48 protein-coding genes (1 of these 48 running past the window's edge) are annotated in these 56,990 nt (G+C 71.7%); 26 read left to right on the top strand and 22 right to left on the bottom strand.

All coding sequences use genetic code 11. From position 1 onward, the window contains the following. The first annotated feature begins 55 nt into the window (after positions 1-55). The 3 genes from POL25_RS14180 (at position 56) to POL25_RS14170 (ending at position 3,240) form a co-directional block, all read left to right on the top strand. The gene (locus POL25_RS14180) at positions 56-1,180 is read left to right on the top strand and encodes a tetratricopeptide repeat protein (RefSeq protein ID WP_272086530.1); all 1,125 of its coding nucleotides are present in this window, start codon (positions 56-58) and stop codon (positions 1,178-1,180) included. Between the two features lie 5 nt (positions 1,181-1,185). Further along, positions 1,186-1,647, top strand: a complete 462-nt coding sequence (locus POL25_RS14175; RefSeq protein WP_272086529.1) for a hypothetical protein — start codon at positions 1,186-1,188, stop codon at positions 1,645-1,647. A 312-nt stretch (positions 1,648-1,959) separates the two neighbouring features. Beyond that, a complete protein-coding gene (locus POL25_RS14170; protein ID WP_272086528.1) occupies positions 1,960-3,240 on the top strand; it encodes a vWA domain-containing protein in 1,281 nt (426 codons plus the stop codon). Between the two features lie 105 nt (positions 3,241-3,345). Here POL25_RS14170 and POL25_RS14165 read toward each other — a convergent pair whose 3' ends face one another. Continuing rightward, complete coding sequence (locus tag POL25_RS14165; RefSeq protein ID WP_272086527.1) at positions 3,346-5,004, bottom strand: hypothetical protein; 1,659 nt, start codon at positions 5,002-5,004, stop codon at positions 3,346-3,348. Between the two features lie 60 nt (positions 5,005-5,064). Here POL25_RS14165 and add point away from each other — a divergent pair, with 60 nt between their 5' ends. The 5 genes from add (at position 5,065) to POL25_RS14140 (ending at position 11,593) form a co-directional block, all read left to right on the top strand. After that, the gene (add, locus tag POL25_RS14160; RefSeq protein WP_272086526.1) at positions 5,065-6,135 is read left to right on the top strand and encodes an adenosine deaminase; all 1,071 of its coding nucleotides are present in this window, start codon (positions 5,065-5,067) and stop codon (positions 6,133-6,135) included. Positions 6,136-6,245: 110 nt separating this feature from the next. Continuing rightward, positions 6,246-6,944 carry an STAS domain-containing protein gene (locus POL25_RS14155; RefSeq protein WP_272086525.1) on the top strand — a complete coding sequence of 233 codons (699 nt, stop codon included), beginning with the start codon at positions 6,246-6,248 and terminating at the stop codon, positions 6,942-6,944. Then, positions 6,941-7,510, top strand: coding sequence for a hypothetical protein (locus tag POL25_RS14150; RefSeq protein WP_272086524.1), 570 nt, complete (start codon positions 6,941-6,943; stop codon positions 7,508-7,510). Before POL25_RS14155 ends, POL25_RS14150 begins: the two co-directional genes overlap by 4 nt. Positions 7,511-7,545: 35 nt before the next feature. Then, positions 7,546-10,590 carry a hypothetical protein gene (locus POL25_RS14145; protein ID WP_272086523.1) on the top strand — a complete coding sequence of 1,015 codons (3,045 nt, stop codon included), beginning with the start codon at positions 7,546-7,548 and terminating at the stop codon, positions 10,588-10,590. A 361-nt stretch (positions 10,591-10,951) separates the two neighbouring features. After that, complete coding sequence (locus POL25_RS14140; protein WP_272086522.1) at positions 10,952-11,593, top strand: lysoplasmalogenase; 642 nt, start codon at positions 10,952-10,954, stop codon at positions 11,591-11,593. A gap of 87 nt (positions 11,594-11,680) precedes the next feature. Here POL25_RS14140 and POL25_RS14135 read toward each other — a convergent pair whose 3' ends face one another. Then, a complete protein-coding gene (locus POL25_RS14135; protein ID WP_272086521.1) occupies positions 11,681-12,610 on the bottom strand; it encodes a helix-turn-helix domain-containing protein in 930 nt (309 codons plus the stop codon). A gap of 514 nt (positions 12,611-13,124) precedes the next feature. Here POL25_RS14135 and POL25_RS14130 point away from each other — a divergent pair. Continuing rightward, entirely contained in the window at positions 13,125-14,489 is a 1,365-nt protein-coding gene (locus tag POL25_RS14130) for a hypothetical protein (protein ID WP_272086520.1), read from the top strand. A 297-nt stretch (positions 14,490-14,786) separates the two neighbouring features. On the opposite strand, the gene POL25_RS14125 is transcribed toward POL25_RS14130, so the two are convergent. Both POL25_RS14125 and POL25_RS14120 read right to left on the bottom strand, forming a co-directional pair. Continuing rightward, complete coding sequence (locus POL25_RS14125) at positions 14,787-15,833, bottom strand: TIGR03032 family protein (protein WP_272086519.1); 1,047 nt, start codon at positions 15,831-15,833, stop codon at positions 14,787-14,789. Positions 15,834-16,243: 410 nt separating this feature from the next. Then, positions 16,244-18,793 (bottom strand): cadherin-like domain-containing protein, encoded by a 2,550-nt coding sequence (locus tag POL25_RS14120; protein WP_272086518.1) that lies wholly within the window; start codon positions 18,791-18,793, stop codon positions 16,244-16,246. A gap of 139 nt (positions 18,794-18,932) precedes the next feature. Here POL25_RS14120 and POL25_RS14115 point away from each other — a divergent pair, with 139 nt between their 5' ends. From POL25_RS14115 to POL25_RS14100, 4 genes are all read left to right on the top strand, one after another. Next, positions 18,933-20,198: a vWA domain-containing protein gene (locus POL25_RS14115; RefSeq protein WP_272086517.1), complete on the top strand. Its 1,266-nt coding sequence runs from the start codon at positions 18,933-18,935 to the stop codon at positions 20,196-20,198. A 95-nt stretch (positions 20,199-20,293) separates the two neighbouring features. After that, complete coding sequence (hutU, locus tag POL25_RS14110; protein ID WP_272086516.1) at positions 20,294-21,964, top strand: urocanate hydratase; 1,671 nt, start codon at positions 20,294-20,296, stop codon at positions 21,962-21,964. Then, on the top strand, positions 21,961-23,226 hold the full coding sequence (hutI, locus tag POL25_RS14105; protein WP_272086515.1) for an imidazolonepropionase: 1,266 nt from the start codon (positions 21,961-21,963) through the stop codon (positions 23,224-23,226). The genes hutU and hutI overlap by 4 nt, the downstream gene beginning before the upstream one ends. Positions 23,227-23,313: 87 nt before the next feature. Further along, on the top strand, positions 23,314-23,793 hold the full coding sequence (locus tag POL25_RS14100) for an Hsp20/alpha crystallin family protein (RefSeq protein WP_272086514.1): 480 nt from the start codon (positions 23,314-23,316) through the stop codon (positions 23,791-23,793). A gap of 69 nt (positions 23,794-23,862) precedes the next feature. Here the strand turns inward: POL25_RS14100 and POL25_RS14095 are convergent, their stop codons facing one another. The 5 genes from POL25_RS14095 to POL25_RS14075 are packed head-to-tail and all read right to left on the bottom strand — an operon-like array spanning position 23,863 to position 27,889. Next, positions 23,863-24,570 carry a hypothetical protein gene (locus POL25_RS14095; protein WP_272086513.1) on the bottom strand — a complete coding sequence of 236 codons (708 nt, stop codon included), beginning with the start codon at positions 24,568-24,570 and terminating at the stop codon, positions 23,863-23,865. Further along, positions 24,567-25,301, bottom strand: a complete 735-nt coding sequence (gene hisG / locus POL25_RS14090; protein ID WP_272086512.1) for an ATP phosphoribosyltransferase — start codon at positions 25,299-25,301, stop codon at positions 24,567-24,569. The genes POL25_RS14095 and hisG overlap by 4 nt, the downstream gene beginning before the upstream one ends. Continuing rightward, complete coding sequence (gene murA, locus POL25_RS14085) at positions 25,285-26,550, bottom strand: UDP-N-acetylglucosamine 1-carboxyvinyltransferase (RefSeq protein WP_272086511.1); 1,266 nt, start codon at positions 26,548-26,550, stop codon at positions 25,285-25,287. Before murA ends, hisG begins: the two co-directional genes overlap by 17 nt. Positions 26,551-26,556: 6 nt before the next feature. Further along, positions 26,557-27,573 carry a hypothetical protein gene (locus POL25_RS14080; protein WP_272086510.1) on the bottom strand — a complete coding sequence of 339 codons (1,017 nt, stop codon included), beginning with the start codon at positions 27,571-27,573 and terminating at the stop codon, positions 26,557-26,559. A 4-nt stretch (positions 27,574-27,577) separates the two neighbouring features. Further along, positions 27,578-27,889, bottom strand: coding sequence for a hypothetical protein (locus tag POL25_RS14075; protein ID WP_272086509.1), 312 nt, complete (start codon positions 27,887-27,889; stop codon positions 27,578-27,580). 475 nt (positions 27,890-28,364) lie between these two features. Between POL25_RS14075 and POL25_RS14070 the strand changes: the two genes are divergently transcribed. From POL25_RS14070 to POL25_RS14060, 3 genes are read left to right on the top strand one after another with little or no spacing between them, the layout of a single operon-like run. Continuing rightward, complete coding sequence (locus POL25_RS14070; protein WP_272086508.1) at positions 28,365-29,207, top strand: OmpA family protein; 843 nt, start codon at positions 28,365-28,367, stop codon at positions 29,205-29,207. 34 nt (positions 29,208-29,241) lie between these two features. Then, positions 29,242-30,201, top strand: a complete 960-nt coding sequence (locus POL25_RS14065; RefSeq protein ID WP_272086507.1) for a tetratricopeptide repeat protein — start codon at positions 29,242-29,244, stop codon at positions 30,199-30,201. Then, the gene (locus POL25_RS14060; RefSeq protein WP_272086506.1) at positions 30,198-31,247 is read left to right on the top strand and encodes a DNA adenine methylase; all 1,050 of its coding nucleotides are present in this window, start codon (positions 30,198-30,200) and stop codon (positions 31,245-31,247) included. The genes POL25_RS14065 and POL25_RS14060 overlap by 4 nt, the downstream gene beginning before the upstream one ends. A 140-nt stretch (positions 31,248-31,387) precedes the next feature. Here POL25_RS14060 and POL25_RS14055 read toward each other — a convergent pair whose 3' ends face one another. Then, positions 31,388-32,518, bottom strand: coding sequence for a hypothetical protein (locus POL25_RS14055; RefSeq protein ID WP_272086505.1), 1,131 nt, complete (start codon positions 32,516-32,518; stop codon positions 31,388-31,390). A 226-nt stretch (positions 32,519-32,744) separates the two neighbouring features. On the opposite strand from POL25_RS14055, the gene ileS reads away from it, so the two are divergent. Then, positions 32,745-36,017 carry an isoleucine--tRNA ligase gene (ileS, locus tag POL25_RS14050; RefSeq protein WP_272086504.1) on the top strand — a complete coding sequence of 1,091 codons (3,273 nt, stop codon included), beginning with the start codon at positions 32,745-32,747 and terminating at the stop codon, positions 36,015-36,017. Between the two features lie 165 nt (positions 36,018-36,182). On the opposite strand, the gene POL25_RS14045 is transcribed toward ileS, so the two are convergent. After that, positions 36,183-36,413 (bottom strand): hypothetical protein, encoded by a 231-nt coding sequence (locus tag POL25_RS14045; protein WP_272086503.1) that lies wholly within the window; start codon positions 36,411-36,413, stop codon positions 36,183-36,185. A gap of 109 nt (positions 36,414-36,522) precedes the next feature. Between POL25_RS14045 and hisS the strand changes: the two genes are divergently transcribed. The 3 genes from hisS (at position 36,523) to POL25_RS14030 (ending at position 40,956) form a co-directional block, all read left to right on the top strand. Further along, complete coding sequence (gene hisS, locus POL25_RS14040; RefSeq protein WP_272086502.1) at positions 36,523-38,010, top strand: histidine--tRNA ligase; 1,488 nt, start codon at positions 36,523-36,525, stop codon at positions 38,008-38,010. Between the two features lie 357 nt (positions 38,011-38,367). Continuing rightward, positions 38,368-39,813: a sigma-54-dependent transcriptional regulator gene (locus POL25_RS14035; protein WP_272086501.1), complete on the top strand. Its 1,446-nt coding sequence runs from the start codon at positions 38,368-38,370 to the stop codon at positions 39,811-39,813. A 39-nt stretch (positions 39,814-39,852) separates the two neighbouring features. Beyond that, complete coding sequence (locus POL25_RS14030) at positions 39,853-40,956, top strand: hypothetical protein (RefSeq protein WP_272086500.1); 1,104 nt, start codon at positions 39,853-39,855, stop codon at positions 40,954-40,956. Positions 40,957-41,084: 128 nt separating this feature from the next. Here the strand turns inward: POL25_RS14030 and POL25_RS14025 are convergent, their stop codons facing one another. The 6 genes from POL25_RS14025 to hisH all read right to left on the bottom strand — a co-directional run bounded on the left by POL25_RS14025 (position 41,085) and on the right by hisH (position 45,301). Next, positions 41,085-41,327 carry an RNA recognition motif domain-containing protein gene (locus POL25_RS14025; RefSeq protein WP_272086499.1) on the bottom strand — a complete coding sequence of 81 codons (243 nt, stop codon included), beginning with the start codon at positions 41,325-41,327 and terminating at the stop codon, positions 41,085-41,087. Positions 41,328-41,330: 3 nt separating this feature from the next. Then, positions 41,331-41,927: a glycerol-3-phosphate acyltransferase gene (locus POL25_RS14020; RefSeq protein WP_272086498.1), complete on the bottom strand. Its 597-nt coding sequence runs from the start codon at positions 41,925-41,927 to the stop codon at positions 41,331-41,333. 439 nt (positions 41,928-42,366) lie between these two features. Further along, on the bottom strand, positions 42,367-43,083 hold the full coding sequence (gene hisIE / locus POL25_RS14015) for a bifunctional phosphoribosyl-AMP cyclohydrolase/phosphoribosyl-ATP diphosphatase HisIE (protein WP_272086497.1): 717 nt from the start codon (positions 43,081-43,083) through the stop codon (positions 42,367-42,369). A 66-nt stretch (positions 43,084-43,149) separates the two neighbouring features. Then, complete coding sequence (hisF, locus tag POL25_RS14010; RefSeq protein ID WP_272086496.1) at positions 43,150-43,965, bottom strand: imidazole glycerol phosphate synthase subunit HisF; 816 nt, start codon at positions 43,963-43,965, stop codon at positions 43,150-43,152. Beyond that, a complete protein-coding gene (locus POL25_RS14005) occupies positions 43,959-44,681 on the bottom strand; it encodes a 1-(5-phosphoribosyl)-5-[(5-phosphoribosylamino)methylideneamino]imidazole-4-carboxamide isomerase (protein WP_272086495.1) in 723 nt (240 codons plus the stop codon). The genes hisF and POL25_RS14005 overlap by 7 nt, the downstream gene beginning before the upstream one ends. After that, the gene (gene hisH, locus POL25_RS14000; protein ID WP_272086494.1) at positions 44,681-45,301 is read right to left on the bottom strand and encodes an imidazole glycerol phosphate synthase subunit HisH; all 621 of its coding nucleotides are present in this window, start codon (positions 45,299-45,301) and stop codon (positions 44,681-44,683) included. Before hisH ends, POL25_RS14005 begins: the two co-directional genes overlap by 1 nt. Positions 45,302-45,593: 292 nt before the next feature. On the opposite strand from hisH, the gene POL25_RS13995 reads away from it, so the two are divergent. Both POL25_RS13995 and POL25_RS13990 read left to right on the top strand, forming a co-directional pair. After that, complete coding sequence (locus tag POL25_RS13995; RefSeq protein ID WP_272086493.1) at positions 45,594-46,715, top strand: FecR family protein; 1,122 nt, start codon at positions 45,594-45,596, stop codon at positions 46,713-46,715. Beyond that, positions 46,715-48,979, top strand: coding sequence for an adenylate/guanylate cyclase domain-containing protein (locus tag POL25_RS13990; RefSeq protein WP_272086492.1), 2,265 nt, complete (start codon positions 46,715-46,717; stop codon positions 48,977-48,979). The genes POL25_RS13995 and POL25_RS13990 overlap by 1 nt, the downstream gene beginning before the upstream one ends. Before the next feature lie 73 nt (positions 48,980-49,052). Here the strand turns inward: POL25_RS13990 and POL25_RS13985 are convergent, their stop codons facing one another. The 4 genes from POL25_RS13985 to POL25_RS13970 form a co-directional block, all read right to left on the bottom strand. After that, the gene (locus POL25_RS13985; RefSeq protein ID WP_272086491.1) at positions 49,053-49,466 is read right to left on the bottom strand and encodes an anti-sigma factor family protein; all 414 of its coding nucleotides are present in this window, start codon (positions 49,464-49,466) and stop codon (positions 49,053-49,055) included. A gap of 18 nt (positions 49,467-49,484) precedes the next feature. Next, positions 49,485-50,213 carry a sigma-70 family RNA polymerase sigma factor gene (locus POL25_RS13980; protein ID WP_272086490.1) on the bottom strand — a complete coding sequence of 243 codons (729 nt, stop codon included), beginning with the start codon at positions 50,211-50,213 and terminating at the stop codon, positions 49,485-49,487. Between the two features lie 133 nt (positions 50,214-50,346). Continuing rightward, the gene (locus POL25_RS13975; protein WP_272086489.1) at positions 50,347-51,384 is read right to left on the bottom strand and encodes a hypothetical protein; all 1,038 of its coding nucleotides are present in this window, start codon (positions 51,382-51,384) and stop codon (positions 50,347-50,349) included. 119 nt (positions 51,385-51,503) lie between these two features. Further along, positions 51,504-51,953, bottom strand: coding sequence for a DUF4149 domain-containing protein (locus POL25_RS13970; RefSeq protein ID WP_272086488.1), 450 nt, complete (start codon positions 51,951-51,953; stop codon positions 51,504-51,506). A gap of 79 nt (positions 51,954-52,032) precedes the next feature. Here POL25_RS13970 and POL25_RS13965 point away from each other — a divergent pair, with 79 nt between their 5' ends. From POL25_RS13965 to POL25_RS13950, 4 genes are read left to right on the top strand one after another with little or no spacing between them, the layout of a single operon-like run. Beyond that, a complete protein-coding gene (locus tag POL25_RS13965) occupies positions 52,033-53,028 on the top strand; it encodes a spermidine synthase (protein WP_272086487.1) in 996 nt (331 codons plus the stop codon). 43 nt (positions 53,029-53,071) lie between these two features. After that, positions 53,072-54,046 carry a spermidine synthase gene (locus POL25_RS13960; RefSeq protein WP_272086486.1) on the top strand — a complete coding sequence of 325 codons (975 nt, stop codon included), beginning with the start codon at positions 53,072-53,074 and terminating at the stop codon, positions 54,044-54,046. 10 nt (positions 54,047-54,056) lie between these two features. Then, positions 54,057-55,349 carry an AAA family ATPase gene (locus POL25_RS13955; RefSeq protein WP_272086485.1) on the top strand — a complete coding sequence of 431 codons (1,293 nt, stop codon included), beginning with the start codon at positions 54,057-54,059 and terminating at the stop codon, positions 55,347-55,349. Beyond that, the gene (locus POL25_RS13950; protein ID WP_272086484.1) at positions 55,346-56,089 is read left to right on the top strand and encodes a hypothetical protein; all 744 of its coding nucleotides are present in this window, start codon (positions 55,346-55,348) and stop codon (positions 56,087-56,089) included. The genes POL25_RS13955 and POL25_RS13950 overlap by 4 nt, the downstream gene beginning before the upstream one ends. Positions 56,090-56,094: 5 nt before the next feature. Here the strand turns inward: POL25_RS13950 and POL25_RS13945 are convergent, their stop codons facing one another. Then, positions 56,095-56,990: the 3' portion of a DUF4388 domain-containing protein gene (locus POL25_RS13945; protein WP_272086483.1), read on the bottom strand. 748 nt of this gene lie beyond the right edge of the window; only the last 896 of its 1,644 coding nucleotides appear in the window; its start codon lies beyond the right edge, outside the window; its stop codon occupies positions 56,095-56,097.

Raw genomic sequence — 56,990 nt, 5'->3', positions numbered from 1 at the left:
CGTCGTCCGCCCGTTCCTCGCCGCGCTGTCGGCTCCGTTGGTGGGCGCGATGCTCATGAGCTCCTGCACCGCGCCGGGGCCGAAGGCCGATGCGCCCGAGGTCGCGCCGAAGGCCGCGCCGGCGCCCGAAGCGGTGAACCCGCCAGCGGGCGCGGGGCCGGGGGTGCAGAGCGACGGTGAGATCGTGTCGGCGGTGAAGTGGATCGAGGGCGATCTCGAGGCGGCGCTCGCCGCGGCGAAGGCGGCGGGCAAGCTGGTGTTCGTCGACGTCGGCGCGTACTGGTGCCCGCCCTGCCGCGAGCTCGACGAGAAGGTGTTCACGCGGCCCGACGTCGGCGCGGCGCTGGCCGACTACGTCGCGCTGCACGTCGACGCCGAGAAGGGCGAGGGGCCCGAGCTGGTGGCGCGCTACAAGGTGCAGGCCTACCCGACGCTGCTGGTGCTCGACGCCGACGGGGTCGAGAAGGGCCGCCTGGTCGACGCGATGGAGCCGCCGGCGCTGCTCGCCGCGCTCACCAAGATCGCCGCAGGCGGCAACGTGCTCGCCGAGCTCGAGCAAAAGGTCGCGGCCGCGCCGGACGACCTGCAGGCGCGCTACGAGCTCGGGGTCGCGTACGCGCTGGCGGCCCGCCGCGCCGAGGCCGAGGCGGCGTTCGAGCGCGTGATCGCGGGCGACCCCGACAACGCCAAGGGCCTCGCGGCCAAGGCGATGCGCGACCGCGCGGCCTTTTTGGTGGCGAAGCTCGACCGCGACTCCGAGCGGGCGATCGCGCTCTACAAGGAGCTGCAGCAGAAGTTCCCCGCGGCCAAGGAGACCATCCCGGCCTTCCGCGCGATCGGCCGCGAGCTGCACAAGCTCGGGCGCGACGACGAGGCGATCGCCAGCCTGCAAGCGATGGTGGCGAGCGACCAGAACGACGTCGACCTCAAGAGCGCGTTCGGGTGGTTCGCCTTCCGCGAGCGCTGCGGTCAGGCGCCGGCGCTCGAAGCGGTCGATGCCGCGGTCGCCAAGCAGCCCGACGCTGCGGAGCTCCACTACTTGCGGGCCGAGCTGCAGCACCAGCTCGGGCGCGGCGCCGAGGCGCTCGCGGCGATCCGCGAGGCCGCCCGGCTCGAGCCCGAGTCGGCGTTTTACAAGCGCCAGGTGCGGCGCTTCACCGAGCTGTCTGGAGGGACATGATGGCGATGACGTCCGGCATCGTCGCGCTCGCGACCGCGCTCGCGCTGGCGGCGCCCCCGCCACCCCCGAGCGATCCCGAAGCGATCGGCGGTTATTACGCCTTCGGCGAGAATCGCGAGCGCGAACCAGTCGACGGCCACGAGAAGGTCGTGACGGGCACGGTCATCCTGCCGCTCGGTCTGCTCCGGACCGGCCTCGGCGTGGCGATGTTCGCGATGGCCTCGCCGCAGTACTGCAACCGCATCTACGGCGCCAACGCGACCGACCAGACCTGCCGCGGCCTGCAGATCTACGGGCTCGTCGGCGTCGGCATGGGCGGCCTCATGGCCGTCACCGGCGCGGTGTTCCTCGCGTGGGGCATGAGCCAGCGGGCTCGGCACCATCGCTGGCTGCGGGACCACGGCATGGCGCTCGCGCCGATGATGTCCCGAGAGGTGCGCGGACTTTCGTTCGGCTTCCGCTTTTGAGGCCGCTCGCGCTGCGCGAAGGATTGCGCGGCCGGAGCGTTGCAGCGCCGTGACGCAGGCGCGCCCGGGCGTGTAAGGCAGCGACCGCGCGACCGGATGCGGTCGCTATCGGGGCGGAGCCGACGTTCGCAGGCCGCGCCGCGCAGATCTGCTCTTCGCCGGAAAGCTGCGACGGGCCGGCGTGATCGGTATAGTGACCGCCGCGGACGCCCGGACACGGCCCGTGCTTCGGTGTCCAACTCGACGGGCCCCCGTCCTCGACTCTCAACTTCACCCAACTCTCGAAGGAACCTTCCGCTTATGAAGCGCGCGTTGATTTCCAGCCTCGTGGCTGTCGGCCTGGTCGGCTGCGGCGACGATGGCAAGCAAGTGGACACCACGGCCAGCACCAACTCGATGACGGGCATCCTGACGCTGCCGGGCACCACCAGCGAGCCGACCACGACGACCTCGGCGTCCGAGTCGACCACCGAGACGGTGCCGACCGGCACCCTGGGCCCGACCACGGACACGGACACGGCCAACACCACGTTCGACCCCAACGACTGCGGCGAGGCCGTGGTCGAGATCCCGGTCGTGACGCCGAACGTCATGCTCGTGCTCGACAAGTCGGGCTCGATGGTCACCCCCGACAAGGGCTACTGGGACCACGACGGCGACGACGCCAACGACGACGGCATCCAGGACGCCGACCCCAACATGATGGCGGCGGCGACCCCGAAGATCACCCGCTGGAAGTCGCTCTACAGCGTGGTCGACTTCATCACCGGGACCTTCCAGAACTCGATGAACCTCGGCGCGGTGCTGTTCCCGTCGAAGATGGCCGCCTCGGCCTACAACGCGACGGCCTGCCCGGTGAACATGACGCCCGAGGTGGAGATCGCGCCGATGAACGGCCAGGCGATCCTCAACGCCATCCCCGGCGCCGACGAGACCGACGCGACCATCAAGGGCGGCACGCCGGCGACCAAGGGCGTCAAGGCGGCGCTCTCCGAGCTCGGCACCATCCAGGACGGTCAGCCGCAGTTCATCATCCTCGTCACCGACGGCGCGGCCAACTGTCGCGAGGACGCGGCCAACAACTCGGAGCTGTTCGAGCAGTACGACGAGAACCTGGCGATGGTGGTCGGTGACGCGTTCACCAACCTCAGCATCCCGACCTACGTGGTCGGCATCGCCATCGCCGACACGACCAGCCCGACGGCCAACGACGGCAACCCGGACGCCACCAACGCCTACCAGAAGCTCAACGAGCTGGCCGACATCGGCGGCCGTCCGCGCGATGGCGACGTCAAGTTCTACGACACGCAGAACCAGGTCGAGCTGCAGATGGCGCTCGAGGAGATCTCGATGCAGATCCTGAGCTGCACGATCACCCTCGACCCGGTGCCGAAGTACCCCGACTACGTCGAGGTCAGCGTCAACGGCACGGCCTACGGCAACACCCAGGTCACGACCTGCGACGGCAGCGAGGACGGCTGGATGTTCACGACGCCGGACATGAACGAGATCATCCTGTGCGGCGCCGCCTGCTCCGGCTTCCAGATGAGCGGCGTGCTCGACGCCCAGTACCGCTGCCCGAACTCGGGCTAGCCGCCGCGGCCCGCCGGCGCTTCGCATGAAGCACCGGCGCCGCCTTCGGGGTCTCAATTCACGACCGCGGGGTCGCCGGAACGGCGGCTCTGCGGTTTTCAGCTTTCAGGGCACGGGGTTGAACTGGGCGCAGGCCGAGACGACGTCGTCGAGCACGCCGGCGAAGGTGGCGGCGAGGTCGCCCTGGCAGATGTTTTGGAACAGGCCGCGCTCGCGGAAGGCGCGGGTGATCGTGAGGATCCGGCGCCCGGGCGCGGCGCCGCCGTAGACGCCCTCGCACACGGTCTCGGGCATCTCGAACACGCCCTGGCCGCCGGCGATGGCGAGCACCACCAGGCGATCGAGGTCGCCGCCGACGGCGTCGACGATGCGCTGGCGGATGGCGACCGAGGTGTCGAGCACGAAGTCGTAGGTGTCCTCGTCGGTGAGGATGACGATGAACAGCAGCGAGTCGTCGCGCAGGAACCCGGCGTTGGCCGGGTCGTGCAGGGCGGCGGCGAGGTTGTAGTAGGTCATCTCCTCGGTGCCGCTGCGGGTGGCGGCGACGCAGGCGAACTCGTCGGCGAAGCTCGGCGAGGGGCCGACCAGCCAGCGCTGCCCGGGCGGCAGGCCGCAGTCGGTGTCCGGGCCCTCGGGCGTCATCGGGTAGTCGCGGTGGGTGTGCAGGGCGGTGAAGCCCTGCTCGCTCGAGACGACGCCGACGTGGAAGTCCTCGACATCGGTGAGCTCGCCCAGCAGCGCGTCCGTGAACTCGGCCAGCACCGGCGGCATGCCGTCGGCGCCGCGCAGGGCGTCCTGCTCCTCGTCCATGCTGCCCGAGCCGTCGATGGCGAACAGCACGTCGATGCGCTTGCAGCCGCTCGGCGGGGTCTCCGGCAGCGGCTCCTCGTAGTCGAAGTCCTCGCAGGTGCGCACCGCCAGCGGGGTGAACTCGGCCAGCGCCGCGGCGTAGGCGATGGAAGACTTCTCGTAGTGGCGGCTCTTGTCGCTGACGGCCAGCGCGAACATGTGCAGCTCGAGCCCGCCGTCGCCGTAGGTGAAGGCCGAGACCCGCCGGCGATCGCCGTCGCCGACCAGCCGCAGGTAGGCCTCGGAGGCCTGGCCCGGCAGGGCGTACATGTTGGCCTGCTTGTCGTCGGTCGCGGCCACCAGCATCGCCAGGCCGGTGGCCCCGGGCGCCGGCCAGTCGGGCCGCTGCAGCACCGGGAACATCAGGCCGGAGAACATGAAGTTGCCGACGTCGAAGTCGCTCGCGTAGACGTCGAAGCGATCGAGGGTGCAGCGCAGCGCGTCGGCGGCCCCGGGGGTGACCTCGCCGCCGGCGCCGAACACGAGGATCGGGTCGCTCGCGGCGTTGCCCTGGGCGAGCAAGCAGTCGGTGGTGGCCATGAACTCGGTGCCGACGTTGGGCAGGACGCGGACGGTCGCGCCTGTCTCTTCGACCAGGTTTGTGAAGTGCTCGACGAGCGCGTCCTGATCGGCGAGGCCGTAGATCTTGGCGCTCGGGTGGAGCACCAGCGAGACGTCGATCTGGGCGCAGAAGGTCGGGGCCGCCGGGCCGCCGGTGTCGGTGTCGGTGTCGGTGTCGCCGGTCGGGGCGCCGGTGGTCGGCGCGGGGCCGTCGCCGGTGGTGGCGGCCGTGAGGTCGATCCCGCCGCTGGTGCCCGTGGTCGCCGCGCCGTCGGTCACGGCGGCGCCGCCGTCGCCGCAGCCAATCAGCGCGGCCGTCAGCGAGGTCGACAACCATGGACGCAGGCGCAGCATCGTCTGCCTGAGCAATAGGCGATGTCGCAAGCGCTGTCGAGCGCGTGCTAGCGTCGGCCGATGTCCGCCGCGTCCCCGCCAGGCCTCGACCCGCTGCGCGCCCGACTCATCGAGCGCTTGCCGAAGGCCGAATTGCACCTGCACCTCGAGGGCTCGGTCGAGCCGGAGCTGGCGCTCGCGCTCGCGCGCAAGCACGGCAAGGCGCTGCCCGGCGACGATGCGGGGGTGGAGGGCCTGCGCCGCAGCTACGTGTTCAAGGACTTCGGCGAGTTCGTGCGCATGTACCTCGCGATCTCGGCGTGCCTCACCGATGTGGATGACTTCGCGGCGATCGCCGTCGACCTGGCGCGCAAGCTGGCGGCCGAGAACGTGCGCTACGCGGAGGTCACGTTCACGCCGCTGACCCACGTGAACCGCGGCGTGGCCGGCGATACGCTGCTGGCCGGGCTCGCCGAGGGCCGCGCGCGCGCCCGGGCCGAGCACGGGGTCGAGCTGGCGTGGGTGTTCGACATCGTCCGCCACCGCTTCGCCGAGGGCGCGCCGACGCTGGCGCTGGCGCTCGAGGGCCGCGAGGTCGGGGTGATCGGCCTCGGGTTCGCCGGCCCGGAGTCGCCGCAATGGCCGACGGCCCCGTATGCGCCGCTGTTCGCCAGAGCCCGCGCCGAGGGCCTGCGCTCGCTGCCCCACGCGGGCGAGCTCGACGGGCCTTCGAGCGTGTGGAGCGCCCTGCGCGAGCTGGGCGCCGAACGCATCGGCCACGGGGTCCGCTGCCTCGCCGACCCGGCGCTGGTGGAGCACCTGCGCGAGCGACGGATCCCGCTCGAGGTGTGTCCGACGAGCAACCTGGGGATCGGGCTGTACCCCGCGCTCGCCGACCATCCGCTGCCGCAGCTGCTGGCGGCGGGCCTCGAGGTCTCGCTCGCCAGCGACGACCCGCCGCTGTTCGCGACCACGCTCGCCGAGGAGTACCGCCGCTGCGCCGCCGCGTTCGGGTGGGACGCGGCGCAGATCGCCGCGCTGGCCCGCAACAGCGTCGAGCACAGCTTCATGCCGGCCGAGGCCAAGGCGCGGCTGCTGGCCGAGCAGGCGGCGGTGCTCGCGGAAGTGAAGACCGTCTCCGACACCATGTGACCAGGTCTCGCGCGGTCTCGTCCGGCGCGCGGCCCGGCCGCCACCATCGCTGCATTCGCATGCCTGTTTCGTGGATCGGCGACTCGGTTATCCTCCCGGGCCCGGCAGCGATGCCAGGAGGACGTATCACCGACGACGCTCTTGACCCTGCGCCCGAGGCGGTCGCGGTCGTGGTCCCGCGGATCGAGCGGATCCACGACCTGCTCGCCTCGATCTCTCTCGACGAATTCGACCCCGCGACCGACCTGCTGCCGCTCGTCCATCCGGACCGCTTCGGCGCGCTCGAGGAGACGATCAACCTGTTCGCGCGGCAGCTCGACCTCACCGTCCGCGAGCACCGCGAGACGATCCGCGAGCTCGAGCTGTCGCGCCGCGAGCTCGAGTCGCAGCTGACGACCATCGACGAGCAGCGGGCGGCGCTCCGGACGATGTCGACGCCGGTGGTCGAGCTGTGGGACGACGTGCTGGCGCTGCCGGTCGTCGGCCTGGTCGACGCGCGGCGGGCCGACGAGATGATCGCCGCGCTGCTCGAGCGGGTCACGCAGGCGCGGGCCCGCTGCGTCATCATCGACCTCACCGGCGTCGAGCGGATCGACGACGCGACCTCGGGCCACTTCCTGCGCCTCGTCGCCACCACGCGGCTGGTCGGGACCTTCTGCGTCATCACCGGGCTGAGCCCGCAGATCGCCGACGCGATGACCGAGCTCGGCATCGACATGGGCCGCACGCCGACGCTCGCGACCCTCAAGGACGGGCTCAAGGCCTGCTTCACCCACCTCGGCCGCGCGACGGCCCGGAGGTCGCCGTGACTTCCTACCAGCCGATGGTCCCCGACATCACGGTGTTCGGGCAGACGACCAGCGTGTTCATCGAGGTCCTCAAGTCGTTCTCGGTGCTGCAAAAGGCGATGCTCGAGGCGCTCGGCGTCGACGCGGTCGACCCGCAGGCGTGGTACCCCCAGGAGCGGATCCTCCGCGCCTATCAAAAGGTCGACCTCGTGCTCGGCAGCCGCGGCCTCGAGCGGTTCGGCCGCCAGGTCCCGCCGCTGGTCGCGTTCCCGCCGGGCATCGACGACCCCCACACCGTGCTCTCCGGGCTCGACGCGACCTATCACCTCAATCACAGCCGGGACGGCGTCGTCATGCTCGATCTCGCGACCGGCGAGATGACCGAGGGCATCGGCCATTACCACTACGAGCGCGTCGACGAGCGCGAGGCCCGGATGTGCTGCGACACGCCCTACCCGTGCCGCTTCGACATGGGGCTGGTGGCAGGGTTCGCCGCGCGGTTCGTGACCGATGTGGAGGTCGAGCACGAGCCCGGCGAGTGTCGGGCTCGGGGCGGAGCGAATTGCGTCTATCGGGTCCGCTGGTGAGGTGAGGCGGCGGGCGCCCTGATACAGTGCGGCGAATGCGTCGCCCCGCCCTCCGTTGGTTCGCTCCGCTCCTCGCCGCGCCGCTGATGCTCGCCGGCTGCGGCAAGGACAAGTCCGAAGAGACAGGTTCGAACGAGCAGGTCGGGACGCCGGCGCCGACGGTGCGCGCCGAAGATCCGCCGGACCCGCTGCCCGCGCTGCGCACCGGCACCCGCGCGCCGCTCGAGCACGCCGAGCTGCAGGGCGCGATCGCGGCCTACCGGGTCGAGGGCGAGGTCGAGTACGTCGAGGTCCGGGTGCCGATCGTCGGCGACGACCTGTCGCTCGACTGGGACCGCCTGCACGTCGAGCTCGAGGGCAACACCCCCGGCCACGTCGCGGTGATGGCGAGCGGGACCGGGGCCAGCGAGGCGGTGATCCAGGTCCGCCGGCCGAAATCGCCGGCCGCGCCGACGTCGCTGCGCGGGGCGTTTTACGCCCGCCGCTGGCAGGACGGGCGCAACGACTGGGTGCGGGTGCCGTTCGCCGGGGCGGGTGCGCCGAAGCAGGCCGACGACGCCGGGCTGCAAGTGCGCTGGGCCGAGGCGATGGTGCAGACGCTCGGCGACACGTGGAACGAGCCGCACCCGTGGAAGCAATTCGCGGCCGGGCGGATCGCCACGTGGCTCAAGAGACAGCCGGGGTCCAAGGCGCTGGGCGGGTCGGATCTGCTGAGCCGTCAACCACCGCGCACCGACCTGTCGCGGCTGATGGACACGACCACCGGGGTGATGTCGATGCAGGAGGCGCTGCAGCACGACCGCGGGCTGCGCCTGTCCCGAGAGGAAGGTCCGCGCAAGGTCGCGCTGGCCGACCTCAAGCCGCCGCCGCTGGCCGCTCACCCGTTCGCGGCGATGCAGGCGGCGCTGCCGAACCCGAACGGCGGCGCGGCCGAGCCGCTGGCCGCGGCGACGCCGGCGGAGTTCTGGTACGCGCGGATCGACGACGTGCGCCTGCTGCTGCGCCTGCTCGACGAGGCGGACACGTGGATCACGCCAGTCGTGCAGATCTTGCAACAGAACCCGGAGGACCGCGGGCTGACGGCGCGCTACCAGCGACAGCTCGGGCTGCGCCGCAGCGACCTGGCCAAGCTGTTCGGCCACACGGTGGTGGGCGAGGTGGCGATCGTCGGCAGCGATCCGTACCTGCGCGAGGGCACCGACGTGACGCTGATCTTCACGCTCAAGCAGGCGGAGGTGTTCGACGCCGAGCTGACGCGCCAGCTCGACGGCTTCCGCGCCGAGATCGCGGGGATCGAGGCGACGACGGTCAAGCTGGCAGGGGTCGATGTCCAGCGCGCGGCCGACCCGACCGGGCTGGTGAACCAGCACCGCGCCCGCGTCGGCGAGCTGGCGTTCGTGTCCAACAGCCCCGGCGCGCTGGCCCGGGTGCTCGCGGCGGCGCAGGGTCAGGCGCCCCGGCTCGCGGATGAACCTGACCTGAAGTACATGTTGGCGCGCGACCCGGGCACGCACCAGGCGCTGGCGTTCCTCAGCGACAAGTTCATCGCCGCGGTCGTCGGCCCGCAGCAGAAGCTGCTCGCCGCCCGCCGCCAGGAGGCGCTGGCCGAGCTGCTGGTGCCCGGCTACGCGGCGCTGCTCCACGGCTGGCTGTTCGGACATGCCCCGAAGGACACGCAAGGTTTGATCGCCGCCGGGCTGCTGGCGGCCGACGAGCTCAAGCACGCGGGCGGCGAGGCGATCGCGTTCGCGCCGGGCCAGGGGGCGCGCTCGACCTGGGGCTCGCCCGCGGCCCTCACGCCGCTGATCGACCTGCCGGCGGTCGAGAAGGTCAGCGAGGAGGAGCGCACCGCTTACGACAACTTCGCGCTCGGCTATCAGAACTACTGGCGGCAGTTCATCGACCCGGTGGCGATCCGCCTCGACGTGCGCGACGCGGCCGATGGTTCGCTGGCCGACGTCGACGTGCGCGTGCTGCCGCTGATCTCGGCGACCGACTACAGCGAGATCGAGGGGGTGGTCGGCAAGTCGCGGGTGTCGGTGACGGCGGGCGAGCGCGGGCTGTCGGCGGTGTGGGCGGTCGGCCAGGACAGCGGGCTGCGCCGCGACATGGACCAGCTGATGCGCACGCTGACCGGCAAGGGCGATGTCGGCCTCGGCTGGCTCGGCGACTGGGTGATGCTCGGGGTCGACGACCGCGCGGGCCTGGTCGGGATGCTGTCGCAGTGGGACGACACGACGCAGCTGCCGCCGAAGCGCTCGCGCAGCGCGTTCGAGGACCAGGAGCTGTGGCGGCAAGTCGGCAAGTTCCCGGTCTACGCGATCGCCGAGGTCAAGAACCCGACGATGCTGGTGGCGACGCTGGCGGCGTTCAGGACCACGATCGAGTCGGTGGCGCCGGGCATGGTCGAGTGGGGCGAGGTGGCCCGCCACCGCGAGCTGCCGATCGTGCGCGTCGGCATCAGTCCGGGCGCGCCGCTGCTGCCCGACAAGGCGATCGCGGACGCGGCGGCGATCCACTACGTGCAGACCGGGGCGGCGATCGTGGTCGGCCTCGACCGACCGACGGTGACGCGGATGATCGACGACCTGCTCGACGGCAAGCTGCCGAAGGCCGGGGCGGCGACGGACCCGCAATTCGTGGTGCAGACGCGCACGGCCGTGGGGGCGCCGCTGTGGACGGCGCTGCTGTGGACGCTGCAGGGCCAGGCGAACGTGGCCGGGAGCTCGGCGCTGCGCTCGGCGGAGATCTTGCTGCGCGGGGACCCGCAGGCGACGCAGTCGACGAGCGGGCTGGCGCAGCTCGGGCTGCAATACTTCGGGTTCGCGCCGCTCAACGCCCACGGGACGCCCGAGTTCACGCTCCGCCCCGAAGGCGCGGCCGACCCACTGCAGGGCTCGACGATCGCGCCGTCGTTCCCGCCGCTGCCGATCGCAGGCTCGCCGATCGAACGGCTGATGCAGCGCCTGACGGCGGTCCGCGGCGAGGTGTCGTTCGACAAGGAGCCGGACGCAGCCGGCCCCGACGCGCGCTCGCTGCACACGAAGTTCTCGCTGCACCTCGGACCGGCGCCGAACTGAGCTGACCTTTCGGACATGTGATGGGAGGCGGCGGAGGGGCGGCGCCTCTCGTCGCCTGTCCGTTCGGACAGGTCGGGGGCAGCGGCGCGAGGGGCTGATCGCCCGGCACGTCGGCTCACCGCACCGGTTCGTTTGGACAGGCCATAGGCCGGGGTGAACGGGCTCGCCCTGGCTGCCTGTCCGTTCGGACATGGGATGGGCGGCGGAGAGGCCAACACGGGAAGTCGGGCTCGCGTCGGGACGCCTGTCCCTCAGGACAGGCCATGGGTCAGGCCCGGTCTTCGCGGTTCGAGTCGGGCGAATTCGCGCCGGGTCAACTTCGGGCTCGCGTGCGGGCGCGGGCTCGGCGATCCTCGTGCGCGTGTCTCGCCGGTCGGTCCAGTTGGTGCGCGTCGGGCTCGTCGCCGCGGCGCTGTTCTTCGTCGCGCTGATCGCCGAGTGGAAGCTCGCCTGCCTGCTGCTCAAGCCGATCCCGGTGCTGTGCGTGCTGGCGTGGCTGTGGCCGGTGCGCGGCGCCGATGCCAGGCGGCTCCGCGCGGGCCTCGTGCTCTCGCTGCTCGGCGACATCCTGCTCGCCGAGGCGATCGACCTGTTCATCGCCGGGCTGGCGGCGTTCCTGCTGGCCCACGTGGCCTACGTGGCCGCGTTCGTCGGCCGCACGCGCGCGCTGCACCTGCTGCGGCTGGCGCCGATCGTCGCGTTCGGCTGGTCGGTGTACGGCTGGCTGGCGCCGAACCTCGGCGAGCTGCGCGGGCCGGTGCTGGCCTACGTGATCGTGATCTGCGCGATGATGTGGCGCGCGGCCGCCCAGGTCGGCGAACGCCCGGGCCAGGAGGGCCGCGCGTGGGCCGGGCTGGCCGGGGCGATCGCGTTCGCGCTGAGCGACACGCTGATCGCCGTCAACCGCTTCATCGCCTGGTCGCTCGGGGTCGAGGTGCTGTTGATGGTGCTCTACTGGGTTGCGCAGGTGCTGATCGCTTCGTCGGTGGCGCGCGAGGAGTGAGCATGTCTTCAAGGACATGTCCGCTCGGTCACGCGGCCGAAAGGGCCGCGTGAAGGCGTCGATGTCCGATCGGACATGTCCCGCGAGTCAGTCCGGCGCGAGCTGGTGGGCGACGGCGGCGTTGAGCCAGTGCCACTCCTCGCCCGGACCGCCCTGGAGCGGCTCGCCCTTGAGGATGGCGGCGAGCTGCCAGTAGCGAGTCGTGCGCGGGTCGTGGCCGCGGCTCTTCTCGTGCAGGGTGGCGCGCCAGGCGGGCGTGTCGGGCTCGCCCCGGGCGGCGGCGAGGCCGGCGGCCATGCGGTCGACGACGGCGCGGGCGGCGGCGTCGGTCGGGGCGACGCCGCGGGCGATGAGCTCGCGGGCGGCCGCGTGGGCCTCGTGGCTGACGCGCTGGTGCACGACGGCGTCGAAGCCGGAGTTCCAGGTCTCGGCCGCGGCGGCGCGCATCGTCGCGACGAACGCCTCGTCCTGGACCAGCTCCGTCAGCTCGATCCACGCGTCGAGCTGCTCGGGCGTCGGCACCTCCGGCAGGGTCGGCGTGCTCGCCTGCATGACCTGGCGCTTCCAGGTGTCGTCAATCGGCACGCCCTCGGAGATCTGCTGGTGGAAGCGCTCGATGATGGCTTTGCGTTGGTCACTGGTAATTCGGGTCACGGTACTCAACCTCCGGATGTCTGCAGGTTCAGGCTCGGAGCGAAGCGTGGCGCGCAGGGCCGCGGCGATGTGCTGCAGCGAGGCGATGTGGGCCTCGACGGCGCCGAGCCGCAGGCGCAGGGCCTCGGCCAGGGTCATGTCGCGGGCGAGGATCGCCTTGATGGCGGCGATCGCCAGCCCGGCCTCGCGCAGGGTGCGGATCAGGTCGAGCCGCACGATCGCGTCCTCGGCGTAGACGCGGTAGCCGCTGTGCGTCCGCCCGACGGGCGGCAGGAGCCCCTCGTCGGAGTAGAAGCGCAGGGTCTTGACCGGCACGCCCGACCGACGCGCGAGCGCGCCGATCGTGATTCGCTCGTTCACCATGGCGACACCGTGGAGCCTCCCGTAGCTGGAGAGTCAAGCATGGATCGCGGGAACCGGTGAATTCGCGCCGCAGACGCCCGGGCGCCGGCTTTCGCCGGACCGCGGGAGGTCGTATCGTCGGCGGGTCGTGAGCCGGACGAGGCGAGGCAGGGTGGCGGTGGCCGCGATGGCGGTCGCGGGGCTGATGGGCTCGTGCACGCCGCCGCCAGCGAGCGCGGCCGCGGATGCAGGCCCGGCGAGCGCGAACGAGGCTGCGACGCAGGCGAGTGATGCGAGGTCGCGTGCGGCGGGCAGCGCGATGCACTCGAGCCTCACCGTGGGCGTGGCGAATCACGCCGATGCGGGGCTGGGCGTGGCGGGCGTGGAATCGGTGAGTGCGGGGATAACGAGCACGAATGCGGCGCGTGACGGCGCGGGCGCGGTGAGCCCGGACATCACGAGCACGAATGCGGCGGGTGACGGCGCGGGCGCAGTGCCGCGAGGGAGTGATTCATCGCCGTTGGGGGTCGGGCCGGTGCATGGGGAGCTGCCGGCGCCGCTGCCCTCGCTGCGCTGGTTGGCGATCGGCGGCGGTGCGACGCCGGAGTTCAATCAGGTGTCGATCGAGCAGGACCTGCTGCTCGCAAAAGAGGTCTTCGGGACAGGTGGTGCGCTGCTGTTCGCGGGCGGGCCGGGCAGCCACGGGGTGCAGGTCGAGGACGCGGAGGCGCGCGGCGATCCGCTGCTGGCCAGGCTGGCGCAGCTGTTCGCGCCGCGAGGCGGGCGGGAGGCGAGCTATCGGCCGACGCAGCTGTCGCCGCTGGCCGCGGCCACGCGGGCCAACGCGCTGGCAGCGGTGAAGCAGGCGGTCGCCGAGCCGGGGCCGCTGCTGCGGCTGTACCTCGCGGGCCACGGCGAGCGCGGCGAGACGCCGCGCCACGGCGGTCTCGGGCTGTGGGGCCAGACGTCGCTGCAGGTGGCCGATCTTGCCGAGGCGCTGGACGCGGGCGAACGCCCGGTGCAGATCGTGGCGACGAGCTGCTTTTCAGGCGCGTTCGCCGATGCCCTTTTTAAAAAGGGCGAGCCGGCGGTGGGGCCGGCGGCGACGCTGCGCTGCGGGCTGTTCGCGGCGACGGCCGAGCGCGAGGCGTCGGGCTGCGATCCGAACCCCGATCGCGCAGCCCAGGAGGGCTACGCGCTGCACTTTTTGAATGCGCTGCGCGGCCGCGATCGCGCGGGTCAACCGCTGCCAGTGGCACAGCTCGACCTCGACGGCGACGGCAAGGTGTCGCCGCTCGAGGCGCACGCGCGAGCGCGGATCGCCGGGCAGGGGATCGACGTGCCGACGACGACCTCGGAGCGGTGGCTGCGGGCGGCGGCGCCGAACCGCGGGAAGTCGCGCCCGGCGGCGCTGGTCGAGGAGGACGCGGTGATCGCCGCGCTGACGGCGGAGCTCGGCTACGCGGGCCGCGAGGCCGAGGCCGCCGCCGACCTCGAACAAACTTTATTAAAAGCGATGGACGAGGCGTACGGGCGCCTCGGGGCGGCGAGCGAGCGCGAGGACGCGGCCTACCGCGCGGTGGCGGCCGAGCTGCTGGCGCGCTTCCCTGTGCTCGACGATCCGTGGCACCCCGACTTCGCGTCGACGTTGAAGCATCACCGCGCCGAGATCGAGGCAGCGCTGACCGGCAGCGCGGCGTACTCGGAGTTCGAGGCGGCGGGGGCCGCAGTCGGGGCGGTCCAGGCGGAGGTCGCGGAGCTGCTGGTCCGCAGCGCGCGGCTCGAGCGGCTGGTGCGCGCGCTGGCCAACCGGGTCCTCGCGGGGCGGCTCAAGGCGCGCGGCGGCAAGGCGTGGGCGACTTTCGAGGCGCTGCTGGCCTGCGAACGCGCGCAGCCGTGATGATGGAACATGTCCGAAGGGACATGGGGGCGTGCGTCGTCCGACGGTTGCTCCGGGTTGCGTCTCGGAGGTCATGTCAACGGCGGCGAATGGCCCGCTCCTCGCAGCCTCGGTGACGAAGGGCGTGGACCGTCGGGGCCGTGTGGCGATGCGACGCTCGCCGTTCGGTGGCGGGACGCGACCGGCCCGTCGCTGCCGAACACGCAAGACGATGCGAGCGAGCCGGCGACCGCGAGCTGCGGAACGCGGTGCGACAGACATGTCCGAAGGGACATGTGATTCCTCGTCGGACACGCATCACGGGCGCAGCGGGGCCGGGTCGGCGATCGTGATCGTGCGGTGGATCTCCTCCGTCATCAGGCCCAGCGCCATCGGGCGGCGGACCGCGGGCAGGACCGCCACGTCGTAGAGCTCCTCGACCACCCCGTCGAGGCGGAGCCAGTGGGCCACCTCGCCGGTGCGGGTGTCGACGACCAGAAGGCCGCAGCGGGGCTCTGCGTTGCGGGCGGCCAGGTTCGTCTCGAGCTCGAGGCCGGCGAACGTGCGGCTGCCGCGAGGCTTCGAAAGGCCGACGATCGCGTACGGGCCGGCGAAGCACAGGCCGCGGGCGTAGCCGGGGCAGAAGCAGACCGGCTCGAACTTGCCGGCGGCGTCGAGCTTGCCGAGGAAGCCCGTGCCGGCCTCGAGCAGCCACAGCGCGCCGGCGTGCAGCCGCGGCGAGTGGGGCATCGAAAGGCCCTCGGCGACGACCGCGTCGGTGCGCACGTCGAGGACCACGCCGCCGCCGCGCCGATGGTCGCGCCAGCCGTCGGCGACGTCGCTGCGGCCGACCGCGGTGACGAACGCAGGGCTGCCGTCCTGCAGCGCCAGGCCATTGAGGTGGCAGCGGTCTTCGGCGGCCAGGCGCGAGATGAACGGCGGGCGCCACAGCGGGGCGAAGCTGGCGCGCGGGGCCAGGGTGGCCAGGCAGCTGAACAGGGTGTTGACGAACACCGGGCGGCCGGCGCGATCGATCGCCAGATCGTGCACGTCGAGGTCGCCGGTGGTGTGGGCGACGCGCGGCACGTACAGGCGGTCGTAGCCGTCGTGGGTCTGGCCCGCGGGCAAGGCGTTGTCGAGGCGCCACAGTTGATAGAGCGTCGCCAGCCACAGCGAGTCGCCGTCGACGCACAGGCCCATGCAGCGGGCGAAGGTGCGCTCGAACAGCGACAGCCGACCGTGCTCGCCGCTGCCGAGCAGGAACAGCTTGCCAGCCTGGTAGGTGGTGAACGCCAGGCTGACGCCGAGCTCGGCGAGCAGGCCGGGGAAGTGACGCGAGCTCAGGACCTCGAGGCGTTCGCCCATGCGCCGACGATAGCAGGCTCGCCGCGCGGGCGGGCGCGGCGGGCGAGCGATGACGCGGCCGCGAGTGTCGCGATAGGCGCGAGCGGTGCGGTCGCGTCGTTTCAGCGCGGCGTCGCGGTCGAGCGTGACGCGAGGTTGCGATCGCTGCGGAGCGGACCGGGGAGCGAGCGGTGACGCGTCGCATCGCGGCGGACGAGCGGCGGCGGCGAGCGTCGGCAGGCGATGGCGCGAGCGCCAGCGGGCCGCGTCGCGCCGATGGTTCGTGCCGCGAGGCGGCGTGACCGTTCGCGTCGGGGCGGTCGGGTCGCGTGACGCGAGCAGCGGCCGCCTCGATGATATGTCTGTTCGGGCATGCTCCGAAGGGCATGTCTCTCAGAGCATGCCCCTCGGGACATGCTCTCGAGTGCACCTCAGAGGATGACCTGCGACGCGATCGCGGGCGCGACCCGGAGGGTGAACGTCGGGCTCTGGTAGACCTGGTAGCCGTTCTGGACCCCGGCGTCGACGAAGCCGGCGCCGCCGAGGTCGGCCGTGAGGGTGCCGGACTGGCCGTCGACCGTCAGCGCGTGGGTGCGGGAGGACAGGGCCCGGAGGTCGCGCCACTCGAGCTTCAGGGTGTTGCCGTCGCCGAGGTCGACCACCTCGATGTCGACCACGTCGAGCTCCGAGCGGACCGTGAGGTCGAGGGAGAGGCCCTGGCCGGCGAGGCGCAGCGTGTCGCGGCCGGCGCCGCCGTCGAGGCGGACAAAATCGGTCCCGGCGCAGTCGAGGTCGTCGTCGCCGGCGCCGGCATAGACCACGTCGGGGCCCTCGACCGCGATGACGTCGTTGCCGCGGCCGGCGATCAGCGACTCGCCCGCGGGCGTGCCGGCGATGTTCTCCGGACCTGGCCCGTAGGACATGTGAGAGGCGCCGCTGAAGTTGCCGCCGAACACCACGTAGCTGCGGCCGGCGTCCTCGCCCTTGCCGTCGTTGCCGCGGGCGCCGACGATCACGTCGGCGTGGCCGTCGCCGTTGACGTCGCCGGCGGGCGCGACCGAAAACCCGCAGTAGTCCTCGGTCGCCTCGCCGGCCAGCGAGAACCCGCCGTCGCCGTTCTCGAGCCACGCCAGCGAGGTGCTCTGCACCTCGGGCCCGCCGAACACCACGTAGCCGCGGCCGGAGTCGCCGCCGTGCGGGTTGGAGCCGGGGGCGCCGACCAGCACGTCGTCGTGGCCATCGCCGTCGACGTCGCCGGCGCGCTCGACCGAGGTGCCGGCGTAGTCGCGGCCCTGCACGCCCGCGAGCGTGAAGCCGGTCGGGCTCTTGGCGAGGTCCGGCAGCGCGCCGGAGACCAGGTCGGGCCCGCCGAACACGACGTAGGCGCGGCCGCTGTCCTCGCCGCCGGCGTCGGCCAGCGGGGCGCCGATCGCCAGGTCGGCGAAGCCGTCGCCGTCGACGTCGCCGAGGCCCGCGACCGCGAAGCCCGACTTGTCGTAGGCGTTCGCGCCGTCGAACACGCGCCCGCCCTGACCGGCGGCGACGTCGGTCAGAAGCACCGCCTGCGGGTCGGGCTTGCCGTAGACGACGTACGTGCGGCCGGCGCTGTCGCCCGCGGTGTCGTGGCCGTAGGCGCCGACGAGGATGTCCGAGAGGCCATCGCCGTCGACGTCGCCGGCGCCGCTGACCGCGAAGCCGGCGAAATCGAGGCTGACCTCGCCGTTGATGGCGAAGCCGCCGCCGACGCCGGCGCTGATGTCGGCCAGCAGGGTCGGCTTGTCCTCGCCGTGGCCGAACACCACGTAGGCCGCGCCGGAGAACGAGCCGCCGGGGTCGGCTCCGTACGCGCCGATGACGAGGTCGGCGAGCCCGTCGCCGTCGACGTCGCCCGCGCCGGCGACGCTGCGCCCGGCCCCGTCGCCGGCCTTTTCGCCGAGGATCGCAAACCCGCCGACGCCCGAGGCGATCGCATCGAGATAGACCGCGTCGAGGTTGTCCTTGCCGAACACCACGTAGGCCGAGCCCGACGAGGTGCCGTTGGTCGAGGCCTTCGGTGCGCCGATCACCAGGTCGGCGAAGCCGTCGCCGTCGACGTCGCCGGCGGCGGCGATCGTGGTGCCGGCGAAATCACCGGGCAGCTCGCCATAGATGATGAAGCCGCGCTGCTGCGCCTCGAGCTTGCCGAGCGCGACCGACTCGCCGGCGACCTTGCCGCGCACGACGTAGACGCGGCCGGTGTTGCCGTCGGCGTTGCGGGCGGCCACCGCGACCTCGGCGAGGCCGTCGCCGTCGAGGTCGCCGACGGCGTGCACGCTGCGCCCGGAGTAGTGGCCCGGCGCCTGGCCGTCGATGGCGAACCCGCCGATGCCGTCGGCGACGTACTCGAGGTCGATCGAGGTCGGGCGCACTTCGATGCGCGCGGGGGCCTGGGCGAACCCGTCCTTGCCGTCCCAGATCTTGTAGAGGAAGGTGTCGCTGCCCCACAGCTTGGCGGGCGGCATGTAGTTGAAGCCGCCGTCGACGAAGGCGGTGTTCATGGCGCCGCCGGGGGTGATCGGGTCGGCGGACACGAGGGTGAGCGGGTCGCCGTCGACGTCGTAGTCGTTGGCGAGCAGGCCCTCGGCGGCGCTGACCGAGAGCGCCTGCTTGGCCTTTGTGACGTAGTGATCGACCAGGGCGACCGGCGGCTGGTTGATGGTGGGGAACGGGCCGGTGGTGGTCGACGCGTCGGTGGTGCTGGTCGTCGGCGGCTCGCCGGTGGTGGGGACCGGGCCGGTGGTCGGGTCGGGGCCGGTGGTCGTGGTGCCGACGCCGGTGGTGGGGACCGGGCCGTCCGTGTCGGTCGCGGTGCCGTCGGTGCCGATCCCCGTGCTGGTGACCTCGCTGGCGCTCGCCAGGGTCGTGGTGGTGTCGTCGGTGCACCCGAGCGGGATGGCGAGCGAGAGCGCCGCGAAGGCGCGGCGGAGCGGCGACCGCAACATGCCGACCACCTTATCGGACCCCGGACCCCGGCGCACGCGCGGGTCCGCGCCGCGGCCTCGCCGCGTGTGCTGGAGGCCCGCGAACGGCGTGGCCGAGCGTCACGCTATCGCGCATGATGAGTCCGCCCGGAGGTTGCCCATGACGCCGATCGCCCTCTCGAACGCCCGCGCGTTCGCGCTCCTGCTCCCGCTCGTGAGCGTACCCCTCGCCTGTGGCGACTCCAACGGGAGCAGCTCCGGCCTGTCCGTCGGCAACCAGCCGACCACCGCCACCACCGGCGCGGCCACCGATCCGACCGGCGGCGAGACTGTCTCTTCGACCATGTCCGAAGAGACAGAGACGGACGGGACCGCCAGCGGTTCCGGCACGACCACCGGCCCGGTCGTGCCGACCACCGGCCCGGAGCCGACGACCTCGACGACCGAGCCCGGCACCTCGACGACGACCACCACCACCGGCGACCCGAGCGGCACCAGCGTCGGCACCACCATGCCCGACAAGATCCCTTGCGACAGCGAGGAGACCGAGGTCGTGCCAGTGCCGCCGAGCGTGCTGCTGATCCTCGACAAGTCGGGCTCGATGTCGATGGAGAAGTGGGACCACGACGCCAAGCCGCAGACCGCCGAGGTGACCCGCTGGACCAGCCTCCACCAGGTCGTCGAAGGCGTGGTGACGACCTTCGACGAGGAGGTTCACTTCGGCGTGAAGCTGTACCCGAAGATCGACGCCGGCTCGTTCGTGAACGTCGGCGCCTGCGAGGTCACCCCGGGCGTCGAGGTCCCGATCGCGGCGATGAACGCGGCCGCGGTGCTGGCCGGCATCCCGGCGGCCGGCTTCGCGGTGCTCGGCGGCACGCCGATGGAGACCGGCCTGAAGCGCGGCTACGAGTACCTCAAGACCCTCGATCCGGGCTTGCAGCGGTTCGCCATCCTCGTCGCCGACGGCGAGATCTCCGACACCTGCCAGGGCGAGAACTTCCTCGAGGCCCAGGCCGCCGTCGAGGAGACCTTCAATGACTTCGGCATCCCGACCTACGTGGTCGGCATCGACGTCGACCCCTCCACCAGCGAGCAACTGTCGACCCTCGCGCTCGCCGGCGGCAAGCCCAAGCCCGGCCCCGAGCCCTTCTACCAGACCGCCAATCAGAACGAGCTGCAGGCGGCGATCCAGCAGATCGTGAAGGACACGCTGTCGTGCGTGATCGCGGTCGACCCGGCCCCGAGTGAGCCGGAGCTGTTCGAGGTGTGGATCGACGGCCAGCCGGTGCCCGAGGTCGCCAGCTGCGCCGAGGACGGCTACGTGTGGAGCGTGCCGCACACCGAGGTCACGCTGTGCGGCGCGGCCTGCGACATGCTCAAAGAGACAGGCAAGGTCCAGGCCCTGTATTTCTGCAACCCGGGCTGAGGCCGGGCGGGCACGGCCTGCGCAGGCCGTGCCGCCGACAAAGTCACGCCCGCGCGGGCCGCCGGGGCGGCGTGGGCTTGCTACCCTCGGGCACCATGAACGCCCCCGAGATCCGCGCGCCGCGCGGCACCGCGCTGTCGTGCAAGGGTTGGCCGCAGGAGGCCGCCCTGCGCATGTTGATGAACAACCTCGACCCCGAGGTGGCAGAGCGCCCGCAAGACCTGGTGGTCTACGGCGGCACCGGCAAGGCGGCCCGCTCGTGGCCCGACTACCACCGGATCGTCGCCAGCCTGAGGAGCCTCGAGGCCGACGAGACCCTGCTGGTCCAGAGCGGTCGGGCCCAGGCGATCTTTAAAACCCATGAGGACGCGCCGCGGGTGTTGCTGGCCAACAGCCTGCTGGTGCCGAAGTGGGCGACGCTGGCGGAGCACGAGCGGCTGAGCGCGCTCGGGCTGACGATGTACGGGCAGATGACGGCCGGTAGCTGGATCTACATCGGCACGCAGGGGATCCTTCAAGGCACGTTCGAGACGTTCGCGGCGTGCGGGCAGACCCACTTCGGCGGCGATCTGCGCGGGCGACTGGTGGTCACCGGCGGGCTCGGCGGGATGGGCGGGGCCCAGCCACTGGCGGCGACCATGAACGGCGCGGCGATCCTGTGCGTCGACGTCGACCCGCAACGCATCGAGCGCCGGCTGCAGCACAAGTATCTGATGCGCAGCACGACCGACCTCGACGAGGCGCTGCGCTGGCTCGACGCCGCCCGCAAGGCCAAAGAGCCGCTGTCGGTCGGTCTGCTCGGCAACTGCGCCACCGTGCTGCCGGAGCTGGTCCGCCGCGGGGTGATCCCCGACGTCGTCACCGACCAGACCTCGGCCCACGACGAGCTTCACGGATATGTCCCCGACGACATGTCCCTCGAGGCAGCCGACGAGCTGCGCCGCAGCGACCCCGAGGAGTACGTGCGCCGCAGCGTCGACGCGATGGGCCGCCACGTGGCGGCGATGCGGGCGATGCAGGACAGGGGCGCGATCGCGTTCGACTACGGCAACAACATCCGCGCCCAGGCGGTCCGCGCCGGGGTCGACGACGCGTTCGAGATCAAGGGCTTCGTGCCGCTGTACATCCGCCCGCTGTTCTGCGAGGGCAAGGGCCCGTTCCGCTGGGCGGCGCTGTCGGGCGACCCGGAGGACATCGCGGTGACCGACCGTGCGGTGCTGGAGCTGTTCCCCGACAACGCCGGGCTGCGGCGGTGGATCGAGCTGGCGCGCGCGCAGGTCAAGTTCCAGGGCCTGCCGGCGCGGATCTGCTGGCTCGGCTACGGCGAGCGCGAGCGGGCGGGGCTGCTTTTCAACGAGCTGGTGCGCACCGGCAAGGTCAAGGCGCCGATCGTGATCGGCCGCGACCACCTCGACTGCGGCAGCGTGGCCTCGCCCAACCGCGAGACCGAGGGCATGAAGGACGGCTCCGACGCGATCGGCGACTGGCCGATCCTCAACGCGATGATCAACGTCGCCGCCGGCGCGACGTGGGTCAGCGTGCACCACGGCGGCGGCGTCGGCATGGGCTACAGCCTGCACGCGGGCATGGTCGTGGTCGCCGACGGCACCGCGAGCGCCGAGCGGCGGCTGCAGCGGGTGCTGACCACCGACCCGGGCATGGGCGTGGTCCGCCACGTCGACGCCGGCTACGACGAGGCGCTCCAGTTCGCCCGCGAGCACGACGTGCGCGTGCCCGGCCGCACGACCTTCGAGGACGGGCGATGAGCGGCGACCTGCTGCTGCGCGCGGCGGCGCGGGTGTACACGCTCGCGGATGGCCCGAAGGACAGGCCGCGCGCCGGCGCCGAGATGGCCGCGCTCGGCGTGCGCGAGGGCTGGAGCGTGGTCGTGCGCGCCGGGACGATCGCCTGGGCCGGGCCCGACGCCGAGCTGAAGCCCGAGCGGGTTCCGGCCGGCGCCGTCGAGCTCGACTGCCGCGGGCGCGCGCTGCTGCCGGGGCTGGTCGACAGCCACACGCACCTGGTGTGGGGCGGCGATCGCAAGGACGAGCTCGAGATGCGGCTGGCCGGCGCCGACTACGAGGCGATCTTCGCCGCCGGCGGCGGGATTCTTTCCAGCGTGCGCAAGACTCGCGAGCGCGACGAGGACACGCTGCTGGCCGAGAGCGCGACCCGGCTGCGGCGCATGGTCCGGGCCGGCACCACCGCGGTCGAGATCAAGAGCGGCTACGGGCTCGACCTCGAGACCGAGCTGCGCCAGCTGCGGGTCGCGCGGCGCCTGGCTGAAGAGACAGGTGTTCGCGTGGTCACCACCTGCCTGGCCGCGCACGCGCTGCCGGCCGAGCTGCGCGACCGGCCGGAGGGGCGGCAGGAGTTCGTGCGCCGGGTCGGCGACGAGGTGCTGCCGGCGGTCGTGGCGGCGGGGCTGGCCGACTTCTGCGACGTGTTCTGCGACCGCGGGGCGTTCACGCCCGAGGAGACGCGGCAGATCTTGCTCCGCGCCCGCGCGCTGGGCCTGCCGATCCGCCTGCACGCAAACGAGTTCGGCCACACCGGCGGGGCGCTGCTGGCGGCCGAGTTCGGGGCCCGCTCGGCCGACCACCTGCTGCACCTCGACGACGTCGAGCGGGCGGCGCTGCGTGACGCCGGGGTGGTGGCGACGCTGCTGCCCGGCACCTCGCTGGTGCTCGGCAAGGGCTTCGCCGACGGGCGCGCGCTGGTGAAGGCGGGCGTGGCGGTGGCGGTGGCGACCGACTGCAACCCGGGCTCGTGCGCGCTCGAGTCGCTGTCGACGGTGCTGGCGCTGGCCTGCTACGGCAACCGGCTGTCGCCCGCCGAGGCGCTGACGGCGACGACCCACAACGCGGCGGCCTCGCTCGGCCTGCACGGCGAGCGCGGCCGCGTCGAGGTCGGGCTGGCCGGCGATCTGGTGCTGCTGGCGACCGGCGACTTCCGCGACCTCGTCTATCACGCCGGCTCGCCGCTCATCGACGCGGTGGTCCACGGCGGCCGCGTGGTCGGTCGCTGACGGCTTAGTTCGGCCCGCACGCGCAAAATTTTTGCGTTTGCGGGCGAGAGGGTCCGGCCCATGGTTCTCCGCGCTGAGGAGATGATCATGTCGCTGCTCCCCTGGAAGAAGAATCAACCTGCCAGCAACCTGATGTCGCCGACGTCGCCGACGTCGCCGATGTCGCCGTTCCAGCAGGACATGCACCGCATGTTCGACCGCGTGTTCGGCCGCTTCCCGCTCGGCTTCGAACAGGTCGGCAACTACCCCATGCTCAGCGTCAGCGACTGCGGCGACTGCATCATGGTCCGCGCCGAGGTCCCCGGCCTCGACGGCAAGGACGTCGAGTGCAGCGTCGAGGGCAACATCTTGACCCTGCGCGGCGAGAAGCGCGAGGAGCTGCGCGACGACAACGAGAACTACTTCTACCACGAGCGCAGCTTCGGCTCGTTCATCCGCCGGGTCGAGCTGCCGTGCCACGTCGACTCGAGCGCCGCCGACGCCCACCTCGAGAAGGGCGTGCTGACCCTCAAGATGCCGAAGATCGCCGGCGAGAGCTGCCGGACGATCAAGATCCAGGACAGCTAGGCTGTCCTGGCGGACATGTCCCCCAGGGCATGCTCGATGCGGCATGCCCGAGGGGACATGTCTCCGAGGTCAGCCGATCTGGACCTCGGTGAAGTACTCGCGGGTGACCAGGTGCGACTTGCTGTCGACCATGAACACGTGGGCGCGGCCGACGTGGCCGTCGAAGTCGACCAGCAGCCACACCTCGATCGCCCAGTGCTTGCTCTGGGCCAGGCACGGCGGGGTCCAGCCGATCACCACCGGCGGGCCGAGGTTGTCGTGGCTGCGCTCCCGCATCGAGCGCTCGTAGCTGGGGCTGGTGCGCACGGCCGCGACGGCCTCGCGGGCGACCGACTGGTGGACGCCCTTGCGCCAGTCGCTGAAGAACCGCAGGTCGCCGACCTCGTGGGTGCCTGGCTTCAGGACCGCGACGTACGACTCGCTGGCGTCGACGTCGGCGTAGTCCGGCACGTCGAACTCGGGGTAGAGGTTGCCAGCGTCGATCTCGCGGTCGCGCGACTTGAGGGCGCTCTCGATCGCGCCGGCCTCGCGGTCGGTGTACGACAGATAAAGCCGCAGCACCGCCGCGTCGCTGGGCAAACGGTGGTCCCAGTCGAGCACGGCGTGGCACTGGGCGTAGCGGCGGTCGCCGAACGCGACCAACTCCGGCAGCGAGGCGGCCAGGCGGCGCCGCTGGTCGGGCGTCGGCGCCAGACCCTGCTGGGCGATGCGGACGTGGACCTTGAGGCGCTGGAGCACCGCGGCGCGGACGAGTGCTGGGTCGTCGGGTTTGCTCATGCGGTCCCTTCAGACCCGGTGGGTCGAGCAGGCGAATCGTTGCGAGCGGCGGACGCGGACCCTTCGGTCGCGAGCGCGTCACGGAGGGCGGCGATGAGCGCGGTGATGGGCGCCTGCTTGAGCTTGAGGCTGGCCGGGTGCACGATGAGCCGGCTTGTCACGTACAGGATGGTCTCGACCTCCCGCAAGTTATTTTGCCGGAGCGTCTCGCCGCTCTCCACCAGATCGACGATCTGGTCCGACAGGCCGGTGATGGGCCCGAGCTCGACCGACCCGAACAGGGGGATGATCTCCGGCTGGACCCCCTTGGAGCGATAATGGTTCAGGGTCAGGCGGGGGTACTTCGTGGCCACCCGGAGGCTCATGCCGCGGCGGAGCGGGGTCGGGCGCGCGGCGGGCTCCGCGATCGCCAGCCGGCAGGCGCCGATGCCGAGGTCCAGCGGCTCGTAGAGGTCGCGGGCCTCCTCGCCCAGGGTGTCGGCCCCGGCGACGCCGACGTCGGCCACCCCGTGCTCGACGTAGGTCGGCACGTCGACCGGCTTGACCAGGAGCACGCGCACGCCGCCGGCCAGGCCGCGGGCCGCCGGCAGCTCGAACAGCAGCCGGCGGTCGTGTTCGCCCTCCCACGCGGCCGTGAGGTCGATCCCGACCCGGCGCAGCAGCGGTAGCGCCTGCTTGAGGATCCGGCCCTTGGGGAGGGCCAGGGTGAGGCCGTCAGCTCGGGGCGCCATGGTACCTGCGGATCTTGGCGCCGACCTTGCGCAGGCGCTTCTCGATGGTCTCGTAGCCGCGGTCGAGGTGGTAGACCCGGCGGATCTCCGTCTTGCCCTGGCCGACCAGCCCGGCCAGCACCAGGCAGGCGCTGGCGCGCAGGTCGGTGGCCATCACGATCGAGCCGGTGTAGCGGGCCTTGCCGCGGATCACGGCGACGTTGCCGTTGACGTGGATGTCTGCGCCGAGGCGGCACAGCTCGGGCACGTGCATGAACCGGTTCTCGAAGATGGTCTCGGTGATCACGCTCTGGCCGCGCGCGAGCGTCGCCAGGACCATCATCTGCGCCTGCATGTCGGTCGGGAAGCCGGGGTGCGGGCGGGTGACGAGGTCGATCGGGGCGAGCTCGTCCGGGCCGATCACGCGCAGGCCCTCGGGCTCGACCCGGCACTCGGCGCCGGCCTCCTCGAGCTTGGCGATGACCGCGTGCATGTGGGACGACGGAGCATCGAGGAGCAGGAGGTCGCCCCCGGTGATCGCGGCGGCGATGGCGAAGGTCCCGGCCTCGATGCGGTCGGGCAAGATCGCGTGGTCGATCCCGTGCAGCGTGTCGACGCCTTCGATCTCGATCGTCGAAGATCCCGCCCCCGCGATCTTCGCGCCCATCTTGCCGAGCACGACCGCCAGCTCCTGCACTTCGGGCTCGCGGGCGGCGTTCTCGAGCACGCTGGTGCCCTTGGCCAGGGCGGCGGCCATCATCACGTTCTGCGTGCCGCCGACGGTGCACATGTCGAAGTTGATGCGGGCGCCGCGGAGCCGCTTGGCCTTGATCTCGACGTAGCCGTGCGACATGTGGATCTTGGCCCCGAGGGCCTCGAAGCCGCGCAGGTGCTGGTCGATGGGCCGGGCCCCGATCGCGCAGCCGCCGGGCAGCGACACGCGGGCGAAGCCGTGGCGGCCGATCAGCGGGCCCATCACCGTGACCGAGGCGCGCATGGTCTTGACCAGCTCGTAGGGCGCCTCTTTGGGCCCGTCCTGGACCCCCGTCGGGTCGATGGTCAGCGTGCGGTCGCCCTCGACCGCGCAGCCGAGGCCCACCAGCAGCTCGTTCATCGTCTGCACGTCGGACAGGCGGGGCACGTGGCGATACGTGGTCGGCCCGTCGCCGAGGAGGGCGGCGCACTGGAGCGGGAGGGCGGCGTTCTTGGCCCCGAGGACCTGCAGCTCGCCCGCGAGTCGTGCGCCGCCGTGGATGACGATCTTGTCCATGGACCCCTAACGCTTGCGTTGAGTCGCGCGTTCCAGCGCGGCCGTGAGGGCGGCCCGCTCGTCGACGACGGCCTGTGGTGCGGCCCAGCCGGCCGCGACCAGTCCTCCGGGACAGGTGTCGACCGCGTCGATCACGACGTGCCGCTCGATCCCGGTGAAGTTGTGGTGGACGAACACCTCGGCGCGCAGCGGGCGGCCGTGGTCGGCGTCGACCAGCACGGTCCGCTCGCTCCACACGCCCTTGTCGAGCGGCTGGCCGTCGCTCCAAAACCCGGCGATCTGGGCCACCGTGGTGACCTCGCCGCCGGCGCCGGCCAGCGCGTAGAGGCCGACCAGGCGCTCGCGCCACGACATCGTCGCGCACGGGCGCTCGTGGGCCGCGGCCCCGCCGGCGCCGCTCTCGGGGTCGACGCAGGCCGAGCGGTTGCAGCGGCCCTCGACCCGGGCGCCGCGCCAGACCTCGCCGACGCGGGTGTGGCGGCCCGGCAGCTGCGGGAACCCCAGCGCCAGCGCGTCCTCGACCGGGTCCCACGTGCGCTCGTAGCAGGCCGCGTCGGGCGAGCCCGGGCCGACCAACTCGGCCGAGGCGGCCCACTCGCGCAGCAGCTCGCGGCCGGCCGACTTGGGCCCGCGGTACGTCAATTGGCCGACGAACGGCCTGCCCTTGGGGACAGGTCCTTGCGAACCTTGCCCTTCGGTCATGTTCTCTCGGTCAGCCGTGGACTGCACGCCCCAGCCGAGCACCAGCAGCGACTCGCTGCGCTCCGGCTGGGCGTGGAGGAACTCGGCCAGGCCGGGCGGGAAGGTCTCGTCGATGCGGACGCGGTAGGCGAGGGGGCAGTCCGCGCGGGGCGCGTGCCAGGCCAGGTGGGCCACGGCGCTGGGGGCGTCGGTCAACACCAGGCCGTCGTAGTCGGCGGACAGGTCGACGGGGATTGCGTCGTCGACAGGGGCGCAGGCGAGGGCGGCGAGGCTCGCGGGCAGCGCGCGGAGGCCGACGCGGTGGAGCAGGCGCGAGCGCATGGGCTCAGGGGACCAGGAATTGGCCGAGTCGGCGCCGGATATCGGCCTCCGGCATGCCGGCGGTGTCCTCGTCCATCGCGTTGAGCTCGTCGACGATCGCCTCGATCTCGGCGCGGGCGGCATCCTTGCGCTCGTCGGCGACGAACCCGTGGAACACCGTCTCTCCGGCCGCTGCGCGGGCGATCTCTTTGCCCCGGTTGTGCTCGTCGAGGTCGGTGAAGAAGACGAAATGAAACGCGCGATTATAGTCGGACTCGCGGTAGATCTCGAACATCGTCTTGTTGTCCGAGGCGGCGGGGCTGACCTTGGCGACCATCGCCGCGAACCATGCCAGACGCGGCCCCGAAGCAAAAGCCGGGGGGGCGTGACCTGGCCGGCCCGGCCGCATGCAGGCGACCTCTGCGGCCGCCCGGTGCGGCCTCTGCGAACCGGCGGCGAGGCCCACCGGGGCCCTGGCCCCCGCGGCTCGGTCCGGCGCCGGGTCGCCCGCCCGTGCGGTTGACACCCCTCGCACCGCTCGGTATCCCTTGGCCCGCCAGACGGAAGTTTCGCCGGAAATTTGCTTCCCGGACCCCCGCACGACAGTTTGCCTCCGGCCTCCGTCCACGCCAGAGCTCCCTGGCCTCTCGCTCTCCACGGCCCTTTGGCCCACACGCTTTCCCCCCGGCCCTTCGGCCACTCGCTTCACGGCCTTCGGCCACTCGCTTCACGGCCTTCGCCCTGAACCTTGTCTCCCCGGCCCCTCGGCCTCGAGAAACACTGCCTCCCCGGAGTCGCCCCTCATGCGCGCCATGTTCTCCCGCATCCAACCCCACCTGCTCGCTCTCGGTTTGGGCTTTGTCGCGCTCGGCAGCGCTGCCTGCAAGCCGCCGGTCTACCCGGCCTGCAAGAAGGACAAGCACTGCAACGTCGACCTCGACGAGAAGTGCGTCGACAAGCAGTGCCAGAACTGCAAGACCGACGCCGATTGCGCCACCAAGGGGCCGAACGGGACGGCGTGGAAGTGCTCCGATTTCCGCTGCCAGGACCCGGCGCTGGCCGGCACCGGCGGCGGCGAGGGCGTGGGCGCGCCGTGCCAGCAGACGATCGAGTGCACCAACGGCCTCGTGTGCAAGGCCGGCGCGTGCGCGGCCTGCTCGGAGGACTTCGACTGCCAGCCCGGCACGTGCGACATCGGCTCCGGCCGCTGCAACTCGCAGGGCTCGGGCGGCTCGGGCGGCTGCCAGACCGACGACCAGTGCGCGATGGACGAGATCTGCAACGCGGGCGCCTGCGAGTTCTCGGGCAGCATGGGCGGCGGCACCAACCCGTGCCCGGATGTCCCGAAGATCTACTTCGGGTTCGACAACCCGAACCCCGAGCCGGCCGACCAGGAGAAGCTCAAGGCGCTCGCGGCCTGCCTGCAGAGCAACCAGGCCCAGCTCATCCTCGAGGCGCACGCCGACTCGCGCGGCACCGAGGAGTACAACATCATGCTCACCGACAAGCGCGGCGTGACGGTCAAGGAGTTCCTGCAGAACCTCGGCGTCGACCCCTCGCGCATGACCGTCGTGTCCAAGGGCGACCTCGAGGCGACCGGGACCGACGACGGCAGCATGAAGGAAGACCGCCGCGTCGACTTCATCTACCAGTGACGCTCACCGTCCCGCACGGTACCCGAAAGACTCCATGATGAACCCGCGCCGCCGACTCCTCGGCGGCCTCGGACGCCCAAGGGCGGTCGCGAGCCTGCTCGCGGCCGCTCTCGTCGCGCCAGGCTGCCTCACCCTCAAAGCCGAACACGACGACCTCGCCAAGAAGGTCGACAAGATCGAGACCCAGACGATCGATCGCAGCAAGGAGCTCGACGAGAAGGTCGTCGAGGCCGACACGAAGCTCGCCGAGCTGCAAGCCAAGCTCGACCAGGCCGAGGCGCTGCTGCGCGGCAGCCAGGCCGGCATCGGCGTGCGCATGGACGTCGTCGAGCAGGACACCCAGCAGCTGCGCGGGTCGACCGAGAACGCCGAGCTGGTGGCGTCGTCGACCCAGCAGGCGCTGCTCGAGCTGCGCGCCGACATCGACGAGCGGCTCAAGAAGCTCGAAGAGAAGCTCAACGAGGCGACCAACATCCCCGAGGGCAAGGACGAGCTGTGGGCCGAGGCCGACCGCCGGCTGCAGCGCAAGGACTTCAAGCAGGCGCGCACCCTGTTCCGCACCTTCATCTCGCGCTACCCGGGCGACCCCAAGCTGCCCGACGCCGACTTCAAGGTCGGCCTGACGTTCTACAGCGAGCGCGATTACAAGAGCGCCCTCGGCATCTTCTACAAGATCATCCAGGACCACGCCGAGGCGCCGGTCGTCAGCGACGCGCTCTACTACTCGGGCCTCGGGTTCGCCAAGCTCGGCCAGTGCAAGAACGCGATCGCCTACTTCGAGGCGCTGAACCGGCCCAAGTCGACCGCGCCGGCGCAGTACCAGAAGGCGGCGAAGGACCAGATCGACCTGCTCAAGCGGGACAACGGCGACCTCTGCTTCGACCGCGAGGACGCCAACTCCGGCGCCGCCGCCAAGCTCGGGGTGCAGGAGACGCAGAAGCCGGCGGCCAAGGAGCCGGCTCCGGCGCCGGCCAAGAGCACCAAGAAGAAGTGATCAAGTACCTCGGCTCGAAGCGGCTGCTGATCCCGCAGATCTTGCGAATCGTGCGCGGCCTGCCCGAGGTCCGCACGGTGATCGACCTGTTCTCCGGGACATCTCGGGTCGGGCACGCGCTCAAGGCCGCGGGCTACCGCGTGCTCGCCAACGACCACAACAAGTACGCGGAGACGCTGGCCCGCTGCTACGTCGAGGCCGACCGCGAGGACGTGGTCGAGGATGTCCGCCGCCTGGTCACCGAGTTCAACGCCCTGCCCGGCGAGCCCGGCTACGTGACCCGCACGTTCTGCGAGGAGGCCCGCTTCTTCCAGCCGAAGAACGGGGCCCGCATCGACGCCATCCGCCGGGCGATCGCCGCCAAGGGCCTGGCGCCCGAGCTCGAGGCGGTGCTGCTGGTCGCCCTCATCGAGGCCGCCGACCGCGTCGACTCGACCACCGGCGTGCAGATGGCCTACCTCAAGTCGTGGGCCGCCCGCGCCCACGGCGACCTCGAGCTGCGTGTCCCGGAGGTCCTGTCCCGCGCGACATGGGGGAAAGGCCAGGCGCACGGGCTCGACGCGGTCGCGGCAGCGGCGGTGCTCGAGGCCGACCTCGCCTACCTCGACCCGCCCTACAATCAACACTCGTACCTCGGCAACTACCACGTGTGGGAGACGATCGTGCGCGGCGACGCGCCCGAGGCCTACGGGATCGCGCGCAAGCGCATCGACTGCCAGGAGCGCCGCAGCCCGTTCAACGCCCGCACCAAGATCCGCGCCAGCATGGAGGCGCTGATCGACGCCGTGCGAGCGCCGCTGATGGTGGTCTCGTTCAGCGACGAGGGCTACCTGAGCCGCCCCGAGCTGGAGGCGCTGCTGGCCCGCCGTGGTCCGGTGCGGGTGCTTTCGTTCGACTACAAGCGCTACGTCGGGGCCCAGATCGGGATCTACAGCCCGCGCGGCGAGAAGGTCGGCCGCGTCAGCCACCTGCGCAACACCGAGATGATCTACGTGGTCGGCGAGGGCCGCCACGCCGAGGCGATCGCGGCGCTGCCCGAGCGGTGAGGTCGCGCCTGTCCTTCGGGACAGAGATTCGCGGCGAGGCGACGTCCCGTCTCGCTACTAAATGACCTCCGACGAGAAAGCGAAGAGCGCGCCGCCTGGGGGCGACGCGCTCGCTGGGACCTGTCCCGAGGGTCAGGCGATCACAGGCAGCCGCTGCAGACGTCGAGCAGGCCGCGCAGCTCCTCGCCCGGCTCGCCCTCGCTCTCCGGCTTCCACTTCTTCGGGTCGTCGACGAACGGGATCTTGGTGCAGCCGCCGCTCTCGACGGTGACGTTGAAGCCGGCGCCCGACGGAGCTTCCTTGCTCGGGTAGTTGAACTCGGCCGACGGCGAGTACACGTCGTCGGTGTTGTCGACGCAGTTGGCGCCGTTGCAGGCCGTGATCGTCGGCTTGCAGTCGTGCGGCTTCATCACCTCGGTGTTCTTCAGCGTGGTGTTCATCCACACCGTCTCCGGGATGTCGATCGTGATGTTGGCCGCCCACGGCTGGGGCGCCCGCACGATCAGCTGGCCGAACAGGCTGCCGTCGCCGCACTGGCAGTCCTTGGACCACGCGCCCTCGGCCCAATTCTCGCAGTCCGCGATGCCCGCGGGCGGACAGGCCGGCGCCGGCGTCAGCTCGCGGCACATCTTGATCTTGGCCCAGCCGGCCTCCATCGCCACGTCGCCGTGGGTGCAGAGGTTGTCGATCGTGATGTTGCCGCGGCGCGGGTACGACTGCTCGGTGGTGTTGTCTTCGGTGCTGACGAACAGCTTGCCGCGGTAGCCGGTCGGCAGGTGGACGCGGAAGTCCATGCCGGAGCGCTCGGGCTGCGACTTGCCGTCGTAGTAGGCGAAGATCGCGCAGTTGTCCTTCCACGTGTTCGAGGAGCAGTCCGTGGCGTCGGACTGCGACTCGGGCTTGGTCGGGTTGCCCGAGCTGACGAAGGCCCACAGCGACAGCTTGTCGAACGTGTTATCGCGGTCGATGCTGTCGCCGAACACGTACTTGCGGGTCTCGATGGTGATCGTCTCTTCGGGGTGATCGAACAGGACCTCGATGTTGCCGCGGTTGGCGAAGTTCTCGTCGTACTCCTTGCGGCCGATCGTCAGCGTCGTGATCCGGGCGTCGCCGCTCAGCGGGAACGGCAGCGCGTCGACCTCCTTCTTCCACTCGCCGACCTGGGGCTTGCGCTCTGCATCGCCGCCCGAGTCGGTGGTGGCGTTGGTGTCGTCGCCGCAGGCCGCGCCCGTGAGGGCGACGAGGAAGAGAGCGGAAGTGAGGTGTTTCATGGTCATGGTCCGGAGGGCCTCGCGAGGGGTGAGGGACAGGATACCCAGCCGTGAGCGTGTCGACAACGTCGCGGCAGGCTTGCCTGAGACGGGTCCGAAGCCGGTCGGGTTTCACGGCGCGCAGGGCGTCCTCGCCGCGCCCGCGGCGGGGACTTGACCTGTGGCCGCGGGCGAGCCATGCAGGCAGTCAGGCCGTATGTCCGCCCCGAAGCCCGCTTCCCCGTTCTTGAGGCCCAATTCGCAGCTCGACCTCCCGCGCCTCGAGCAGGAGATCCTCCAATTTTGGCGCGACGGGGACATCGAGGGCAAGAGTTTGCGCACCACCACGCGCGCCGACGGCTCGGACCGGCCCGCGTTCGTGTTCTACGACGGCCCGCCGTTCGCCACCGGGCTTCCTCACTACGGCCATCTCCTGGCCGGCACGATCAAGGACATCGTGCCGCGGTTCTGGTTCATGCGCGGGCGGAGCGTCGAGCGCCGGTTCGGCTGGGACTGCCACGGCCTGCCGATCGAGAGCCTCGTCGAGGGCGAGCTCGGCCTCCACGGCAAGGCGGACATCGAGGGCTACGGCGTGCCGCAGTTCAACGCGGCCTGCCGCGCCGGCGTCCTCCGCTTCACCTCCGAGTGGGAGAAGGTCGTCGGTCGCATGGGCCGATGGGTCGATTTCCGCGACGACTACAAGACCATGGACTTCACGTTCATGGAGTCCGTGTGGTGGTGCTTCGGCCAGCTGTGGCAGAAGGGCCTCATCTACGAGGGCTACCGCGTCCAGCCGGTGTCGCCGGCGCTGGGCACCCCGCTGTCCAACTTCGAGGTCGCCCAGGGCCCGCAAGAGAAGGACCCGGTGACCCGCAAGGAGGGCCACAAGCGGCGCCAGGACCCGAGCCTCACGGTCCGCTTCCGCCTCGAGGACGAGGACGCGAACCTGTGGGCGTGGACCACGACCCCGTGGACCTTGCCGAGCAACCTGGCGCTCGCGGTCCACCCCGACATCGACTACGTCAAAGTCCGCGTGGTCGACACCGGCGAGGTCGCGTACCTCGAGCCCGGTCGCCTCGCCGACTACCAGCAGCGCGGCCGCGTCGGCGCCACCGAGGAGCTCGCGCGCCTCAAGGGCAAGGACCTGGTCGGCCGCCCCTACGCGCCGCTGCTGCCGTTCTTCGCCGAGCTGCGCGAGCGGCCTGACGGCGGGCGCTGGTGCTTCAAGGTGCTCGGCGCGACCTACGTGTCGACCGACAGCGGCACCGGCATCGTCCACCAGGCCCCGGCGTTCGGCGAGGACGACTACCAGGTCGGCCAGGCCAACGGCCTGCCGATCGTCTGCCCGGTCAACCTCTCGGGCATCTTCGACGACCGCGTCGGCGAGTTCTCCGGCCTGTTCGTCAAGGACGCCGACAAGCCGATCGTCGACCGCCTCAAGCGCGAGCACAAGGTCGTCGACCAGGACACGATCGTCCACCCGTACCCGCACTGCTACCGCACCGAGCAGCCGCTGATCTACATGGCGCTCTCGACGTGGTTCATGCGCGTGGAGGGCATGCGCGACGAGCTGGTCGCCAACAACAAGAAGATCCGGTGGGTCCCCGAGCACGTCGGCAGCGGCCGGTTCGGCAACTGGCTGGAGAACGCGCGCGACTGGAACCTCAGCCGCAACCGCTACTGGGGCACGCCGCTGCCGGTGTGGCGCAACGATCGCGACCCCGCGGACATGATCTGCATCGGCAGCGTCGGCGAGCTCGAGCGCCTCGCCGGCCTCGACCCCGGCAGCCTCGTCGACCTCCACCGCGAGAACGTCGACGGCATCCGCTGGCCCGCGCCGGGCGGCGGCACCTACCGACGGATCTCCGAGGTCTTCGACTGCTGGTTCGAGTCGGGCAGCATGCCCTACTCGCAGAACCACTACCCGTTCGACGCCGACAAGCGGGCCTACGTCGAGGACAACCTGCCGGCCGACTTCATCGCCGAGGGCCTCGATCAGACCCGCGGGTGGTTCTACACCCTGCACGTGCTTTCGACTGCGCTGTTCGGCCGGCCGGCGTTCAAGAACGTGATCGTCAACGGGCTGATCCTCGCCGCCGACGGCAAGAAGATGTCGAAGCGGCTCAAGAACTACCCGGACCCGGCGGGCGTGATCGACAGCTTCGGCGCCGACGCCCTGCGCGCCTACCTGATCAACAGCGCGGTGGTCCGCGGCGAGCCGATGAAGTTCGGCCGGGACGCCAACGACCTGACCGGCGAGTGCGTCAAGGACACGGTCCGCCTGGCGATCTTGCCGCTGTGGAGCGCGTACTACTTCCTCACCACCTACGCGCTGGCCGACGGCTGGGCGCCGACGGCCGCCGACCTCGAGGCGCAGCCGCTCGAGCACCCGCTCGACCGCTGGATCACCTCGCGCGTCGGCGGCTTCCTCGACAACCTCACCCGCGAGTACGAGGCCTACGAGCTGTCCAACCTGGTCCCGCATTTCCTCGAGATCTGCGACGACCTCAACAACTGGTACATCCGCCGCGGCCGGCGTCGCTACTGGCGCGCCAACAACCCGGCCGATGTCGACAAGCAGCGCGCCTACGCGACGCTCTACCGGGCGCTGGTGACGATCGCGCGGGCGATGGCGCCGGTGATGCCGTTCTTCACCGAGCATCTTTATCAGCGGCTGGTGGTCGACGCGGGCCTGGCGGCGGCCGGCGAGGAGAGCGTGCACTTCACCCGCTTCCCCGAGGCCGCCGCGTTCGCCCGCGACGAGGCGCTCGAGCGCGAGGTCGCGGCCCAGCGCCAGGTCGTCGGCCTCGGCCTCGGCCTGCGCGAGCGCGAGCGCATCAACGTGCGCCGGCCGCTGGCGCGGCTGACGATCGTGCACGAGCGCGCGGAGGAGCTGGCCCGCTTCGCTGACCCGGCGGTGCAGGAGGAGCTCAAGGGCGAGCTCAACGTCGAGGAGGTCGCGGCCTCGGCCGACGACAGCGCGCTGGTCGAGCTCGGCGCCAAGGCCAACTTCAAGACGCTGGGCAAGCGCCTCGGCGGCAAGATGAAGGCGGTCGCGGCGGCGGTGCAGACGCTCGACCAGGCGGCCCTGCGCCGGTTCCTCGCCGAGGGCCGCGTCGAGGTCGAGGGCGAGGCGCTCGGCCTCGAGGACGTGCTGCTGACCCGCACGCCGCGTCCGGGCCTGGTGGTCGCGCACGAGGCCGGGGTGACGGTGGTGCTCGACACCACCCAGACCCCGGCGCTGCGCCGCAAGGGCCTGGCCCGCGAGCTGACGAAGCGCGTGCAGGACCTCCGGCGCGACCACGACCTCGAGATGAACGAGCGCATCGTGGTGACCTTCCGCTGCAGCGGCGAGCTGGCGGCAGCCCTGGCCGACGCGACCCACGCGGCGGAGATCCGCAGCGAGACCCGCGCGGACGCGCTGCAAGTGGTAGGTCCGGAGACGGCGCTGGCGGGCGAACATGTCCTCGAGGACACGATCGACGACGAGCCGGTGGCGATCACGCTGACAAAGGCGTGAGCCTGCGGGCCTGGCTGAAAGGCCAGGTCTGTCGGGTCGCCGTTGCGGCATGTCTTGAAGGACAGGCCGCGCGGCGACCTCACGGCAATCGACCTGGCTGAAAGGGCAGCTCAGCCGCCGCGGATCGCGGCCAGCTCGGCCCGTTGCCCGCCGCTCCCAGGTCTCTCAGCCGGCGCTCACGTCGGGCGCGACCACCGAGCGTGGGTCACCCTGCCGGTAGTAAAAAAACTGGTTGGCCCCGACGAACACCTCGCGCTGCCTGGCCGCGAAGTAATCGCCGAGCAGGTCGAGCAGGAGGTGGATCACGGAGCACTGCAGGCCGCTCTGGCCCACGTCGTCGCTGACCGGGTGAAAAACGCGGGGCGGCTCGCGCGGCTGGTTCGATCGGGGCCCCACGGCTTCCTGTTTGGCACACAACCGCGCGGGGCGCGACGGTCTTGCGCCGGCGGCACAGTCCTGGCATGGCAATGAGCGGGCGAGCCGACCGCTGCGCCTCCGCTACCTCATGAACGCCCCCAAGCTCTCCACCAAGCCGCCGAGCGGCATGCGTGACTTCTTGCCCGCCGACATCGCGCGGCGACAGCACGTCATCGACGTGGTCCGCCGGATCTACGGCAGCTACGGGTTCGTCCCGCTCGAGACCCCCGCGATCGAGAACCTCAGCACCTTGCTCGGCAAGTACGGCGAGGAGGGCGACCAGCTGCTGTATCGCCTGCTGCACCGGCGCGACGCGCTCCAGCGCGGGCTCGAGGCGGGGGCCAAGCTGGTGGCCGGGCTTTCGGACGAGGCGCGCGCGGCGGCGGGCGACGACGCGAACCGCGAGTCGCGGGCTGACGTGCGGGCCTACGAGGGGCAGCTCGCCGACCAGGGGCTGCGCTACGACCTCACCGTGCCGCTGGCCCGCGTGGCGGCGCAGTACGACCTCCCCAAGTATTTCAAGCGCTACCAGATCCAGCCGGTGTGGCGGGCCGATCGCCCGGGCAAGGGCCGGTTCCGCGAGTTCTACCAGTGCGACGTCGACGTCACCGGCACGAGCTCTCTGGTCGCCGAGGCCGAGGTGTGCGGCGCGGTCGCCGAGGTGCTGCACGCGCTCGGGTTCACCGACTTCAAGATCCGCGTCAACCACCGCCAGCTGCTGCGGGCGATGATGCACCACGCCGGCATCGACCTGGCCCACGAGGCGGCGGCTCTGGTGGCGCTCGACAAGCTCGACAAGCTCGGCCACGGCGGCGTGCTCGCCGAGCTGGCGACGCGGGGCATCGGCACCGAGGCGGCCAACAAGTTGATGATGCTCGTGCTCACCGCCGACGGGGAGGCGCTGTTCGGCTTCGATCTCAACCAGATCGCCCAGGGCGTGAAGACGCCGATCCACCGGGTGCGCAAGCAGATCACCGACGAGCGCGGGCTCAAGGCGCTCGACGAGCTGGACGAGCTGTTCGACCTGCTGGCGGCGACGCCGGCGGGGCCGCACGTCCAGATCAGCCTCGATCTCGCGCGCGGGCTCGGCTACTACACCGGCGCGATCTTCGAGATCGCGGTGCCGGACCTCGCGGGCAGCCTCGGCGGCGGCGGGCGCTACGACGAACTGGTCGGCATGTTCGGCAAGAAGCAGGTGCCGGCGGTCGGGTTCTCGCTCGGGCTCGAGCGGATCCTCGTGGTCATGGAGGAGCGCGGGATGTTCCCCAACCTGTCCATCGGGCCAGACGTGCTGCTGTGCTGGATGGAGGGCACGCCGCGGGTCGAGGCGCTGCGAGTGGCGCACGCGCTGCGCCGGCAGGGCCTCAAGGTCGAGGTGTTCCCGGAGGACGCCAAGCTCGGCAAGCAGCTGCAGTACGCCGACGCGCCCGGCGTGAAGGCCCCCGTCGCGGCGATCGTCGGCGGCGAGGAGCTCAAGGCCGGGCAGGTCACGCTCAAGCACCTGGCCAGCGGCACGCAGGAGCGCGTCGCGCTCGACGGCGCCGGCGAAGCAGTGCGCGCGCTGATCCGTCAGTGACTCCCGTTCGCAGCGTGGGCGAGCGCCCGTAGAGGCGCGACGCCCACGCGCGAGCGATGCGTCAGTGACTCCGTTCGCAGCGTGGGCGAGCGCCCGTAGAGGCGCGACGCCCACGCGCGAGCGAGGCGAGGACCCGCAGCTCGCTGCTTGCGCGGTGAGTTCGAGCAGACCGCGGCGTGCGCAGAGAGGCTGCTGCGAGCGCGGAGCGACGACGCGCCGCGCGATGATTCGAGATTCGCGGTGCGAGCCACGCTGCGGGCGCCGCGCACTTCAAAGCGACACCGTCGCTGGCGGTCGTCGCGGGCGCTCTCGCGGGCGGGGCGAGGCCGCCGCCGGCGGTGCTAGGATCGGGCCCGCATGAGCGAGACCACGGCCCTGGACGGGACGATCCTCGTCATCGACGACGAGCGCAACATCCGTCGCACGCTCCGCATGGTGCTCGAGGGCGAGGGCGCCACCGTGCTCGACGCCGACAGCGCGGAGGACGGCCTGGCGATGATCCAGCGCGCCCTCGTCGAGGGTCCCGAGGGCCAGCGACCGATCCAGGTCGTCATGGTCGACGTCTGCTTGCCCGGCATGTCGGGCCTGCAGCTGCTCGAGAAGTTGTGCGAGATCGGCGGCGGCACGCCCCCGCTGCCCATCATCCTCATCAGCGGCCACGCCACCGTGACCGACGCCGTGCGGGCGACCCGGCTCGGCGCCTTTGATTTCTTCGAGAAGCCGCTCGCGCGCGACCGCGTGATCGTCAGCGTGCGCAACGCCCTGCGTCACTACCAGACCGAGGCCGAGCTGCGCAGCCTGCGGGCGCTGGCGCGGCGCGAGATCATCGGCGAGTCGCGGCCGATGCAGGAGCTGCTGCGGCAGGTGATCAAGGTCGGCGGCACGCGGGCGCGGGTGCTGATCGAGGGCGAGAGCGGGACCGGCAAGGAGCTGGTGGCGCGGGCCATCCACGACGCCAGCGAGCGGCGGGCCGCGGCGTTCGTGAAGGTCAACTGCGCCGCGATCCCGCGCGAGCTGATCGAGAGCGAGCTGTTCGGCCACGAGCGCGGCTCGTTCACCGGCGCGACCGCGCAGAAGCGCGGGCTGTTCGAGCTGGCCCACGGCGGCACGCTCTTCCTCGACGAGATCGGCGACATGGACCTGAACGCGCAGGCCAAGGTGTTGCGCGTGCTGCAGAGCGGCGAGTTGATGCGGGTCGGCGGCGAGCGGCCCATCAAGGTCGACGTCCGCGTGCTCGCGGCGACCCACCGCAACCTGCGCGAGCTCGTGGGCACCGGCGAGTTTCGCGAGGACCTTTATTTTCGCCTGGCGGTGGTGCCGATCGCCGTGCCGTCGCTGCGCGAGCGCCCGGGCGACGTCGCGCTGCTGTGCCGCTACTACCTCGACCTGGCCTGCCACGAGAACGGCATCGCGCCCAAGCGGCTGTCGCCGGCCGCCCAGGCGGTGCTCGAGACCTACCCGTGGCCGGGCAACGTCCGCGAGCTGCGCAACGTGATGGAGCGGACCGCGATCCTGTCCGACGGCGACATCGACATCGGCGACGTGCCGCTGGAGATCCGCGGCGATTTAGAAGAAGAAGCCGGGGCGCCGGTCGGTGGCGACGCGGTGGTCCAGTTCGGCGAGGGAGCTGTCCCTCCGGGCATGTCGCTCAAGGCGTTCCGCGACTCGGTCGAGCGGGCGTTCATCCTCCAGCGCTTGAGCGAGCAGAACTGGAATGTTTCAAAGACGGCCGAGACCCTCGATGTCGAGCGCACACACCTTCATAAAAAGATGAAGCTGCTGGGCATCGCCCGCGGCGGCTGAAGCGTGGCGCGCAGCGAACGGGCTGCTACGCTCGGCCGCATGCATTCGCCTCATTATTTGTCGCTGCCCCTCGCTGCGCTGTTCGCCAACCTCTTGGCCGGCTGCGGCGATTCGGTCCACGGCTGCAAGGCCTCCAAGTACACCGAAAAGGTCGAGCTGACCCCCGAGGTGTACGCCGAGTTTCAGAAGAACAATCCCATCGAGCCGGATCCGAATGCGGTGACCACGTCCGCCGGCACCGACACGACGGACGCGAGCACGGGCACGACGGACGCGAGCACGGGCACGACGGACGCGAGCACGGGCACGACCGACGGGGACGGAAGCGCGACCGAGACGAGCACCACCGGGGGTGAGCTGCTGTCCGAGGCGGAGACGTGCGCGCTGGTGTGCAAGACCCGGGTCAACGACTTCGAGGAGCTGCTGGGGTGCGAGGTCACCGAGGAGGCGACGAAGGTGACCGTCGCGTGCACGTATCCGGCCTACTGCGAGGGTCGGCGCCACGCCTGCGTGACCTCGCGGGGCGAACGGGCCGAGGCCGACGCCGCCGGGGCCTGGCTGGCGCGCGCGGCCCACGACGAGGCCGCCTCGGTCCACGCGTTCCGCTCGCTCGCGCGCGAGCTGGCGGCCTGGGGCGCGCCGGCCGAGCTGCTGGCGCGCATCGACGCCGCCGCCGCCGACGAGGTGCGCCACGCCGAGGTCGTGGCCGCCGCGGCGCGCGCCCGCGGGGCCGAGGTCACGCCGCCGGCGCACGCGGCCCTCGCGGTGCGCGAGCTGCTGGCGATCGCGGTCGAGAACGCGGTCGAGGGCTGCGTGCGCGAGACCTGGGCCGCGCTGGCCGCCGCGCATCAGGCCCGCTTCGCCGCCGCGCCCGCGCTGCGGGCGATGTACGCCGAGATCGCCGGCGACGAGGCGCGCCACGCCGAGCTGGCGTGGGCGATCGACGCCTGGTTCATGGGACAGCTCGACGCCGCCGGCCGCGAGGCGGTGGCGACCGCCCGGCGGGCGGCGATCGCCGAGCTGCAGGCGTCGCTGGCGGGGTTCGAGGCGCCCGGCCTGCGCGCGCTCGGCCTGCCGCCGGTGGCCACGGCGGTCCGCCTGTGCGGCGAGCTCGACGCGGCGCTGTGGTCGCGCGCGGCCTGAGGCGGCGAGCGCCTGGCTCACCCATAGCTCCAGCACGGTGCGAGCCTTGTCGCTTGGGACATGTCCCCGAGGGCATGTTCTTGGGAGCATGACCGCATGGACATGCTCCCAAGGGCATGTCCGTGTGGTCAGATGGCGAACTCGACGCGCAGGCGGTGGCCGGCGAAGGTCGAGCCGTCGAGGGCCCGGCGGGCGCCGTGGGCGGCGGCCTCGTCGGCGAAGGTGACGTAGGCGATGACGAGCTCGCGGCGGGGGATCAGGCGCACGTCGTGGATGACGCCGAAGCGGGCCCAGGCCTCGCGCAGCGCTTCGGGGGAGGCCGAGGGCGGTAAGCCTCCGATGTAGAGCGTGCGAGACTTGGGCGCGGGCATAATTCAGGGCGAGGCGCGGCGCGAGCGGACGAGCTCGCGGAGGTTCCCGCGGTGCCGGACCCAGATGAGCGCGGCGATCGCGACGACCAGCCCTTTGTAGGCCGGCGGCGCATCGGTGATCAAGATGTGGAGCGCGGCGGCGTTGACGGCGGTGAGCGAGCCGATCGCAGACACGCGGGTGAGGGCGAGGGTCTGCACGTAGATGACCGCGGCCAGCAGGCCCGCGGCCGGCAACAGGGCGGAGAAGACCCCGAGCGCGCAGGCGACACCCTTGCCGCCGCGGAACCCGAGATAGACGGGGAAGATGTGCCCCAGGGTCGCCGCAAGACCGACCCAGGCGAGTGCCGACGGCGCGTCCGGCAGGTCGCCGAGGCCGGAGTCCATGGCCATGCGGACGGGCAAGTAGGCCTTGACGACGTCGAGCGCGAACACGACGAGGCCCCACCGCGCGCCAAGCACCCGCGACGCATTGGTGGCGCCGATGTTGCCGGAGCCGAGCTGTCTGATGTCGACCCCGCGCAAATAGCCGACCACCACGCCCATGGGGATCGCTGCGATGAGGTAGGCGAAGAGAGACCACCCGAGGACGCTCAGAGCCATGACACGCCCAGCATATCCGCTCTCCGCCGCGCCGTCGCGGGAGAGCGCGGAGGGGCCGGGTCGCGCTCGTCGCGGGCCGCGTCGCTCGTGGTCTCGCGCGCAGCGGCCACGGTGAGCGGTGATTCGCCGACGGATCGGCACGAGCAGCCTCGCAGGCGCGGTCGCGGTCGGCTCGCCTGTCGCTGGCGGTAGAGTCGCCCACGCACGCGCACGCCGCGGCCCGAGCGCCCGAGCGGGCGCGACGGTCGCGGCCCACGGCGGAGGAAATCGGCGCACGCTACGACGAGGCGCGAGCGGCCTGCGCGGGCCCGGCGATCGGTGCAGCGATGGCTGCGCAATTGGGCCCGCGCGGGCCCGGCGATCGGCGCACGCGACGACGAGGCGCGAGCGGCCTGCGCGGGCGCGGCGATCGGTGCAGCGCTGGCTGACGCGCGCGGCGTCAGCTCTCGTGGCCGTCGGGGCCCGCCGCCGGGGCGCGGGCGGCCTTCTCGTCGAGGCCGCTGCGGCCCATGCGGCGCGCCAGCTCGGCGGCGACGTCGGCCAGCGGGACGTCGCGGTGGGCCAGGCCGACGAGGGCGTGGAACAGCAGGTCGGCGGCCTCGCGGGCGATGTGGCCGCGGTCGTCCTCGGCCAGCGCCTCGGCCAGCTCGCCGGCCTCCTCGTGCAGCTTGGCGGCGATCTTCGGCGTCCCGGCGCTGATGAGGTCGCGGACGTAGCTCTTGCCGCCGCGGCTCGTCATCCCGCGCCCGGCCTTGCGCTCGCAGATCTCGGCGAACAGCCGCTCGAACACCGCGCTCGGTCCGGGCGCCGCCGGCTCACCGACCGGCCTGAAGAAGCAGCTCGGCGCCCCGGTGTGGCAGGTCGGCCCGCGCGGCGCGGCGCGGACCAGCAGTGCGTCGGCGTCGCAGTCGACCGCGAGCCCGCGCAGCTCGAGCGTGTGCCCCGAGGTCTCGCCCTTCTCCCACAGCTGCTGCCGGCTGCGGCTCCAGAACGTCACCCGCCCGCTCGCCAGCGTGCGCGCCAGCGCCTCGGCGTTCATGTGCCCGAGCATCAGCACCTCGCCGGTGCTGAAGTGCTGGACCACCGCGGCGACCAGGCCGTCGGGGCCGGGCGTCAGCGTCGACCACAGCGCGGCGGGGTCTGTCTGGAGGGACATGTCCGAGTCGCCAGGTTCAAATGGCCAGGTGCGAACGGACATGCCCCGGAGGACATGTCCGTTCGGTCAGCCGGTGATGAGCACCCCGCGCGGCGCCTCTTGCGGGCGGACGGGGATGCCGTGGTCGGCCAGGTAGTGCTTGGCCTGGGCGATGGTGTAGAGGCCGAAGTGGAAGATCGACGCGGCGAGGGCGGCGTCGGCGGCGCCCTCCTTGGGGTCGAGGCCCTGGCGCAGGTGCTCGAGCGAGCCCACGCCGCCGGAGGCGATCACCGGGATCGGCACACGCCTGGACACCTCGCGGGTGATCGCCAGGTCGTAGCCGTCGCGGGTCCCGTCCTTGTCCATCGAGGTCAGCAAGATCTCCCCGGCGCCGAGCGCCGTCGCCTGCTCGCACCACGACACCGCGTCGAGGCCCGTCGAGCGGGTGCCGCCGTGGATCACGACCTCGTACAGCGGGTCGGTCTCGCCCGGCAGCGGCTTCAGCTGGCGCACGTCGACGGCGACGACGATGCACTGGCTGCCGTAGCGGTCGGCGAGCTGGCGGATCAGCAGTGGGTTGGCGACGGCGGCGCTGTTGACCGCGACCTTGTCGGCGCCGGCGGCCAGCAGGCGGCGGACGTCGGCCTCGCGGCGCACGCCTCCGCCGACGGTCAGCGGCGTGAAGATCTGCCCGGCCACGCGCCGGACCACGTCGACGAAGGTGTCACGCCCCTCGGTGGTCGCGGTGATGTCGAGGAGGCACAGCTCGTCGGCGCCTTGGGTGTCGTAGGCGCGCGCAGCCTCGACAGGGTCGCCCGTGTCGCGCAGGTTGGCGAAATGGACGCCCTTGACGACCCGGCCGTTCTTGATATCGAGGCAGGGGATCACACGGCGCTTCAACATCGAGCGAGGGCCTCCTCCAACGTAAAGCTACCTTCGTAGAGCGCGCGCCCGAGGACCACCGCGCGCACGTCGGCGGCGCGCAGGGCGTCGAGGTCGGCGAGCGAGCCGACGCCCCCGCTGGCGATCACGAGGACGCTGGGGACGGCGCGCTGCAGGCTGATGGTGGCGTCGACGGCCGGCCCGCACTGCAGGCCGTCGCGGGCGATGTCGGTGTGCAGCAAGGCCGCCGCGCCCCAGATCGCCGCGGTCTTGGCCAGCGCCAGCGCCGGCACGGTGGTCGGCTCTTGCCAGCCGGCCATGGCGACCAGGCCGTCGCGGGCGTCGATGGCGACGATGATGCGGCCGGGGTACTGGCGGCACAGCAGCGAGACCGCGTCGGGGTCGCGCACGGCGAGGGTGCCGACCACGACGTAGTCGGCGCCGGTGTCGAGCACGGCGGTGACGGCGGCGACGTCGCGCAGACCGCCGCCGACCTCGACCTCGGCGCCCGCGGCGTGGGCGATGCCGACGAGCTCGCGAATGAGGTCGGTCTGGACCGGGCGACCGGCGAAGGCGCCGTCGAGATCGACGACGTGGATCCGTCGCGCACCCGCGGCCAGGAAGTCGCGCAGCGCGGCGCCGGGGTCGTCGGCGTAGACCGTGGCGCGCCGCGGGTCGCCCTCGCGCAGGCGCACCGCCTTGCCGCCCATCAGGTCGATGGCGGGGATCGCCAGCATCAGGCGCGGCCTCCGAGGATGAAGCTGCGGAGGAAGCGGAGCCCCGACCACTGGCTCTTCTCGGGGTGGAACTGACAGCCGAACACGTTGCCGCGCGAGATGGTGGCCGGGAACTCGATGCTCCCGTAGCGGCACCACCACATCACGAGGCTGGGGTCGGTGGTCTCGACGTAGTAACTGTGGGCGAAGTAGAAGTGCTCGCCGGTCGGCTGCACGTCGCTCCAGCCCATGTGGGGGATCTTCAGGCGCGCGGCGTCGGGCTCGTCGCCGGCCCGCATGTCGGCCGGGAACCGGCGCACGCGGCCCGGCAGGACCTTGAGGCCGTCGAAGCCGCCGCCCTCGTCGCTCTGCTCGAACAGCAGCTGCATGCCGAGGCAGATGCCGAGGAACGGGTCGCCGCGCTCGATGACCATGCGCAGGGCCGCGCCCATGGCCCCGTCGACCAGCGCGCGGGTGGTCGGTCCGAACGAGCCCTGGCCGGGGAACACGACCATGCGCGCGGTGGCGACGCGGTCCGGGTCGCTGGAGACGATCACCGAGGCGCCGACCTGGATGAGCGCGTGCTCGACGCTGTCCAGGTTCCCGAGCTGACTGTCGACCAGGATGACTTCGCGCGGCATGAGGGAACAGCCGGTTTTTATCACAGGTCCGCTAAGATTCCGCGGAGCTTTTGCGAGCCGCCCGAGGGAACCACGTAGAGGGGGGGAGGCGCGAAGAACTCGAAATGTCAAGCGGCGAATTCGCGGTCACGCGCGCCCGCACGGCGAAAATGGGCGGGGCCGCGCGCCGGCCCGATGGGCGGCTGTCCTCGTGGCCAGCCGCGGGGCCGCGGCGCCGCGAGGTGGCCGGATTTCGTGGTATAGGCGCGTCTGAGCGGCAGGAGGCACGATGCGCGTCACGGCTCGTCGAGGCATGTGGGGGGTTCCAGCGGCGCTGCTGCTGCTGCTGGGCTGCGGAGAGCCGGCCACGAGCGCGGCGACGGGGCCGGCGCCGGTGGCAGATCCGGCCGCCGAAGTGGCGCTCCTGGCGGTGGTCGAGGGCACGGTGACGGTCCGCGACGCCGGGGGGGCCGAGACGCCCGGGCGCCCGGAGCTGCCGCTGCGCCGCGGCGACACGGTGATCACCACGCCCGGCTCGCTGGCGGTGGTGGTGCTGGCGAGCGGCTACGTGATCAAGCTCGAGGAGGACCAGGCGACGCCGGTGCGCGCGCTGGCCCACCTCGACGACCCTCCGCCGGCCGAGAGCGTGGCCGAGCTGTTCGCCCGGGCGCTGGGCCCGGAGGCGCTGGCCCGCGTGGGCGGGGCCGACCGGCTCGAGCGCATCGCCGGCTGGAACGCCCGCCGCGCCTCGGGCGAGACGCCGGCGCCGGTCACCCGGACAGAGGCCCCGCCGGCGCCGACGAAATCCATCGCCGAGCCCGCGCCCGAAGCAGAGGACCGGCCGACGGCGCCGCTCACCGACGAGCCGGAGACGACGCGCGGCCACAACGACGACCTCGACGGCGCCAAGCCCAAGACCGAGGCCAAGGCGCCGGCGGACAAGAACCGCCCGACGGCGCCGCCGACCGATCAGGACGACGCTCTCGCCGGCCCGGCCGACCCGGCGCCGCCGCCCCAGTCGCCAGCGGGCCCCGGGAAGAAGTCGTCGACGAAGAGCCCCGAGTCGCGGCCGGCCGAGCCGAGCCAGGAGCCGCCCGGCGGCGCGCCCGGCCTCGGCAGCGCGGAGGCCGAGTCGTCGTCGGCCGCGGTCGACCTGGCCGACACGTGGATCTTCGAGACGGCGCCCGACACCCGGGTCACGCGCACCAGCCTGCCCGAGGCCCTCAAGGCGCGACGGCAGGCGCTGGCGCAGTGCGTCGCCGAGGCGCTGCCCGGCGTGGCGGGGCCCGAGCTGCGGCTCAAGGTCGTGGGCGGGGTGGTCAAGGAGGTCGCGCTCGGCGGCGGCAAGCCGGCCCCGGCGTGCGCGCGGGAGCTGCTGAACCAGCGGGTCGGCGGCGTGGCCGACGGCTGGGCGATCGTGCACGTAAGGCGGTGATGCGCGGCGCCCCGGCCAGCCCGTCGCGGCCCGGCGCGCGCCGGCGGGCCTTGCTGCGCTCGCCGGCGCTGCTGGCCGGGCTGCTCAGCGTGGCGATCGCCCTGCTGTGCGGTCTGGAGCGCGCGGGCTGGCGGGTGCGGTGGGTCGACGCGCTCGAGCGGGCCAGCCTCGACCAGCGGTTCCGCTGGCGCGGGCCGGTCCCGACCACCGGCGAGGTGGTGATCGTGGCCATCGACGACGCCACGCTCGAGCGCCGGCCCGAGCTCTACCAGCGCCGCGCCGGCACGGCCGCGCTGGTGCGCGCGCTGGCGGCGGCGCGGCCGGCGGCGATCGGCATCGACCAGGTCTACGTCGACCCCGAGGAGCTGCTGTCGCCGGAGCTCGGCGCCCGCATCAAGGGACATGTCGAAAAGGACATGCCCGTCGGAGCAGGTCCCGAAGGCCAGGCCGAGGCGCTGCTGCGGGAGGTCGCGCGCGAGCTGACGGGCGACGCCGAGCTGGCGAGCGCGGTGGCGGCCGCGGGCAACGTGGCGCTGGCGATTCATCTGACCCAAGAGTCAGGTGATGGGCGGCCTCTGCCGGACCCGGCGACGCTGCGTCACGGGCGCTACGGCCAGCAGGACGCGCGCTCGCCCCCGATCCGGATCGCCGAGGCGGGGCTGGTGTCGCTGCCCGAGCTGGTCGCGCGGGCGCGGGCGCTCGGCGGGATCACCGTCGAGGAGGACCCAGGCCGCGCGGTGCGCACGATCCCCGCGGCCTGGCGGGTCGGCGACGCCGCCTACGCGCCGCTGTCGGTCCAGCTGGTCGCCCTGCGCGAGGGCCTCGGGCGGGCCGAGCTGGCGTTCCTCGGCGGCGAGGCGAGCCTGCAGATCGGCGCACGCCGGGTCCCGCTCGGCGCCGACGAGGCGGTGGTGCTCAACTTCCGCGGCGGGCCCGGGACCTTCCCCACGGTGTCGGCGGCCGATGTCGTCGAGGGCCGCGCCGACGCGCTGCTGCGCGGCAAGATCGTCCTGCTCGGCGTGACCTACTTCGGCCACGACGTCGTCCGCACCCCGTTCGCCGGCGATCTGCCCGGCGTCGAGCTGCAGGCCACCGCCGTCGACACGATCCTCGCCGGCGACCCGCTGGTCCGCAGCTCGGCCCTGACCGACGCCCTGGTCACGCTGATATCTGGCCTTTTGGTCAGCTTGCTGTTCGCCGCGGCGCTGCGGGCCGGGCCGCTCGCGCGCATCGCCGGGGTGCTGGCGGTGATCGGCCTCGACGTCGCCGCGGCGGCGCTGGCGTTCACGCGCATGCACCTGTGGCTGGCGCTGGTGTGGCCGCTGCTGGCCGCGGTGGTCGCGGGCTCGGCGGCGCTGGCGGCCGCGTACGCCGGCGAGGCGCTGCAGCGGGCGCGGCTGCGGCGGACGTTCTCCAGCTACCTCGGGGCCGAGGTGCTCGACGAATTGCTGGCCGACCCCAAGGCCCTCGGGCTCGGCGGGGCGCGGCGCGAGCTGACGGTGCTGTTCTCCGACATCCGCGACTTCACCGGCGTGGCCGAGCGGCTGTCGCCCGAGGACCTGGTGGCGCTGCTCAACACGTTCCTCACGCCGATGACGCAGGAGGTGATGGCGCGCGCCGGCTACCTCGACAAGTACATCGGCGACGCGGTGATGGCGGTGTACGGCGCGCCGGTGGCCCGGGCCGACCACGCCGCGCGCGGCCTCGCCACCGCGCTGGCGATGCACGCCGCGCTGGCCCGGCTGCAGCCGTCGCTGCGCCAGTTCGGGGTCGAGGCGCTGCAGATCGGCGTCGGCATCAACACCGGCGACATGGTGGTCGGCAACATGGGCTCGGCCGACCGCTTCGACTACACGGTGTGCGGCGACGCGGTCAACCTGGCGTCGCGCCTCGAGGGCCTGACGAAGACGTACGGGGTGTTCTGCCTGGTCGGCGCCGGCACCCGCGCCGCCGCGCCGCCGAGCTACCGCTTCCGCGAGGTCGACCTGGTGCGCGTGAAGGGCAAGGGCCGACCGGTGGCGATCTTCGAGCTGCTGGCGGGGCCGGACGGGGCCGTCGCCGAGTACGCGGCGCTGGACCGCTGGAGCGCGGCCCTGACGGCCTTCCGCGCCGGCGACTTCGCGGCCGCGCGCGCGCACTGGCAGGCGTTCGCCGCCGAGAACCCGGACGACCCGGTGGTGCGCCTGCACCTGGGGCGGCTGGAAGGCCTCGGCGAGGCGGCGCCGCCCGACTGGGACGGTGTGGCCGTGTTCCACCACAAGTGAGCGCCAAGGCGGCTGTCCGCGAGGACATGCGCCCGGGGACATGCCCGCGAGGACATGCCCCGGAGAACATGCCCTAAGGCGCAGGCGTCGCGGGCGGCTTGGCCTGCTGGACCGTCGGGTCGCGCTCGAGCTTGCGGCCGGCGACGTCGACGTCCAGGTGGAGCATCATGTAGACGACCGCGACGGCGAGGATCACGAGGACGTTGATGATCTGGAACGGCAGGGCCAGCGCGATCAGGTACTCGCCGCGCAGCCAGCGGCGGCGGCGGATCTTCTTGGCGACCTTCTCGTAGAAGTCGGGCGGGGCCTGCTCCTCGGGCAGGCCCTTGACCAGCCGCAGCATGTTCTGCAGGCCGGACAGCTCCTTCTGCGCCGCGGGCGAGGTCGCGAGCATCGCCTCGAGCTTGCTCTTGCCCTCGGCGTCGAGCTCCTCGTCGAGGTAGGCGCTCATCAGCGCTTCGGCGTTGTCGGTCTCGGGCTCGGCCATACGACGGTCCTCGGCGCGTCAGCGCATGAACGGCTCCAGGCGCTCCTTCAGCGCCAGGCGCGCCCGGTGCAGGCGTGACTTGAGCGTGCCCTCCTGCAGGCCGGTGATCTTGATGATGTCCTGGTACGACATGCCTTGCACGTCGCGGAGGACGATGAGCAGGCGATGGTCCGGATCGAGGGCGGCGAGCTCGCGCTGGACGATCTTCTCCATGCGCATGCCCTCGGTCACGGCCTCGGGGCCGGGCACCTGGCTCTGAAAGGTGATGACGGCGCCGGTCTCGGCGGCGGGCATCTGCGCCTGCGGCGTCTCGTCGATGTCGAGGCTGCGGTGGAAGTTGCGGCCCTTGAGGTACTTGATCCGGTTCTTGCAGGTGTTGCTGGCGACCCGGTAGAGCCAGGTGTAGAAGCGACCCTCGCCGCGGTAGTTGCCGATCGCGCGGTAGACGATGATGAACACCTCCTGCGCGAGATCCTCGGCCTCCTGGCGGTTGCCGATCATGCGCAGCATGAGGCTGAAGATCCGGTTCTGGTAGGTGTGCACCAGCTCGCGGAACGCGGCCTCGTCGCCCTGCTTGAGGCGACGGACGAGCTGGCGATCGCGGCGGTCCTGCTCGGCGCGGCGGGCGTTCTCGGCCCGCTGCTCCGGGGTCAACGTCTCATCGGGAGCCGGCGCCGGCTCGGGCTCGTCGGGCGGCGCGGCAGCGGCGAGCTCCTCGGCGCTGTACACTCGCTCGGGGTCGGTCACGCCACTCACTGTCGTCCAGACCGCGGGGCCGGGGCAAGGTTCCTGTGCGAATGTCCGTCACGGGCACGTCCGCGCGCGCAGGCGGGCCCGGCGCAGGCCCCGGCCGGCTTTGTCGCGGCTTTTACTGAGGCTTTTACTGGGGATTGATGCGGATGCCGAGGTTGACCGCCAGGCGGGTCTCGGGGTTCGGTCCGGTGATCTGGCGCGAGAACCCGAACCCGAGGTCGAAGCCGATCCCTCGCTTGGGCGCGTCGCGGACGAAGCCGATGCCGCAGGCGATGAAGCCGCGGTCGTCCTGCTTGCCGCGGCCGCGGCTGTCCCAGTAGCCGCCGAAGCGCAGCGGCACCACGCGCTTGATGGTGTACTCGGCGCCGCCGGCGAAGATCATCCGCGTGTACTTGTCCTGGTGACGGAACGACGTGAAGTCGTAGAGGCCGTCGAAGTTGATCGAGAAGCCGCTCTGGCGGGTGGGGAAGACCGCCAGGCCGTGGGCCAGCGTGCGCGGGAAGTCGGACAGCAGGCTGACGTGGCTGCGGCCGAGGCTGTCGGGCGCGACCACGTACGGGTCGAGCTTCAGCGACGTCGCCGGCGGCGCCGGGCCGACCAGGTTCTGGCCGACCACCGAGACGTTGGCGAACTGCAGGATCGACACGGTCATCGCCAGGTCGAGGCCAAAGGCGAGGCGCTGCTTCTTGGCGTCGTGCGGATCACCCTGGGCGTCGACGAAGCGCAGGCTCGACTGCAGGAACTTGGGCCGCACGCCGAACGCGAGCCACCCGGGCGCCGCGTTGATGGCGATCGGCAGGCCGACCTCGTGGGCCATGTGAAACAGCGCGATCTGATGATCGCCGCCGCGGTCGTCCTTGAAGGTGACGTTGGGCAGGCCGAGCGTGGCCACGTAGCCGAGGCCGACGGCCACCCGCGGGTTCATCAGCGAGTCCATCGCCTGGATGCCGACCCCGTGGGTGTTGTTCTCGACCTGGGCCTGGTAGACCGGATCGATCAAGAACTGGCGCGTGAAGCCCATGTTGGCCGGGTTGGCCAGCATGGCCCCCGAGCCGGTCGACGAGGCGCGCGTCGCTCCGCCCATCCCGAGGTTGCGCGTGCCATCGAGTCCCGGGGCGGCCTGCGCCCGTGACGGGATGACAACCACCGCGACGGCGGCGAACACGGCCGAAAGGCCAGCACGGCGGCCAGAGAGGGCGAGCGAGGGGCGAAGAGCGCGGCGAGTTTCGGGCATGTCGGCGGGGGCCACCTCGCCGTAGCAAGATCGGGGCCAGGCAGAAGGTGTCAGACGGCCCGGCGCGAGGCCAGGCCGAACAGCGCGAGGACGAGCACACACATCGCCAGCAGCAGCCACTGCTGATGGTCGCTCCAGCGCTGGGCCTCGGCGAGGACGTCGACCGGGCGAGCGGCCACGACGTCGACGCGGGCCCACAGGCGGTCGAGGTGCGGCACGAGCAGCAGGCGGTGGGCGAGGGCGGCGGCGGTGAGGACGAGGGCGATGGTGGTGCCGGCCCGGGAGGCGATCCACCGCGGGGTGGCGAGCGCGAGCACGACGCTGGCGGCGACCACGAGCTCGGCGAGGCGCTGGCCGAGGGGGGCCGCGAGGGCGCGCGCGAGGTTGGCGTCGAGCAGCGGCGAGGCCGACAGCGTCGGGATTGCGACGAAGTAACCGACGACGATCGCGCCGAGCAGAAGGGCGGCAACGGCGAAGCCGATCAGGGCAGCGGGTCTCACGACCGCGGCCTATGCCATGGTCTGCGCGCGCGGCCAAGTTTGCGGCGCGACGACCGGGGCGGTGGGCTACAGTCGCGCGGTGCAGCGGCGGGGCTTTCTCCAGCAGCTCGGCGGGGCGGCGGTCACCGGGCTCGGCAGCGTCCTCGGGTCTCGCGCGGCCGCAGCCGCCGGGCCGGGCAATCACATGTCCTCGGGGACAGGCGACGCGGAGCGCGTGCTCGGCGAGGGCCGCTCGCGCTACAACCACGTGCGCGTGGTCGAGCGCGGCTCGGTGCGGACGATGCTGTTCATCGGCGACGACGGCACGCAGTTCATCGAGACCCGCATCGACGCGGCGCACCGACGCAGCCTCGACCTCGACGTCTTCCGCACCATGCTGGCCGGCTTCGTCGTCCATCCCGAGCCGCGGCGGATCCTCGTGCTCGGCCTCGGCGGCGGCGCGCTGCCCGGTTACTTCTACGAGCGCATGCCCGGGCTCGAGCTCGACGCCGTCGACATCGACCCCGAGGTGGTGCGCCTGGCCCAGGCGTTCTTCGGCGTGCCCACGGCAGATCCCCGCTACCGCGTCCACGTCGCCGACGCGCGGCTGTTCCTGCAGCGCGCGCCGGCGGCCGAGCGCTGGGACATGATCGTGCTCGACGCGTTCCGCGGGGTCCAGGTGCCGCCCCACCTCAAGACCGCCGAGTTCCACGGCGAGGTCCTGGGGCGCCTCGCCGCCGGCGGGGTCGCGGTCGCCAACCTCCACAACGGCACGCGCATGTACCCGCACGACCGCGAGACGATCGCCGCGGTCTACCCGAGCTGCTACGGCTTCCTCAGCGAGGCCGGCAATCAAACCACTCTGGTCGCCAGCGCCGCCAGGACCCGCGTCGGCCCCTACGAGCTCCGCGCCAACGCCCGCCGGGCCCAGCCGCGCTTCGACGACGTCGACCTGCTCGGCCTGTGCGCCCGCTACTACGTCCGCCGCGACTGGGAGCGCGCCCAGGTGCTGCGCGACGACTTCCCCGCCGACAGCCTGGCCGCCGCCGCCGAGCGCAACAACGGCTCGTGCCTGCGCGGCTGCACCTACCGCTAGGCGCCGCCTACCGCCGGGCCGGCGCTCGGGCTATGGTCTGGCCGTGACCGACGCCTCGCCCTCGCTCTCGCGCCGCGGCCTCTTGCTCCTCGGCGGCGGCAGCCTGGCCTTCGGGGCAGCCACGCTGGCGCGCCCGGCCGCGGCGGCCGAGACGGTGCTCGCCGAGGCCGTCTCCCGCTACAACCGGATCCGCGTGGCCGAGAGCGGCAGCGTCCGCACCATGTACTTCGTCGGCGACGACGGCACCCAGTTCATCGAGTCGCGCCACGACCGCTCGCGCCCGCAGAGCCTCGATCTCGACTACACGCGGACGATGATGGCCGGCTTCCTGCTGCAGCCGCGCCCGCGCCGGCTGCTGATGCTCGGCCTCGGCGGCGGCGGCATGAGCAACTACTTGAAGGCCCGCTTCCCCGAGCTCGAGATCGACGCGGTCGACATCGACCCGGAGGTGGTGCGCCTGGCCCAGGAGTTCTTCGCCGTGCCGAAGGACGACCCGTCCTATCGGGTCCACGTCGCCGACGCGCGGCTGTTCGTCGAGCGCGCGGCCGCGGATGTGCGCTGGGACATGATCATGCTCGACGCGTTCCGCGGGGTGTTCGTGCCCTACCACCTCAAGACCGAGGAGTTCTACCGGGCCTGCCTGGCCCGCCTGGCGCCCGACGGGGTGGTGGTCGCCAACCTCCACAACGTCACCCGCATGTACCCGCACGACCGCGAGACCACCTCGGCCGTGTTCCCCCAGCGCTACAGCTTCGTCAGCGAGACCGGCAACCAGACCACGCTGGTCGCCTCGGCCGGCCGCGAGCGCGTCGGCACCTACCAGATCCGCAGCAACGCCCGCGCGGTCCAGCCGCAGTTCGACGCCGACATGCTCGGCCTCGCCGCCCGCTACTACGTGCGCCGCGACTGGGAAGACGCGGTCGAGGTGCTCAAGGACGACTTCAAGCCGGCGGAGCTCGGGGCGGCGGCCGACCGGCACAACCAGACCTGCGTGAAGAACTGCCGCTACGGGCTGTGAAGGGACCACCATGAGCACACCGACCCTCCGCTGGCTGCAGATCCACCAGTACGAGCAGTTCGAGCCAGCCCGCATCGATTTCTCTCGAAGCGAAAATTTGATCCTCGGGCTCAACGGGGCCGGGAAGACGCAGCTTCTGAAATTGATCCGGGCGGTCCTCCATCTGGATTTCGGTGAGTTTTTGCGTCAACCCTTCGATGTCGAGTTCGAGCTCTCTACCCATGGAGTAGGGGAGGATGCGGCGGCGATCGTCGTCCGAGGCCACGTCTTCAACGCGATCCATCTGCCGCGCTTTCAGAATTCGGAAGACTTACTCAAGAAGCTGGATAAGGCTGCAGAAGAGAGTGACACGCTTGGAGCGACGGTCCATTTCGAGAGCGACGGGGGAGGGTTCTCGCTCGTGCTCGCAGGGGACACCATACGTTACCAGGCGGACGACGGCAGCTTTGTCGAAGAGTACGCATATCGCGATCGCGGCGAACTCAAGCCCCGGAAATTGGTGACCGCCCAAGGTCCCAGCCTGAAGCAGATGACGGGGTCGCTCCTCCCGGTGTGTGAGGCGTGCTTCGTTGGCGAGTCCGACCGCGAATTCGAAGTGCTCACCAACTCCCTCGAATTCAGCTTCGGTCGTTACTTCGATCCCAAGCACCTGGCCACGTTCACCGGATTCGGCGACGGTACCGGCCGGATGTGGTGGCATGACGTCGTGCGACTGCTCGTTCGGGCATGGTCATCCCGCGAGAACCGTTGGCTAAATGGGGTCGATCTAGCGATACCCGTTGAGCTTCTCGACAAGTGGCAGGCGCCTCTTCGGATCCGAAAAATCACTCTTCACCCGCAAGTCGTTCGTGAAGCCGTGCGAGATGGAGAGCCAGAGTTCGAGTGCAGGGGCCTCGGACTTCGTGTTGACCTGGGCGCCGGGACGCGAGTGGCACACTCAGGGCTGACGTTCGGACAGAGGCGCTACCTGTACGCCGGCCTTGTCTCGCTACCCCGTCCAGGAATCCCCATCGTCTGCGACGAGATCGACAACGGGATGCATCCAAGGTTGGTGAGGAACCTCCTCGAGTTATGGGACGCTCGACAGCTGTTCCTGGCGAGCCACAACCATCTCGTCATCGACTCGACGAACTTCTGGAGCCCCCAGGATATTAGCGAGAAGATCCACATCATCCGTCGCCGAGGAGACGGCCGACAGGTCGTCAACACCTTCGACGAGGCGATGGCGCGCGAGCTCTACAAAAACATCGAGGTCGGCCTCCAGAGTCCCAGTGATGTGCTCGAGGCGGAGGGGCTGTGGTGAGCGAGCCGGCGATCCGCTTCGTGCTCTACTCCGAGGACCGCGCGGGTGATGCGTTGCAGACTCTGGAGCATCTGCTCCGGGGCATGCTCAAGCATATGGAGCCGGCGTTGAAGTCGAACCACGTGTTGGTCGAGCCTGTCTTGCCCGCGCAGGAACGCGTCTCGGGCAGCTATTGGAAGTCATACGATGCTCAGAGACTGCGGCGACTCCTCGTCGGCGCTGTGGCGCGAGCTCTTGCGCTCGGGAAAATCGTGTTTTTCCACGTCGATGCAGACGCGGTATGGTCGGGCGGCTGGCGCGGTTGCGAACATCTTAGCGAGCACTGGCCTCGGTTCTGCGCGGACGTCTTGCGACTCCTCCAGGCAAGCAAGTCGGCGACTGGCCCTGGCGATCTGACCGAGCTGGAGCGGGTCTTGATCCTCGCCATGCCGTTCTATGAGCTGGAGAGTTGGGCGTTCACCAACTTCGGACATCTCGGCAAGATCGTCACCGAACTGACAGACAACGTGACGCTGGTGAGGTGGCAGACCACGGCGGGGTGCCTCGACGAGATCGCAGACATCAAGGATGAGCTCAAGATCGGCGGCACTCGCAACCTCGAACTCGTGCAGCTTAAGAATGGCTTTCCGGTCGCGGCGCTCGTCCAAGCACGTAAGTCCTACTTCGCCACGATGGCCCGACTCCGCAGCTCTGAAGTCGTTCGTCGTGGCTTGGCAGACGCTGCGAGTCGCCCCTACTGACCGCCTCACCGGCGCGGGCCGAACAGCTTGCGGCGCGGGCCCTCGGGCGTCGAGCGGCGCAGCTGGATCGCGTGGATCTGCCGCTTCGCGTCGATGCTGTCGGGCTCCAGCTCGAGCACCTGATTAAAATGCAGCAGCGCCTGTTCGTCGTCACCGGACCCGAGGGACAGCAGGCCCAGGTCGTAGTGGGCGCGGACGCAGCGCGGCTGGCGGGCCAGGACCTCGAACAGGGCCGCGCGGGTGGCGTCGCGGACCGGCGCCTTGTCGGCGGCCAGCTGGTACTCGCACCACGCGATCGCGGCGCGGACCTCGAGCTCGTCGGGGTTGAGGGCCGCGGCCTTGCGGTAGCGCTCGAGCGCGCGGTCGAAGTTGCCGGCGCGCAGCAGCTTGTCGCCCTCGCGGACCACCACCTCGCTCTCGAGCACCGCCTGCGCGCTCGGGCCCGCGGTCGCGCGCGGGGCCGGCTGCCCGCCGCGCAGCAGCGCCGCGATCTGCTCGCGCTGGGCGTCGTCGGAAAGCCGCTGGTAGGCCTCGCTGAGCGCGGCGAACACCGCCTGCGAGCGCTCGCGCAGGTGGCCGAGGCCCTGGTGCGGCAGGCTGTCGGGGTGAAAGCGCCGGCTCAGCACATGCCAGGCGGCGCGGACCTGGGCCCGGTCGGCGGTGGCCGCCAGGCCGAGCAGGTCGAACGCGTTGGCCCCGCCGGCGATCGCCGCTTCGAGCCGCTCGAGCTCGCCGGCGAACTCGGCCGCGCGCAGGCTGTCGCGCCCCGCCGGCTTGCTGTTCTTGAGGACAGGTATCGAAGAACCTGTCGCTTCGGGCAGGATGGCGTTCGGCCCGGTCGCCTGGTCGGGCGGTGCGTTGGCCGACTTCAACATCTGACAGGCCCACAGCGTGTAGACCA

The sequence above is a fragment of the Nannocystis bainbridge genome (assembly GCF_028368995.1).
Classification (GTDB): domain Bacteria; phylum Myxococcota_A; class Polyangia; order Nannocystales; family Nannocystaceae; genus Nannocystis; species Nannocystis bainbridge.
The sequence above is the reverse complement of the archived record's forward strand: the minus strand, read 5'-3'. Positions and strand labels throughout refer to the sequence as shown.

Coding starts and splice junctions, on each gene's coding strand:
- POL25_RS14180 (WP_272086530.1), top strand. CDS start 56: ATGAGCTCCTGCACCGCGCCGGGGCCGAAGGCCGATGCGCCCGAGGTC.
- POL25_RS14175 (WP_272086529.1), top strand. CDS start 1,186: ATGACGTCCGGCATCGTCGCGCTCGCGACCGCGCTCGCGCTGGCGGCG.
- POL25_RS14165 (WP_272086527.1), bottom strand. CDS start 5,004: ATGCTGCGCCTGCGTCCATGGTTGTCGACCTCGCTGACGGCCGCGCTG.
- add (WP_272086526.1), top strand. CDS start 5,065: ATGTCCGCCGCGTCCCCGCCAGGCCTCGACCCGCTGCGCGCCCGACTC.
- POL25_RS14155 (WP_272086525.1), top strand. CDS start 6,246: ATGCCAGGAGGACGTATCACCGACGACGCTCTTGACCCTGCGCCCGAG.
- POL25_RS14145 (WP_272086523.1), top strand. CDS start 7,546: ATGCGTCGCCCCGCCCTCCGTTGGTTCGCTCCGCTCCTCGCCGCGCCG.
- POL25_RS14135 (WP_272086521.1), bottom strand. CDS start 12,610: ATGGTGAACGAGCGAATCACGATCGGCGCGCTCGCGCGTCGGTCGGGC.
- POL25_RS14125 (WP_272086519.1), bottom strand. CDS start 15,833: ATGGGCGAACGCCTCGAGGTCCTGAGCTCGCGTCACTTCCCCGGCCTG.
- POL25_RS14120 (WP_272086518.1), bottom strand. CDS start 18,793: ATGTTGCGGTCGCCGCTCCGCCGCGCCTTCGCGGCGCTCTCGCTCGCC.
- POL25_RS14115 (WP_272086517.1), top strand. CDS start 18,933: ATGACGCCGATCGCCCTCTCGAACGCCCGCGCGTTCGCGCTCCTGCTC.
- hutU (WP_272086516.1), top strand. CDS start 20,294: ATGAACGCCCCCGAGATCCGCGCGCCGCGCGGCACCGCGCTGTCGTGC.
- hutI (WP_272086515.1), top strand. CDS start 21,961: ATGAGCGGCGACCTGCTGCTGCGCGCGGCGGCGCGGGTGTACACGCTC.
- POL25_RS14100 (WP_272086514.1), top strand. CDS start 23,314: ATGTCGCTGCTCCCCTGGAAGAAGAATCAACCTGCCAGCAACCTGATG.
- POL25_RS14095 (WP_272086513.1), bottom strand. CDS start 24,570: ATGAGCAAACCCGACGACCCAGCACTCGTCCGCGCCGCGGTGCTCCAG.
- hisG (WP_272086512.1), bottom strand. CDS start 25,301: ATGGCGCCCCGAGCTGACGGCCTCACCCTGGCCCTCCCCAAGGGCCGG.
- murA (WP_272086511.1), bottom strand. CDS start 26,550: ATGGACAAGATCGTCATCCACGGCGGCGCACGACTCGCGGGCGAGCTG.
- POL25_RS14080 (WP_272086510.1), bottom strand. CDS start 27,573: ATGCGCTCGCGCCTGCTCCACCGCGTCGGCCTCCGCGCGCTGCCCGCG.
- POL25_RS14075 (WP_272086509.1), bottom strand. CDS start 27,889: ATGGTCGCCAAGGTCAGCCCCGCCGCCTCGGACAACAAGACGATGTTC.
- POL25_RS14070 (WP_272086508.1), top strand. CDS start 28,365: ATGTTCTCCCGCATCCAACCCCACCTGCTCGCTCTCGGTTTGGGCTTT.
- POL25_RS14065 (WP_272086507.1), top strand. CDS start 29,242: ATGATGAACCCGCGCCGCCGACTCCTCGGCGGCCTCGGACGCCCAAGG.
- POL25_RS14055 (WP_272086505.1), bottom strand. CDS start 32,518: ATGAAACACCTCACTTCCGCTCTCTTCCTCGTCGCCCTCACGGGCGCG.
- hisS (WP_272086502.1), top strand. CDS start 36,523: ATGAACGCCCCCAAGCTCTCCACCAAGCCGCCGAGCGGCATGCGTGAC.
- POL25_RS14035 (WP_272086501.1), top strand. CDS start 38,368: ATGAGCGAGACCACGGCCCTGGACGGGACGATCCTCGTCATCGACGAC.
- POL25_RS14030 (WP_272086500.1), top strand. CDS start 39,853: ATGCATTCGCCTCATTATTTGTCGCTGCCCCTCGCTGCGCTGTTCGCC.
- POL25_RS14025 (WP_272086499.1), bottom strand. CDS start 41,327: ATGCCCGCGCCCAAGTCTCGCACGCTCTACATCGGAGGCTTACCGCCC.
- POL25_RS14020 (WP_272086498.1), bottom strand. CDS start 41,927: ATGGCTCTGAGCGTCCTCGGGTGGTCTCTCTTCGCCTACCTCATCGCA.
- hisIE (WP_272086497.1), bottom strand. CDS start 43,083: ATGTCCCTCCAGACAGACCCCGCCGCGCTGTGGTCGACGCTGACGCCC.
- hisF (WP_272086496.1), bottom strand. CDS start 43,965: ATGTTGAAGCGCCGTGTGATCCCCTGCCTCGATATCAAGAACGGCCGG.
- POL25_RS14005 (WP_272086495.1), bottom strand. CDS start 44,681: ATGCTGGCGATCCCCGCCATCGACCTGATGGGCGGCAAGGCGGTGCGC.
- hisH (WP_272086494.1), bottom strand. CDS start 45,301: ATGCCGCGCGAAGTCATCCTGGTCGACAGTCAGCTCGGGAACCTGGAC.
- POL25_RS13995 (WP_272086493.1), top strand. CDS start 45,594: ATGTGGGGGGTTCCAGCGGCGCTGCTGCTGCTGCTGGGCTGCGGAGAG.
- POL25_RS13990 (WP_272086492.1), top strand. CDS start 46,715: ATGCGCGGCGCCCCGGCCAGCCCGTCGCGGCCCGGCGCGCGCCGGCGG.
- POL25_RS13985 (WP_272086491.1), bottom strand. CDS start 49,466: ATGGCCGAGCCCGAGACCGACAACGCCGAAGCGCTGATGAGCGCCTAC.
- POL25_RS13955 (WP_272086485.1), top strand. CDS start 54,057: ATGAGCACACCGACCCTCCGCTGGCTGCAGATCCACCAGTACGAGCAG.